Annotated in this window: 51 protein-coding genes, 1 tRNA gene and 2 riboswitches; of the genes, 45 read left to right on the forward strand and 7 right to left on the reverse strand. The window is 41.2% G+C overall.

Features of this window, described 5'->3' with window-relative positions; all coding sequences use genetic code 11:
* Positions 1-159 precede the first annotated feature (159 nt).
* From ACQRBH_RS10425 to ACQRBH_RS10435, 3 genes are all read left to right on the forward strand, one after another.
* Entirely contained in the window at positions 160-951 is a 792-nt protein-coding gene (locus tag ACQRBH_RS10425; RefSeq protein ID WP_427743133.1) for an EcsC family protein, read from the forward strand.
* A gap of 113 nt (positions 952-1,064) precedes the next feature.
* A complete protein-coding gene (gene trxA, locus ACQRBH_RS10430; protein ID WP_427761589.1) occupies positions 1,065-1,373 on the forward strand; it encodes a thioredoxin in 309 nt (102 codons plus the stop codon).
* A gap of 178 nt (positions 1,374-1,551) precedes the next feature.
* Positions 1,552-2,139, forward strand: a complete 588-nt coding sequence (locus ACQRBH_RS10435; RefSeq protein WP_427761591.1) for a nicotinate-nucleotide adenylyltransferase — start codon at positions 1,552-1,554, stop codon at positions 2,137-2,139.
* Positions 2,140-2,249: 110 nt separating this feature from the next.
* On the opposite strand, the gene ACQRBH_RS10440 is transcribed toward ACQRBH_RS10435, so the two are convergent.
* Both ACQRBH_RS10440 and dapB read right to left on the reverse strand, forming a co-directional pair.
* Complete coding sequence (locus tag ACQRBH_RS10440) at positions 2,250-2,564, reverse strand: YbjQ family protein (protein WP_427761592.1); 315 nt, start codon at positions 2,562-2,564, stop codon at positions 2,250-2,252.
* A gap of 91 nt (positions 2,565-2,655) precedes the next feature.
* Positions 2,656-3,453: a 4-hydroxy-tetrahydrodipicolinate reductase gene (gene dapB / locus ACQRBH_RS10445; protein WP_427761593.1), complete on the reverse strand. Its 798-nt coding sequence runs from the start codon at positions 3,451-3,453 to the stop codon at positions 2,656-2,658.
* 234 nt (positions 3,454-3,687) lie between these two features.
* Between dapB and ACQRBH_RS10450 the strand changes: the two genes are divergently transcribed.
* Together ACQRBH_RS10450 and ACQRBH_RS10455 are read left to right on the forward strand one after the other, a co-directional pair.
* Positions 3,688-5,061 (forward strand): peptide MFS transporter, encoded by a 1,374-nt coding sequence (locus ACQRBH_RS10450; protein ID WP_427743129.1) that lies wholly within the window; start codon positions 3,688-3,690, stop codon positions 5,059-5,061.
* Between the two features lie 131 nt (positions 5,062-5,192).
* Complete coding sequence (locus ACQRBH_RS10455) at positions 5,193-6,980, forward strand: aminopeptidase P family N-terminal domain-containing protein (RefSeq protein ID WP_235232527.1); 1,788 nt, start codon at positions 5,193-5,195, stop codon at positions 6,978-6,980.
* 103 nt (positions 6,981-7,083) lie between these two features.
* Here the strand turns inward: ACQRBH_RS10455 and ACQRBH_RS10460 are convergent, their stop codons facing one another.
* A complete protein-coding gene (locus tag ACQRBH_RS10460; RefSeq protein ID WP_235232528.1) occupies positions 7,084-7,785 on the reverse strand; it encodes a GntR family transcriptional regulator in 702 nt (233 codons plus the stop codon).
* Between the two features lie 205 nt (positions 7,786-7,990).
* Here ACQRBH_RS10460 and ACQRBH_RS10465 point away from each other — a divergent pair.
* The 9 genes from ACQRBH_RS10465 to ACQRBH_RS10505 all read left to right on the forward strand — a co-directional run bounded on the left by ACQRBH_RS10465 (position 7,991) and on the right by ACQRBH_RS10505 (position 13,846).
* Positions 7,991-8,065, forward strand: a tRNA-Pro gene (locus ACQRBH_RS10465).
* A 66-nt stretch (positions 8,066-8,131) separates the two neighbouring features.
* Positions 8,132-9,055, forward strand: coding sequence for an alpha/beta fold hydrolase (locus ACQRBH_RS10470; protein WP_427761595.1), 924 nt, complete (start codon positions 8,132-8,134; stop codon positions 9,053-9,055).
* Between the two features lie 118 nt (positions 9,056-9,173).
* Entirely contained in the window at positions 9,174-10,103 is a 930-nt protein-coding gene (arcC, locus tag ACQRBH_RS10475; protein ID WP_235232530.1) for a carbamate kinase, read from the forward strand.
* Between the two features lie 61 nt (positions 10,104-10,164).
* Positions 10,165-10,350: a ferredoxin gene (locus ACQRBH_RS10480; protein ID WP_427761597.1), complete on the forward strand. Its 186-nt coding sequence runs from the start codon at positions 10,165-10,167 to the stop codon at positions 10,348-10,350.
* 129 nt (positions 10,351-10,479) lie between these two features.
* Positions 10,480-10,725 carry a PRC-barrel domain-containing protein gene (locus tag ACQRBH_RS10485; RefSeq protein ID WP_235232597.1) on the forward strand — a complete coding sequence of 82 codons (246 nt, stop codon included), beginning with the start codon at positions 10,480-10,482 and terminating at the stop codon, positions 10,723-10,725.
* 81 nt (positions 10,726-10,806) lie between these two features.
* A complete protein-coding gene (locus ACQRBH_RS10490; protein ID WP_427761598.1) occupies positions 10,807-11,616 on the forward strand; it encodes a glycoside hydrolase family 3 N-terminal domain-containing protein in 810 nt (269 codons plus the stop codon).
* A 113-nt stretch (positions 11,617-11,729) separates the two neighbouring features.
* Complete coding sequence (gene nrdR / locus ACQRBH_RS10495) at positions 11,730-12,179, forward strand: transcriptional regulator NrdR (protein WP_235232547.1); 450 nt, start codon at positions 11,730-11,732, stop codon at positions 12,177-12,179.
* Between the two features lie 144 nt (positions 12,180-12,323).
* A complete protein-coding gene (gene truA / locus ACQRBH_RS10500; protein ID WP_235232548.1) occupies positions 12,324-13,058 on the forward strand; it encodes a tRNA pseudouridine(38-40) synthase TruA in 735 nt (244 codons plus the stop codon).
* A 35-nt stretch (positions 13,059-13,093) separates the two neighbouring features.
* Positions 13,094-13,846: an exodeoxyribonuclease III gene (locus ACQRBH_RS10505; RefSeq protein WP_235232549.1), complete on the forward strand. Its 753-nt coding sequence runs from the start codon at positions 13,094-13,096 to the stop codon at positions 13,844-13,846.
* A 37-nt stretch (positions 13,847-13,883) separates the two neighbouring features.
* Here ACQRBH_RS10505 and ymfI read toward each other — a convergent pair whose 3' ends face one another.
* Entirely contained in the window at positions 13,884-14,618 is a 735-nt protein-coding gene (ymfI, locus tag ACQRBH_RS10510; RefSeq protein WP_427761600.1) for an elongation factor P 5-aminopentanone reductase, read from the reverse strand.
* A 173-nt stretch (positions 14,619-14,791) separates the two neighbouring features.
* Between ymfI and ACQRBH_RS10515 the strand changes: the two genes are divergently transcribed.
* The 5 genes from ACQRBH_RS10515 to ACQRBH_RS10535 all read left to right on the forward strand — a co-directional run bounded on the left by ACQRBH_RS10515 (position 14,792) and on the right by ACQRBH_RS10535 (position 21,092).
* The gene (locus ACQRBH_RS10515) at positions 14,792-18,589 is read left to right on the forward strand and encodes an efflux RND transporter permease subunit (RefSeq protein WP_427761602.1); all 3,798 of its coding nucleotides are present in this window, start codon (positions 14,792-14,794) and stop codon (positions 18,587-18,589) included.
* Positions 18,590-18,605: 16 nt separating this feature from the next.
* Positions 18,606-19,142 (forward strand): HD domain-containing protein, encoded by a 537-nt coding sequence (locus ACQRBH_RS10520; RefSeq protein WP_427743121.1) that lies wholly within the window; start codon positions 18,606-18,608, stop codon positions 19,140-19,142.
* Positions 19,143-19,169: 27 nt separating this feature from the next.
* Entirely contained in the window at positions 19,170-20,114 is a 945-nt protein-coding gene (locus ACQRBH_RS10525) for a DUF1848 domain-containing protein (RefSeq protein ID WP_427761604.1), read from the forward strand.
* A 16-nt stretch (positions 20,115-20,130) separates the two neighbouring features.
* On the forward strand, positions 20,131-20,400 hold the full coding sequence (locus ACQRBH_RS10530; protein WP_235232554.1) for an acylphosphatase: 270 nt from the start codon (positions 20,131-20,133) through the stop codon (positions 20,398-20,400).
* 104 nt (positions 20,401-20,504) lie between these two features.
* A complete protein-coding gene (locus ACQRBH_RS10535; RefSeq protein ID WP_427761606.1) occupies positions 20,505-21,092 on the forward strand; it encodes a TetR/AcrR family transcriptional regulator in 588 nt (195 codons plus the stop codon).
* Positions 21,093-21,107: 15 nt separating this feature from the next.
* On the opposite strand, the gene ACQRBH_RS10540 is transcribed toward ACQRBH_RS10535, so the two are convergent.
* Positions 21,108-21,749: a GntR family transcriptional regulator gene (locus ACQRBH_RS10540; protein WP_427743118.1), complete on the reverse strand. Its 642-nt coding sequence runs from the start codon at positions 21,747-21,749 to the stop codon at positions 21,108-21,110.
* Between the two features lie 230 nt (positions 21,750-21,979).
* Between ACQRBH_RS10540 and proC the strand changes: the two genes are divergently transcribed.
* The 15 genes from proC (at position 21,980) to ACQRBH_RS10615 (ending at position 37,068) form a co-directional block, all read left to right on the forward strand.
* Positions 21,980-22,774 carry a pyrroline-5-carboxylate reductase gene (proC, locus tag ACQRBH_RS10545; protein ID WP_427743117.1) on the forward strand — a complete coding sequence of 265 codons (795 nt, stop codon included), beginning with the start codon at positions 21,980-21,982 and terminating at the stop codon, positions 22,772-22,774.
* Positions 22,775-22,915: 141 nt separating this feature from the next.
* Positions 22,916-23,557, forward strand: a complete 642-nt coding sequence (locus tag ACQRBH_RS10550) for a hypothetical protein (protein ID WP_427761607.1) — start codon at positions 22,916-22,918, stop codon at positions 23,555-23,557.
* Between the two features lie 59 nt (positions 23,558-23,616).
* Positions 23,617-25,218: an aryl-sulfate sulfotransferase gene (locus ACQRBH_RS10555; protein ID WP_427761609.1), complete on the forward strand. Its 1,602-nt coding sequence runs from the start codon at positions 23,617-23,619 to the stop codon at positions 25,216-25,218.
* An 89-nt stretch (positions 25,219-25,307) separates the two neighbouring features.
* Positions 25,308-25,826: a peptidylprolyl isomerase gene (locus tag ACQRBH_RS10560; protein WP_235232560.1), complete on the forward strand. Its 519-nt coding sequence runs from the start codon at positions 25,308-25,310 to the stop codon at positions 25,824-25,826.
* A gap of 21 nt (positions 25,827-25,847) precedes the next feature.
* The gene (locus tag ACQRBH_RS10565; RefSeq protein WP_427743113.1) at positions 25,848-26,693 is read left to right on the forward strand and encodes an energy-coupling factor transporter ATPase; all 846 of its coding nucleotides are present in this window, start codon (positions 25,848-25,850) and stop codon (positions 26,691-26,693) included.
* Positions 26,684-27,538 carry an energy-coupling factor transporter ATPase gene (locus ACQRBH_RS10570; protein WP_427743112.1) on the forward strand — a complete coding sequence of 285 codons (855 nt, stop codon included), beginning with the start codon at positions 26,684-26,686 and terminating at the stop codon, positions 27,536-27,538. The genes ACQRBH_RS10565 and ACQRBH_RS10570 overlap by 10 nt, the downstream gene beginning before the upstream one ends.
* Positions 27,535-28,329, forward strand: a complete 795-nt coding sequence (locus ACQRBH_RS10575) for an energy-coupling factor transporter transmembrane component T family protein (RefSeq protein WP_235232563.1) — start codon at positions 27,535-27,537, stop codon at positions 28,327-28,329. The genes ACQRBH_RS10570 and ACQRBH_RS10575 overlap by 4 nt, the downstream gene beginning before the upstream one ends.
* Positions 28,330-28,406: 77 nt before the next feature.
* Positions 28,407-29,159, forward strand: coding sequence for a tRNA pseudouridine(38-40) synthase TruA (gene truA / locus ACQRBH_RS10580; RefSeq protein WP_427743110.1), 753 nt, complete (start codon positions 28,407-28,409; stop codon positions 29,157-29,159).
* The gene (locus tag ACQRBH_RS10585) at positions 29,140-30,291 is read left to right on the forward strand and encodes an aminotransferase class V-fold PLP-dependent enzyme (RefSeq protein WP_427761611.1); all 1,152 of its coding nucleotides are present in this window, start codon (positions 29,140-29,142) and stop codon (positions 30,289-30,291) included. The genes truA (ACQRBH_RS10580) and ACQRBH_RS10585 overlap by 20 nt, the downstream gene beginning before the upstream one ends.
* A gap of 140 nt (positions 30,292-30,431) precedes the next feature.
* Positions 30,432-31,706 carry a double-cubane-cluster-containing anaerobic reductase gene (locus ACQRBH_RS10590; RefSeq protein ID WP_427761613.1) on the forward strand — a complete coding sequence of 425 codons (1,275 nt, stop codon included), beginning with the start codon at positions 30,432-30,434 and terminating at the stop codon, positions 31,704-31,706.
* A gap of 22 nt (positions 31,707-31,728) precedes the next feature.
* The gene (locus ACQRBH_RS10595) at positions 31,729-31,989 is read left to right on the forward strand and encodes a DUF3343 domain-containing protein (protein ID WP_427761614.1); all 261 of its coding nucleotides are present in this window, start codon (positions 31,729-31,731) and stop codon (positions 31,987-31,989) included.
* A 14-nt stretch (positions 31,990-32,003) separates the two neighbouring features.
* Positions 32,004-32,765 (forward strand): acyl-CoA dehydratase activase, encoded by a 762-nt coding sequence (locus ACQRBH_RS10600; RefSeq protein WP_427761616.1) that lies wholly within the window; start codon positions 32,004-32,006, stop codon positions 32,763-32,765.
* 145 nt (positions 32,766-32,910) lie between these two features.
* Positions 32,911-34,893, forward strand: a complete 1,983-nt coding sequence (locus ACQRBH_RS10605) for a sodium-translocating pyrophosphatase (RefSeq protein WP_235232569.1) — start codon at positions 32,911-32,913, stop codon at positions 34,891-34,893.
* Positions 34,894-35,096: 203 nt separating this feature from the next.
* Positions 35,097-36,101, forward strand: coding sequence for a CobW family GTP-binding protein (locus ACQRBH_RS10610; protein ID WP_427761617.1), 1,005 nt, complete (start codon positions 35,097-35,099; stop codon positions 36,099-36,101).
* A 22-nt stretch (positions 36,102-36,123) separates the two neighbouring features.
* Positions 36,124-37,068 carry a GTP-binding protein gene (locus tag ACQRBH_RS10615; RefSeq protein ID WP_235232571.1) on the forward strand — a complete coding sequence of 315 codons (945 nt, stop codon included), beginning with the start codon at positions 36,124-36,126 and terminating at the stop codon, positions 37,066-37,068.
* Between the two features lie 40 nt (positions 37,069-37,108).
* Here ACQRBH_RS10615 and ACQRBH_RS10620 read toward each other — a convergent pair whose 3' ends face one another.
* Both ACQRBH_RS10620 and ACQRBH_RS10625 read right to left on the reverse strand, forming a co-directional pair.
* A complete protein-coding gene (locus ACQRBH_RS10620) occupies positions 37,109-38,491 on the reverse strand; it encodes a sodium-dependent transporter (RefSeq protein ID WP_347375957.1) in 1,383 nt (460 codons plus the stop codon).
* Positions 38,492-38,647: 156 nt separating this feature from the next.
* Positions 38,648-40,027 (reverse strand): sodium-dependent transporter, encoded by a 1,380-nt coding sequence (locus tag ACQRBH_RS10625; RefSeq protein ID WP_235232573.1) that lies wholly within the window; start codon positions 40,025-40,027, stop codon positions 38,648-38,650.
* Between the two features lie 343 nt (positions 40,028-40,370).
* On the opposite strand from ACQRBH_RS10625, the gene nifJ reads away from it, so the two are divergent.
* From nifJ to ACQRBH_RS10680, 11 genes are all read left to right on the forward strand, one after another.
* Positions 40,371-43,910, forward strand: coding sequence for a pyruvate:ferredoxin (flavodoxin) oxidoreductase (gene nifJ / locus ACQRBH_RS10630; protein WP_427743102.1), 3,540 nt, complete (start codon positions 40,371-40,373; stop codon positions 43,908-43,910).
* A gap of 143 nt (positions 43,911-44,053) precedes the next feature.
* Positions 44,054-44,222: riboswitch (Lysine riboswitch) on the forward strand.
* Between the two features lie 102 nt (positions 44,223-44,324).
* On the forward strand, positions 44,325-45,935 hold the full coding sequence (locus tag ACQRBH_RS10635; RefSeq protein WP_427761619.1) for a Na+/H+ antiporter NhaC family protein: 1,611 nt from the start codon (positions 44,325-44,327) through the stop codon (positions 45,933-45,935).
* A 213-nt stretch (positions 45,936-46,148) separates the two neighbouring features.
* Positions 46,149-49,070, forward strand: coding sequence for an insulinase family protein (locus tag ACQRBH_RS10640; protein WP_427761621.1), 2,922 nt, complete (start codon positions 46,149-46,151; stop codon positions 49,068-49,070).
* A 52-nt stretch (positions 49,071-49,122) separates the two neighbouring features.
* On the forward strand, positions 49,123-50,019 hold the full coding sequence (gene era, locus ACQRBH_RS10645) for a GTPase Era (RefSeq protein ID WP_427761622.1): 897 nt from the start codon (positions 49,123-49,125) through the stop codon (positions 50,017-50,019).
* 54 nt (positions 50,020-50,073) lie between these two features.
* Positions 50,074-50,250 carry a hypothetical protein gene (locus ACQRBH_RS10650; protein WP_427743098.1) on the forward strand — a complete coding sequence of 59 codons (177 nt, stop codon included), beginning with the start codon at positions 50,074-50,076 and terminating at the stop codon, positions 50,248-50,250.
* The gene (gene recO / locus ACQRBH_RS10655; RefSeq protein WP_427743097.1) at positions 50,192-50,941 is read left to right on the forward strand and encodes a DNA repair protein RecO; all 750 of its coding nucleotides are present in this window, start codon (positions 50,192-50,194) and stop codon (positions 50,939-50,941) included. The genes ACQRBH_RS10650 and recO overlap by 59 nt, the downstream gene beginning before the upstream one ends.
* 247 nt (positions 50,942-51,188) lie before the next feature.
* Positions 51,189-51,375: riboswitch (cobalamin riboswitch) on the forward strand.
* Positions 51,376-51,440: 65 nt separating this feature from the next.
* Entirely contained in the window at positions 51,441-52,559 is a 1,119-nt protein-coding gene (locus ACQRBH_RS10660) for a uroporphyrinogen decarboxylase family protein (RefSeq protein ID WP_427761623.1), read from the forward strand.
* A 62-nt stretch (positions 52,560-52,621) separates the two neighbouring features.
* Positions 52,622-53,278, forward strand: coding sequence for a corrinoid protein (locus ACQRBH_RS10665; protein WP_427761625.1), 657 nt, complete (start codon positions 52,622-52,624; stop codon positions 53,276-53,278).
* Positions 53,279-53,292: 14 nt separating this feature from the next.
* On the forward strand, positions 53,293-54,324 hold the full coding sequence (locus tag ACQRBH_RS10670; RefSeq protein WP_427761626.1) for a methylcobamide:CoM methyltransferase MtbA: 1,032 nt from the start codon (positions 53,293-53,295) through the stop codon (positions 54,322-54,324).
* The gene (locus ACQRBH_RS10675; protein ID WP_427761627.1) at positions 54,317-56,119 is read left to right on the forward strand and encodes an ASKHA domain-containing protein; all 1,803 of its coding nucleotides are present in this window, start codon (positions 54,317-54,319) and stop codon (positions 56,117-56,119) included. The genes ACQRBH_RS10670 and ACQRBH_RS10675 overlap by 8 nt, the downstream gene beginning before the upstream one ends.
* Positions 56,120-56,247: 128 nt before the next feature.
* Complete coding sequence (locus ACQRBH_RS10680; RefSeq protein WP_427761628.1) at positions 56,248-57,639, forward strand: glycine--tRNA ligase; 1,392 nt, start codon at positions 56,248-56,250, stop codon at positions 57,637-57,639.
* Positions 57,640-57,671: the final 32 nt, after the last annotated feature.

Genomic DNA, 57,671 nt, shown 5'->3' on the forward strand with positions numbered 1-57,671 from the left:
TATATGTGAGAACAGAGAAGTTCTCCTTCATCTTGATGAGTCCTGTGACGGTTCTGACAGGACAGTAAAATAAAAATTGACCGAATGATGAAGTTGTTAAGTGAGAGGCTGGATGCCTCTCGTTTTTTCTGATTAAAGAATAATCAGGAGGATTCCGGCATGTTTTTTACAAAGGATAAATGGAAAAAGGAATGGGAAGCTCTGGAGAAAAAGGAACAAAGTTTCCTTAAGAAGAATATCCAGGAGAAGGAATCTGTCCTTAAGCAAAAGCTTTCGGATAAGATCCCGGACAAATTGGAAGATACACTGCACGCTGCTTTCGTGAAGGCTTTTGAAATGGTCTTTGAACATGGGACAGGTATCATTGAGAAAACTTATCGCAAAGGACAGCACGAACAGAATTATCAGGAGAATGTCAGTGCAGTGGAGCAGAAGAAAAACAGGAAGAATGTAAAAGCATTTGCCAGGCAGGCTGGAAAAAGTAAGACGAAGAATCTTCTCATCTCAGGAGTGGAGGGGGCAGGACTTGGAATTCTTGGGATTGGAGTACCAGACATCCCGATCTTTACTGCTGTTTTGTTAAAAAGTATCTATGAGATAGCCCTGAGTTATGGATTCGAATATGATACGGAAGAGGAGCAGATGTTTATTCTGGGTATTATTGAGACAAGTTTGCTTAGGAGTGAAAAATTAATATTGTCCAATAACTGGCTGAACACGGAGATTGACAGCGACCTTCCTTCAATGGAGGATAAGAATGAATTGCTCCATCGGGCAGCTGGACAATTAGCAGAAGCGCTTCTTTATATGAAGTTTCTTCAGGGAATTCCGATTGTCGGAGTCGCAGGAGGACTGGCAGACAGTGTATATCTGAAGAAAATAACAGATTATGCGGATTTGAAATATCGTCGCCGCTTTTTAAGAAAGAAGCTGTCAGATGAGAGCAAATGATGAATATAGATGGTATTATTGCCGAAAATGGGTTATACTATTTTGTGTAGAAAACAAACTGTCAGATATTGGATGGCAGAAAAATACAAATCATAAAAAGAGAGGTAATCATTATGTCAGTGATTCATTTAACCAGTGATAATTTTAAAGAAGAAGTATTAGAATCTAAGGTGCCAGTGTTGGTGGATTTCTGGGCAACATGGTGCGGACCGTGCCAGATGGTAGGACCAATCGTAGAGGAATTGGGAGAAGAAATTACAGATGCGAAGATCTGTAAAGTGGATGTCGATGCGAATCCAGATCTGGCAAGAGAGTATCGGGTAATGTCAATTCCGACATTTCTGGTGTTCAAGGATGGACAGATGGTAAAAAGAGATATGGGAGCAAAGCCAAAGGAAGAACTTCTGGCATTGCTGAAGTAAGAGAAAGAGAATGAAGATCTCAAAAACCTCAAGATAGACTTACTGTTGTAACGATATCTTGAGGTTTTATCTTGTCTTGGCTGAATCTGAAAATGGGGAAGTCCTTGCATTCTTACCGTACTTCAGAGTATACTAAATATACGTTCGAAAGAGTATAATCAATGAGGGAGAGAAACATATGATAGAGACTGGAGTAATTAACGGAAGATTTCAAGTGTTACATTTAAAACATATGGAATATATACTGGCAGCAAAAATGCGCTGCAACAAATTATACATCGGGATTTCCAATCCTGACAACATGCACACCAGAGATTCGGTCAATGATGTCAATCGAAGCGAACCTTCTGCTAATCCATTGTCTTATTTTGAACGGTATCAGATGATCAGAGGTGCGATGCAGGAATTTAAGGTTCCGGAAAGTGAATACGATATTATTCCGTTTCCGATTAACTGTCCGGAATATCTGTTACAGTATACTCCGAAAGATGCAGTATATTACCTGGGAATGTACGATGAGTGGGATGAAGAAAAATATAAGATACTGCGAAGTCTCGGGCTTAATATAGAAGTGCTGTGGCACAGACCATTAGAGGAAAAAGGAATCACTGGTGCCATGGTACGAAATTTCATTGCGACGGATCAGGAGTGGGCGAAGTTTGTGCCGAAAAGTGTGTATCGTTATCTGACAGAAAATGAAATGGATAAAAAGATAAAAAGACTGGAATTGATGCGGATAGAGGAGAAGATGAATGCGTGTTTTTAGTATGTCTGCTTGCTTCTTTTGTAGTATAATGGTAGAGACTGATGTGAGATCATGATATTAAAAAGAAACGGTGTTTCATGTGCACCGTTTCTTTTGTGGTATAATAAATTTTAATCTACGAATTTTACTGCGGTTCCGTATGCCAGAACTTCTGCTGCGCCCTGTACGATGGAGCTGGAAGCGTAGTGGATATTTACCACAGCATCTGCGCCCATTGCAGCAGCATCATCTGCCATACGTTTGGTAGCAACAGCTCTGGCTTCGTTCATCATCTCTGTGTAGGAGGTAAGTTCTCCACCGACCAGTGTCTTGAAGCTGTTCATGATGTCCTTACCAAGATGTACGGATTGAATCATAGTACCTCTTACTAGTCCGATCATCTCAAATTTTTTTTCTGGAATATAATCCGTATTTACTAATATCATACCTGTTCTCCTCTCAAGATATAATTGTATTATTTTATTAATACAATTATACTATAAAAATGAAGCAAAGACGATATGCAATATAGCTGATTTATAAATTTAATACATCCTTAATGGTATAAAAGCCAGGTTCTTTATCAGCAAGATAAGCAGCGCAGTCACAGGCACCGCGTGCAAAGCATTCCCAGTTGTAGGAGTGATGAGTGATTTCCAGACGTTCTCCCATTCCGCCGAAGAATACGGTGTGGCTGCTTGGAATATTGCCGGCGCGAAGAGAGTGGTAGCCGATAGTTCCGGAAACTCTCGGGGAAGCACCTTCTCGACCGTATACGGCGATGTCATTCAGTTCTTTGCCAAGGGCATGGGCCATAATCTCGCCCATTTCCTTCGAAGTTCCACTTGGAGCATCTTTCTTCCACTGGTCGTGCATTTCTAAAATCTCAATATCCAGATCATTTCCGGCGATCGTTGTTACCATTTCCAGTAATTTATTCATGATATTGACCAGTTTTGAAGTGTTTGCTGCATACAACATCGGGATCTGGGAAGCAGCATCCTGAAACCGCTGCATCTCCTCTTCGCTAAATCCTGTAGTGCCGCATACCAATGCCTTTTTATGTGCGATTGCCAGATCAAGGACTTCCATAGCGTTCTCTTTGGTAGAAAAGTCAATGATGACATCACAGGAATCGATGACGCTTTCCAGTTCATCCACAACCGGGACACCTATTTCTTTTCCGATCATAGCAACCATTCCCAGATCACTTCCTATGTAATCACGCCCCTTTGGAGCAACGCCGGCAACCAGTTCCATATCCTCTCTTTCTGCTGCAACCTGCGTGATTAATTTTCCCATTTTTCCCCGTGGACCTACTACAATAACTTTCATAAATGTAAACTCCTTTCGCATACATGATATGACTAATTATGTCTATTTTATCACAAAATATAAGAATCACAAAGGAGTTTTCTTGACATGAAAATGTGCATAATGTATAATAAATTATAGATTATCAATAATTAATAATCTATAATAAACAAATTTCTAGAGAAGTGCCTTGTATCAAATGCTAACGAAGAGGTTATTGAGAAAAGGTGCGGGGAAAAAGGAGGATGAGTAATAATGAGTACTCAAACAAAAAAGAAGCTCCCTATGGGTTTTTGGGCATGCTCTACGACAGAGATTTTTGAACGTTTTGCTTATTATACCGGACGTTCTATCCTGTTAGTTTTCGTAGCAGCAAGTGTAGCATCAGGTGGTCTTGGTCTGTCAGAAGGAACCGCTGCGACCATGCAGTCACAGTTGACAGCATTTTCTTATGGACTTCCGATTCTGTGTTCCATTATCTGTGACCGTCTGATTGGCGCAAGGTATACCACCCCAATTGGTATGGTTCTCTGTGGCGTTGGTTACTGGATTGGATCTATGGCAACAAGCAGTGGAATGGTATATGCGATGATCTGGTGTATCAGTATCGGTCTTGCATTCTATAAGACTGGTCCGTTGATTGGTCGTATCGTATCCAGTGATCAGCTTAACAATGCATATTCTGTTCGTTATGGTCTTGTTAACATCGGTGCATTTGCAGGTCCATTCCTTGCAGGTGTTCTGTATCAGGATGTATTTGCAAGTGGAGATATGATGGGATACAGACCATGCTTCAAGATTGCAGCTATCCTGATGTTCTTAGGAGCAATCTGGTTCACCATTGGAACACGTTTTATGGGTGAAGCAGGAAAGACACCTTTCAAGAAAGAATTGACAGAAGAAGAGATTGCCCGTGAAGCAGAGTTGAAGGCAAAGAATAAAGAAGAAAAGAAGATGCCTTATACAACAATTGAAAAGAAGAGAATTGCAGCAATCATTCTGATCTGTGTATTTGCTATTATCTTCTGGATCTTCTGGTATCTGGCTTATCTGCCGGTATATTACTTCTGGGGTGAAAATGCAAACTGGGTAGTTGGAGGCTACAATGTACCACTTACATGGTTTGATGCTGCAAATGCTTTATTCTGTGTATTAGTTGGTATGTTCGTAACACCAAAGCTTTGGAGTTATCTGGCAAACAGACCGAAGGGTGATATGAGTATTTACAAGAAATGTGCATTAGGTATTGGTACTCTTGGTGTTGGATATCTGTTCTTTGCATTGATGGATATTATCCGTGGTGATGGACAGATCAGCTGTCTGTGGCTTTTAGTTTTTGCAGTTCTGATTACATTGGGTGAGATGTTCTTCTCTCCACTGGGATATGCATTTATCGCTAAGTATGCACCAAGCCGTATTTACTCTACAATGCAGTCTGTATGGGGACTTGCAATATTCTTCGCAGCAATCAGTTATGGATATGTTTATAATGCATTATTCGGAGGAGCTATTAAGTTCACGACCGCATGTATTATCATTGCAGTAATCGCATTTATTGCTGTCGCACTTTTGGTTATCCTGGATAAACCATTAACAGCACTGGTTGAGAAGAAAGATGACGAAAAATAGAGTGGATTATTAGAATATAATTATGTACAATGATATTAGGATTGCGGGATTACATATGGAATGCCTGTCAATCCTAATATTATTGGGGAGAAAAAACCCATAATAACAATTATTTTAGGAGGCGTAATACAATGAGTATTCCTGAGAGATTAACAAATTTACGTGCAAAAATGGCAGAGAAAGGAATCGATGCTTATATCGTTCCAACTGCAGACTTTCACCAGAGCGAATATGTTGGGGAATATTTTAAGGCAAGAAAGTATATTACTGGATTTTCTGGCTCTGCAGGTACAGCAGTTATCACAAAAGATGAAGCCCGTCTTTGGACGGATGGACGTTACTTCATTCAGGCAGCAAAGCAGTTGGAAGGTACAACTGTAGAATTAATGAAGATGGGAGAACCGGGAGTACCGGAACTCACAGCATATCTGGAAGATATCCTGAAAGAAGGAGATACTCTTGGGTTTGATGGACGTGTGGTTTCTGTCGGAGAAGGACAGGAATATGCAGACATTGCAGCTAAAAAAGGAGCAAAGGTCGAGTATCATGAGGATCTGATCGATCTGATCTGGGAAGATCGTCCGGAACTTTCCAAAGCACCTGCATTTTCTCTTGGAATTGAGTATGCAGGCGAATCCGCAGCAGATAAGCTTAAGAGGACTCGTGAGGAGATGGAGAAAGCCGGAGCAAATGCACATGTGCTCACGACATTGGATGACATCTGCTGGACACTGAATATCCGTGGTGATGATATTGAATTCTTCCCGTTACTTTTATCTTATGCCATTATTAAGATGGACTGCATGGAACTCTATGTTGATGAGAGTAAGCTGGATGATGATATCAAAGCTTCGCTGGCAGAACTGAATGTCAACCTCCATCCATATAATGATATCTATGAAGATATCCGTACGTTGGATGAGAATACGGTAGTTATGGTTGACCCAAGTAAGTTAAATTATGCTCTGTATAATAATATTCCGGAAAATGTTAAGAGAGTAGAAGAGAGAAATCCGGCGATTCTTATGAAAGCAATGAAGAATCCGGTAGAGATTGAAAATATCCGTAAAGCACAGATCAAAGACAGTGTTGCGCATGTAAGATTCATGAAATGGTTGAAAGAAAATGTGGGCAAGATGAAGATCACAGAGATGAGTGCTACAGAAAAGCTGGATGAACTACGTGCTGAGATGGGCAACTTTATCCGCCCAAGCTTTGAGCCGATTGCTTCTTATGGTGAACATGGTGCGATTGTTCACTACACATCATCACCAGAGACTGATGTTGAGCTGAAAGAAGGAAGCTTCTTCCTGACTGATACGGGTGCAGGATTCTGGGAAGGTTCTACAGATGTTACAAGAACTTATGCGCTGGGTGAAGTAACACAGCAGATGAAAGACGACTTTACTTTAGTTGCAATCAGTAACCTTCAGCTTGGCAGTGCGAAGTTCCTGGAAGGATGTACAGGTATGGTACTTGATATCCTGTCAAGAAAACCATTCTGGGATCGTAATATGAACTTTAATCATGGAACCGGACATGGTGTAGGATACCTTCTGAACATCCATGAAGGACCTGCTGGTTTCCGTTGGAGATATCGTAAGGGTGAGACTGAAGTGTTGCGTGAAGGTATGGTCATTACAGATGAGCCGGGAATCTATATCGAGGGCTCTCATGGTATCCGTCTGGAAAATGAACTTCTTTGCTGCAAAGGTGAGAAGAATGAATATGGACAATTCATGTATTTTGATGCGATTACACTGATTCCAATGGATCTGGATGCAATCAATCCTGATATCATGACAGCAGAAGATAAGAAGCTCTTAAATGATTACCATAAGAAAGTATATGATACCATTTCTCCATATCTGAATGATGAAGAGAAGGAATGGCTTGCGAAGTATACCAGAGCAATCTAATCCAAATGGCCTTATATATAAAAAGTACTGGAGTGCGTTGTGTTGAACAATGCACTCCAGTACTTTTTTATACATATGATAAAGACTACAAAATGATACATGATTATATATGCGGGTTAATAATATCGAAAGAAAATGGGAAATCTTTTTCACACATGTGATTATCCCGCAACATCTTATCAATCGAAAGCTTATAATGTGAATAAATGATATCACAGATTGCATGGCAGTCTTTTGTAGCATAGATGTCAAAAAGTTCTTTGTGTACTTTGTATTGCTTTCCGGTTACTTTTGAACAATCATCTACTTGACAATAGAAAGAAAAGAATGATACAAAATCTAATGCGTTCCAAGCGCTGACGAGATATGGCATATGCGCTTCGTTAATCAAGATTTTGTGAAACTCATTATCGTAAATAATTGATTCTGTATAGTCGGAATCGTCCATATTCTTCATGGATTCTAATACATCTTCCATCTCTTTGAAAGCTGCATCGGAGATGGTGCCGGCACATGCACGAGCAGCAGAAAGTTCATAGGTTCCGCGAATCAGAAGAGCTTCGATGACATCTGAAAGAGAAACGTTGCGTACAGAACAGCCAACATTTCGCGTATATTCAATCAACCCTTCCTGTTCCAATTGGCGAAGTGCTTCGCGAACAGGGCCATGGCTAACCCCAAATTGAGTAGCAAGTTCTGATTCGGTAATTCGCATACCAGGTTCAAGTTCATGATGTAATATTTTTTTTCGTACGGCGTCTGCGACCTGTTCCCGCAGCGTCTTATGATGAATAATATTTTTCATAGTGACAATAATCCTTTTGTAAAAATGTATACTTGAAAAAGTATATAAATTCATATCTATATAATAGCATAAAAAAGTGGGAATAAATAGAATTTATATACATATTTTTTTATTATTTTTCATTTTCAGGATTTAAAATCCGATGGCAGATAAAAGGGAAATTAATGCTTGCATTATAGATTTTAATTGGGTAGAATGATTGTATCGGGGTATGGCTCAGTTTGGTTAGAGCGCACGGCTGGGGGCCGTGAGGTCGCAGGTTCGAATCCTGTTACCCCGATTTTATTTTTTATGCCACGGGATGTCAATGATAAATTAAAAAACAATATTAAAGGAGGTATGTTATATGTTACATGAAGTAAAATTTCAGTCTTTTAATGAGCGGGATGAGGTCTATGGCTGGGTATATGTTCCTGCTGCCAGGCCAAAAGGGATTGTACAGATCATCCATGGATTTGGTGAGCACTCAAGAAGATACCTGTACATGATTGTGAAGTTTCTGGATGCCGGATATATTGTAGCTGCAGATGATCATGTTGGACATGGAAAGACGGCATTGGAGAATGATACCTGGGGCGACTGGGGCGACAAGGGATGTCATACCATGATGGAAGATGAGCATACGTTGAAGGAAATGGTATGTAAGATGTATCCAGAACTGCCATATTTTATATACGGTCATAGTATGGGGTCATTCATAGCAAGAGATTTTATTGCAAAGTATGGTGATGAGTTGGCAGGCGTAACGTTGTGCGGAACTGCAGGAGTATTTCCGGGAGCAGAAGAGTCAGAAAAAGTGTTGAAGCAGGTCGTAGCTGAGGGAAAAGGAAAAGAATCTGACCCATCTTATGCAGGAGCATTAATGGGATGGATGTGTGAGAGATGTGGCGAAATTAAGCTCGGGAATGAATGGATCTGCTCAGATCCATATGTGCAAGAAGATCATGCAATGGATCCGTTCGATGCATTTACAAAACCAACAACAAACCAGTCTTTGTTATATTTTGTCCAGATGATGTTGGTAATCACTGGAAAAGAGTGGGCAGAAAAAGTTCCGGCGAAACTTCCGATATACAATATTGCCGGAAATGAAGACCCGGTTGGAATGTATGGAAAAGGGGTATGTGAAGTCAGCAACTGGCTGTATGAGACAGGTCATAAGGTTGAGACAAAGTTATACTCTGGCTATCGGCACGAAATCCATAATTATTCAGATATAAAGGATGAAGTAGAAGACGGAATTGTAGCATTTATGAATAAGAATCTGTAAAACAGACAGAAGATCAGTTTTTCACAGAATTCAGACGTTGCAATTTACATAGAAAAATACTATAATTTTTTTATCTCATCTTTTATCAGAAAAATAAAGAAAAGCAGAGGTATAGATTATGAAAAAAAGAGTTGTAGTTGCATTAGGACACCGTGCCCTTGGTACAACGCTGCCAGAGCAGAAAGAAGCAGTGAAGAAGACAGCAAAAGTAATCGCAGATCTGATCGAAGCTGGTTATCAGGTAGCTATTACTCACAGTAATGCACCACAGGTTGGAATGATCCATACAGCGATGAATGAATTTGGAAAAGTACATCAAGATTATACAGCAGCACCAATGTCTGTATGTTCTGCAATGAGTCAAGGATATGTCGGGTATGACCTTCAGAATGGAATTCGTGAAGAATTGTTGAACCGAGGAATTTACAGAACTGTCAGTACAATACTTACACAGGTAATCGTAGATCCATACGATGAGGCTTTCTATACACCAACCAAGATATTAGGCCGTTATATGAACGTGGAAGAAGCGAATGAAGAGCGCAAAAAAGGAAATTATGTTGTGGAAGAGCCGGGAAAAGGTTATCGTCGTATCGTATCTGCCCCGAATCCAGTAAGCATAGTAGAGATTGATGCGATTAAAGCTCTTTTAGATGCGGATCAGATTGTAATTGCCTGTGGCGGAGGTGGAATTCCTGTCCTGGAACAGGATCATCATCTGAAAGGTGCAAGTGCTGTCATTGAGAAAGACTTAACTGCAGGTAAGATGGCAGAAGAAGTTGATGCAGATGAATTGATTATTTTGACCAGTGTCGAGAAGGTTAAGATCAATATGGGCAGAGAAAACGAAGAGGAGCTGGGAGAGATCAATCTGGAACAGGCAAAGCAGTACATGGAAGAAGGCCATTTCGGAGAATACAATATGCTTCCAAAACTCAGTGCATCCGTAGAATTTATTGAAAAGAGAGAAGGAAGAAGTGCGTTGATCACATCTTTTGATAAATTAAAAGATGCATTAAAAGGAAAGACCGGAACATTGATCAGATAACAGGCGAATATTTGGATAAAAATGGGACATACTACTTGAAAAATATAAGGAGGAATGACCCATGAAAGCCAGAGTAAATGATGGATGTATCTCATGTGGTGCCTGTGTTGCTACCTGCCCGGAAGTATTTCGGTTTAATGATGACGGAGTTGCAGAGGCATACACAGATGTAGCACCAGAATACGAAAGTACAGCAATTGAAGCAAGAGATGGATGTCCAGTAAATGTCATAGATATTGATGAATAGCTGGATTCGGATAGTCCAGAATATGAAAACCCGCATATACTACAAGTAAGTAGTGGATGCGGGTTTTGTTATGGTGACAAAGAAGGTGACGATGGCAGAATCTGCGGTTTGAATATGGGTGGTGTGGATATGCGTCTGTGTGAATTGGAGAATAAAGAAGTGATTAATGCATGTGATTGCAAAAAACTAGGGTACGTGGTAGATCTGATTATAGATGAGTGTAATGGATGTATCGAAGCACTGGTGATTCCAAAGGCGGGAAAGATCTGTGGCTTTTTATGTGATGGGTCAGAATATATTATTCCTTTTAAATGTATCAAAAAGATTGGGCCAGATATTATTCTGGTTGAGATACATGAGGAAAGAAAAAAATAACAAAAACAGAATGATAAGTTTGAAGAGACGCAGTCAGAAGTAAAATCAGAATCTGATAAAAAGCCGGAATCTGTTCAGACTGTGGAACCTGAGTTATCCGAAGAGGAACAGCGCAAGGCAGAAGTAGAGGAAATCGTAAATTCTCTGACTTTGGATGAGAAAGTAGCACAGTTATTCATTGTAACCCCAGAAGAATTGACAGGAGTAGGAGTTGTCATTGCCGCAGGCGAGACGACTCAGAATGCAATCAGCCAGTATCCGGTCGGCGGCTTTATCTACATGTCACAGAATCTTGAGAATCCGGAACAAGTACGGGAAATGGTGAAGAATGTCCAGGAGTATTCTTATCAGAGAATAGGACTGCCATTATTTATCAGTGTGGATGAAGAAGGCGGTACAGTCAGCCGGTTTAGCAATAATCCGAGTTTTAATCTGGAGAAGACTGACAGTATGAGTGTGATCGGTGCAACTGGAGACCCTCAGAATGCCTATAATGTAGGAGCAAAGATTGGAAGCTTCCTGTATGATCTGGGATTTAATATGAATAATGCACCGGATGCAGATGTGCTGACGAATCCGTCGAATACTGTGATTGGTTCCAGATCATTTGGAACAGACTGTAATCTGGTTTCTGAGATGATGCTGGCAGAGATGAAGGGACTACAGGATCAGAATATTATCCCAGTCATAAAGCACTATCCCGGGCATGGAGCGACAGAGGCTGATACGCATGCCGGATATGCGTATACGAATAAAACCTTGGATGAGATGATGGCAAATGAGCTGGTTCCGTTTATCAATGGTATCAATGCCGGAGAATTTTCAGGAAGCGTATCAGGGTGTGTTATCTGCGGTAGGAGATGGCAGGCTGACAGAAGAACGAATCAATGAATCTGTAAGGCGGATTGTGAATTTAAAATTAGATATCAGCCAAAAGTAATTTGACTTCTGTTCATTTAACCGATATACTGTATACAAGTACGATGAGAAAGGAATAACGCAAGATGAAGTGTCCATATTGTAATCATCCAGATACCAGAGTTATTGATTCCAGACCTGCCGAGGATGGCAATTCAATTCGCCGGCGCCGTTCCTGTGATGTGTGTGGAAAGCGGTTTACGACATATGAAAAGGTAGAGACGATTCCATTGATCATTATCAAGAAGGATAATAACCGTGAGCAGTATAACCGCGGTAAGATTGAGAATGGAATTTTAAGGGCCTGTTACAAAAGACCAGTATCTGCTGAAGCTATACAGCATGCAATCGACAGGATTGAGACGAAGATATTTAACCAGGAGGCGAAGGAGATTCCAAGCAGCATGATTGGAGAACTTGTAATGGAAGAATTAAAAGAACTCGATGAAGTTGCATATGTGCGTTTTGCGTCTGTATACAGAGAATTCAAAGATGTGAACACCTTTATGGATGAACTGAAAAAAATATTAAAATAAGAAGATATTTGCTTAGATAGTAATAAAGTGATAGAATAAGGGAAGAAGCAAGAAAAAGGGATTGCTTCTTCCTTTTTTATATTATATATTTTTAACAGAAACAGATGGTGCTATAGAGATACGATTATAGATTGGGTGAGATATATGAGAACATACAAGTTAACCATTTCTTATGATGGCAGCAGATACCAGGGATGGCAGCGTCAGGCTACCACTGACAACACCATTCAGTTTATTCTGGAATGGAGCATTGGGAAGCTGGTCGGATATCGGGTACATGTTGATGGGTCTGGCAGAACGGATGCCGGAGTGCATGCCCGAGGCCAGGTGGCGAGCGTAAAATTAACAAAGTTATATGATACCAAAGAGTTAAAAGATTCATTGAACCGGTATCTTCCTGAAGATATTCGTATTGTGAAGGTGGAACTTGTAAAGAATGGTTTCCATGCCCGCAAGAGTGCAAAAGGGAAAAAATATGAATATTATATTGACTGTAGAGAGAAGCCGGATGTATTTTCACGCAGATACTGCTATCATTATCCTGAGAAACTGGATATTGAAGCGATGCGTGATGCGACCAAGTATTTGATCGGGCCGAAGAATTTTACCAGTTTTACCGACGATAAGGAATGCAAAGATCCTATCCGCCGGATTACCAATATTAAGATCGTAAGTAATGGTGAGAAAGTCAGGATCACCTACTATGGTACCGGATTTTTATATCATATGGTAAGAATATTGACTGGAACATTATTAGAGATCGGTACTGGCAAGAGGGATGCGTCTAAGCTTCCGGTCGTTATTGCTGCGGAGGACAGAAGTCTGGCTGGTTTTCTGGCACCGGCAAGAGGGTTGTTCCTGCGGAAAGTATATTATTAAAAATAAAGATTCTCGAAAGAGTGGGAGGATAATCAATGAAGTTTATTTCATGGAATGTTAATGGAATCCGTGCCTGTGTGCAGAAGGGATTTGAGGAATTCTTTCAGCAGGCGGATGCGGATATATTCTGTATCCAGGAATCTAAGATGCAGGAAGGTCAGCTGGAGTTGAATACTCCTGGATATTACCAGTATTGGAACTATGCGAAAAGAAAAGGATATTCAGGGACAGCAATATTTACAAAAAAAGAGCCGATTTCTGTGTCCTATGGAATCGGCATAGAAGAGCATGACCAGGAAGGCCGCGTGATTACACTGGAATTTGAAGACTATTATTTTATTACGGTATATACACCGAATTCTCAAAATGAATTGGCAAGACTTCCATACAGAATGCAGTGGGAAGATGATTTTCTGGCATATCTCAAGAAGCTGGAAGAGAAGAAACCAGTAGTCTTCTGCGGGGATCTGAATGTTGCACACAAGGAGATTGACCTTAAGAATCCTAAGACGAACCGGAAGAATGCCGGTTTTACGGATGAAGAGAGAGAGAAATTCTCTTCGCTTTTGGATGCTGGGTTTATTGATACTTTCCGATATTTTTATCCGGATGCTGAAGGGATCTATTCCTGGTGGTCTTATCGATTCAGTGCAAGAGCAAAGAATGCAGGGTGGCGTATTGACTACTTCTGTGTATCTGAAGCTTTAAAAGAACGTCTTGTAGATGCTAAGATCCTGACGGATGTGATGGGATCTGATCATTGCCCGGTAGAGCTGGATTTTCAATAAAATAATAAGTTTCAAGGGGGAATCTTGTGGTGTTAAACTACAAGATTCCCCCATCTATTCCGATGACTTGTCCGGTCATGTAGGCCGGAGCATTGGCTACGTTCCAGATCATATCAGCGATTTCTTCTACCGTACCATATCTTCCGGCAGGAATCTCTTCTTCTAATGCTTTTCTCTCTTCAGCCGATAGCTGTTGATTCATAATTGTATCAATGACGCCGCAGGCAATAGCATTTACCTGAATATTGCTTGGCGCCAGTTCTTTGGCAAGAGCTCTGGTGAATCCATTCATGCCGGATTTGGAGGCAGAATAAGCTACTTCGCAAGAGGCTCCAGAAGTGCCCCACATAGAGGAAATATTAATAATCTTTCCAGATTTTCGAGAGATCATTGCAGGTACGGCGGCACGACTGCAATAGAATACGGAAGAGAGGTTGGTCTGTATGATTCGCTCCCATTCATCATTGCTCATATCCATCATTAATCCAATGTGTGAGATGCCCGCATTATTGACTAAAATATCCAGACAATCACAGGATTGATAGATGGTTTGGAATATCTGAGTAACATCGTCGGGGTTTCCGACATCCCCGGTAACAATCGTACAAGTACTCTGATATTTATTCTCAATGATTTTTTTGACGTCTTCTAATTCAGCAACTGATGTACGGCAGTTCAAAAATACATGATATCCTTTCTTGGCAAATAATAATGCGGTGGCCTTTCCGATTCCCCGGGAGGCACCGGTAATCAAGATGTTTTTCTTATTCATATAGAACTCCTGTCTTTTATTTATAAAATATTTATTAAATCTAGGTTTTATACACCGTTATTATATCTCGGAATTGTTGCGAATTAAAGTGTCAAGTGTTATGATTTACATAGTTAATTTCATTTTTACATGCAGGAAGTAACGGAGACGGATAAGAAAGAAGAGGACACTATATGTTATCAAAATTCAGTGTAAAGAAACCATATACCGTTGTGGTAGGAGTGGTTTTCATTATTATACTGGGAGTGGTATCGTTTACGAAAATGACGGTAGACTTATTGCCCAATATGAATCTTCCGTATGCGATGGTCATGACAACCTATGTAGGCGCAAGCCCGGAAGAAGTAGAAGAGGTAGTGACAAAGCCGGTTGAGCAGGCAATGGCTACTGTCAGTAATATCAAGACGGTTCAGTCTATATCTAATGAAAATGCATCCACAGTTATTCTAGAGTTCGATCAGACTGCCAATATGGATTCGGTCACGATTGAGATGAGAGAGAATCTTGACCAGATTCAGGGTTTTTGGCCGGATGCTGTATCTAATCCCATTATTATGAAATTAAATCCTGATATGATGCCGGTGCTGGTCACTGCTGTCAGTGTCAAAGATGCAGATGCGGTAAAAGCCAGCAAGTTGATAGAAGAGCAGGTTATTCCTGAGGTGGAAAGTGTCGAAGGTGTTGCTTCTGTAATAACGACCGGAAGTATTGAAGAGACGGTTGAAATTGTCCTGAATGAACAGAAGATTAATGAGCTTAGTGACGATATTAAAGCAGAGATGGAAGCAAAAGTTAATGAGGCGAAAAGTGCATTGGACGAAGCGAAAGCTCAGGTGGAAAGTGGACAGAACGCACTTGCAGCTGGAAAAGCACAGGCGGCAGCCGGACTTTCACAGGCAGAAGCACAATTGTCGATGAAGAGTGAAGAGATTAATCAGGCTCAGCTTGAGATCAATGAAAAAAAGTCTGAGCTAGATCTTGCAGAGACACAGATACAACAGCAGCTTGCAATTGTGCAGATAGAACTCCAGACATTGCAGGCAGTGCAAGAACAGTATCAGAAATTATCAGATATCATCAATGGAAGTCTCGATGATGAGCAGAAAGCTCAGGCACAGGAACAATTAGAGCAGCTCCGTGCTCAGCTGGAACAGCAGGGAATTACTTTTGAGTCTTTGGATGATAAAATTCAGGAAGTTCAGGGACAGGTTCAGCAGCTACAGTCGGCGCAACAGCAGATTGATGCAGGAAGGCAGCAGTTGAATACGATTCAGCAACAGGTCAATGATGGAGCTATGACTCTGGCCCAGGCCAGAGGACAACTGGCATCCGGTCAGCTGGAGGCGGCAGCAGGTCTTGGAGAAGGTGCTGCCCAGCTGGCGGCAGGACAGGTAGCGATCCAGATGCAAGAATCTCAGATGAATTCCGCATTGAGTGAATCTGGAGCGTCAATGAATGTAGGAAGTATCTTATCGATTGATACGATTAAAACTATATTGACGGCACAGAATTTCAGTATGCCGGCAGGATACGTGACGGAAGAAGATGGACTGGATTATCTGGTGCGAATCGGAGAAAAATTCCAGAGTCTTGATGAGTTGAAAGATCTGGTTCTAGTCGATATGGAAGGAATTGATCCGGTAAAACTGTCTGATGTGGCCAGTGTAGAACTTGTAGATAATTCGGATGAGACTTATGCGAAGATCAATGGCAATCCGGGTGTGATGTTGACGATTCAGAAACAGACAGGCTATTCTACTGGAGATGTGAGTGACAGAGTTCTGGAAAGGTTAGAGCAGGTAGAAAAAGAATATAAGGAAATCCAGACGATTACACTCATGGATCAGGGAGTCTATATTGATCTGATCGTGAATTCTGTGCTGAAGAATCTTGTATATGGTGCAGTACTGGCAGTTATTATTCTACTGGTATTCCTAAAGAGTGTCAGACCTACGTTTGTCATTGCATGCTCTATTCCAATCAGTATTGTGACGGCATTGGTTGCTATGTATTTCTCCGGAGTTACATTGAATATCATATCACTGTCAGGATTAGCTCTGGGTGTAGGTATGCTGGTAGATAATTCGATTGTTGTAATTGAGAATATTTATCGTATGCGAAATGAAGAAAGGGCGTCTGCGAAAGATGCGGCTATTCAGGGAGCAAGACAGGTGGCTGGTGCGATTACGGCATCTACGCTGACGACGGTGTGTGTATTCTTACCAATTGTGTTTACTTCGGGAATTACCAGACAGTTATTCGTAGATATGGGGCTTACCATTGCTTATTCTTTGCTTGCCAGTCTGCTCGTGGCATTGACGCTGGTTCCAATGATGTCTGCTGGTCTGTTGAGAAAGACGGAGGAAAAAGAATCTCGCTTATTTGCTGTGGTTCGGGAGAAGTATGGAATCATTCTTCGGAAAGCATTGAATAAAAAAGTCTTCGTATTGATCGGTGCACTGGCATTATTTATAATAAGCATTGCATTGGAATTGTCAAAAGGAACAGAATTTATGCCTAGCATGGAAAGCACACAGGTGAGTATGACTTTAGAGACAGAAAAGGGAACCAGTCTGGAAGATACGTCAAAGGTTGCTGATGAAGTCATGGACAAAGTGGGTGCTATCGATGATATTGAAGATATTGGTGGTCTTGTGTCATCTTCATCCATGATGGGAGGTAGTCAGGATACGAATCTCGTTTCCTTCTATGCAATAACAAAGGAAAATCCGTCCATGTCAAATGCGGAACTTAAAAAAGAGATTGAGAAGGTTACCAAAGGAATAGATGGTGAATTGACGGTCAATATGTCCAATATGGATATGAGTTCCCTTGGCGCTTCTGGAATCAATATTCAGATTAAAGGAAAAGATCTGGATAAGCTACAGAGCGTTGCAAAAGATGTGAAAAAGATTGTGGAAGATGTCAAAGGAACACAGAATGTATCGGATGGAACAGAGGACAACAAAGAAGAACTTCGGGTTGTAGTGGATAAGGCAAAAGCAACACAGCACGGGCTTACGGTAGTACAGGTATATCAGGAATTGTATGGAAAGCTTGCGGAGGCACAGAAAGCAACAACTTTGACGACCGATACGAATGATTATGATGTCTATGTTCTGGATGATGCTAATGAAAGCATGAGTCGTGATGATATTCGAAATATGACACTACAGATTGAGAAGCAGGATGGTACAACGGAAGAGCTGAAATTGGCAGATATCGCGACTTTTGAGGACGCATCTGGACTTCAGGCAATCAGTCGAATTGACCAGAGCAGATATATGAATGTAACGGCAGAGATCAAAGATGACGATAATATTGGGCTGGTCAGCAATCGAGTGAAAAAAGCACTTGCTGCTTATGATGCGCCAGAGGGATATGAGATTGAAATGACAGGGGAAGATGAGACGATTAATGAAGCAATGATAGAGTTGTTTAAAATGATGGGGCTGGCACTTGTATTCATGTACCTGATCATGGTGGCACAGTTCCAGTCTCTCAGGTCTCCATTTATTGTTATGTTTACAGTGCCCCTTGCATTTACCGGAGGTCTGCTGGCACTTTGGCTGGCAGGAATGCCGGTCAGTGTCATTGCAATGATTGGATTTGTAATGTTATCTGGTATTATTGTCAATAATGGAATTGTGTTCATTGACTATACAAATCAACTGATGGAAGGCGGAATGACTCAAAAGGATGCATTGGTAGAAGCTGGAAAGACCAGACTGCGACCGATTATCATGACCGCTTTAACAACCATTCTGGGCTTGTCCACTATGGCACTTGGATTCGGAATGGGAGCCGATATGGTGCAGCCGATGGCAGTCGTGACTATCGGAGGCTTAATATATGGTACAATACTAACCCTGGTGGTAGTTCCCTGTATTTTCGATTTGTTTCACAGAAGAGAGAAAGCAAGGCTTCGTGAGGAGATTGAAGAGAATGAACCCCTGATAGATCAGAAATGATAGGAGAGGTACAGTTATGATTAACAAGGCAATCGAATTCGCAACCAAAGCACATGAAGGACAATTCAGAAAAGGAACAAAACGTCCCTACATTGTCCATCCAATTGAAGTAAGCGATATTGTATCTTCTATGACAAAAGATGAGGAAGTAATCAGTGCGGCAGTATTGCATGATACAATTGAAGATTGCGAAGGGATAACGCAGAGGATCCTTGCGCAGGAATTTTCGGAAAGAGTTGCCTATATTGTGGCTCAGGAAAGTGAAGATAAATCAAAGACCTGGATGGAGAGAAAACGTAGTACCATTGAACATATTCGTAATGCACCGAGAGAAGTGCAGATGGTCGGTCTTGCGGATAAGCTGTCGAATATGAGGGATATAGATCGGGATTATCCAGTGTACGGGGAAGAATTGTGGAATCGATTCCGGATGAAGGATAAAGAGATTATAGGCTGGTATTATAAAGGAATCAGGGATGCATTGAAAGAAGTGTTCAGCGGCGTAGAATTTTATGAGGAATATTGTCGGCTGATCGAGAAGAATTTTGGATAAAAATAAAAGGTAGTCAGGAGTGTAAAGATGATTATCAGTGCAAGCAGAAGAACGGATATTCCGGCTTTGTATCCAGAGTGGTTTGTGAATCGCCTCAAAGCGGGAGAAGTATTGGTTCCTAATCCATACAATCGAAAAAAAGTCAGCCGTATCCTCCTGTCACCGGATACGGTAGACTGCATTGTGTTCTGGACAAAGAATCCAGAACCGATGCTTCCGTTCTTGAAAGAGATAGATGACATGGATTATGATTATTATTTTCAGATGACGATTACAGATTATGAAGACGATATTGAAGAGAATCTTCCGGATATGGCAGCGTCCATGGCAACATTTCTCTTAATGAGCGAACGGTTGGGAAAAGAAAGAATTGACTGGCGGTTTGATCCGATTCTCTTGACTAAGAAATATACCATTGCATATCATTTGGAAAAGTTTGAACTTATGTGTGAATGGCTGCATCATGCAACGACAAGATGTATCATTAGTTTTGTCGATTCTGGAAGAGAAAGCCCTTATCTGGAATTGGAAAGAGAAGAGATGGTAGAACTTGCGAAAGGCCTTTCAGACATAGCCCGAAGGTATCAGCTTCCGTTGTATACATGTGCAGAAAAGATTGATTTAAGTAAATATGGTATTATGCATGGATCCTGTATTGATAAGGAGAAGATACACCAGCTCATTGGGTATAAGCTGGATCTTAAGAAAGATACCGGACAGCGCAGAGAATGCAGATGCGTAGAAAGTATTGATATCGGTATGTATGATACTTGCATTCATGGATGTAAATATTGTTATGCGAATAGTGGATTGGAGAGTGCAAAGAAAAAAAATCAGCAGCATGATGCAAAATCACCATTGTTGATAGGACATCTGAAGGGGGATGAAGTTATTACGGATCGGGAAGTAAAGTCGAGTAGAGATAACCAGATCTCTTTGTTCGATTTGCCAGAAATGTATTCCAGTTTTTGAGGGGATGGTTAAGTAGATGGCAGAAGTAAGAAAACGTATCGTATTTTATGGAAGAGTACAAGGTGTAGGATTTCGTTATACAGCAAAGCGCCTGGCACAGTCTTTGGGATTGACAGGGTGGGTAAAAAATGAGTATGATGGCACTGTAGTAATGGAAATTCAAGGTCGTGAGCCGATGATATATAAGCTGATGGAAGGATTGAATCATAATATGTTTATAACCATTGAGTGGATTGATACGGAAGAAATTCCTGTAGAACCAGAAAGTTGTTTTTATGTACGTTAGTATGATAAGATATATAAAAGGATAAAAAGGGACACGGCAAATTGAATTAGGGACGGAGGAAAATGAGAAAACCCCCGTCCCCGATTTACAAAAAGGTGAGGATTATGGAAAAAAGTGTGAAAAAGAAAGATGTTAAGAGCAGAATTGTTGCGGCGGCGTGGCAGTTATTTTATGAGAAGGGATATAATGGAACAACCGTAGATGACATTATTGCGTTGTCGGACACTTCAAAGGGTTCTTTTTACTATTATTTTAGTACCAAGGATGAACTGTTGGATACATTGTCATTAATTCTGGATGATTACTATGAAGAGTTGGAAACAGAGATGGATCCAAAGATGAATAGTTTTCACAAATTATTATATCTGAATTATAAAGTGCATACAATGATGGAAGAGAAGATCAGCAGGGATTTGCTGGCATCTCTTTATTCTACACAGCTCGTGTCAGAGAGACAAAGTCATCTTCTGGATCAGAATCGTAATTATTATAAATTGATTACAAAGATTGTGGATGAAGGACAGAAGCGTGGGCAGATCCGTGCCGATATTTCTGTCAGTGAGGTGACAAGATATTATGCAATGTGTGAACGTGCACTGGTATCGGACTGGTGCCTGAATAAAGGGAAATATTCTTTGGGAGAATACAGTAAAGAGTGCATGCCATACATGATGGAACATTTTAAAGTATAGACGAAGGGAGGTGTTCTACCTCCCTTTTAAAGCGCTGTTTTTTCCGATGCCAAAATGATCAGCTTTCAGAATTTCATATGCTTTTTCATAATTCCCACTGCGCATGTATTTTATCATTTTCTTTAAATTTTCGTTTGTCTTTGGTATACGCATACCGTTTTTGATAGAGTATTGTCCGATACGGATCAGTTCTGATAAGTTGTTTTCATAGATTCTGTTAATCCGTTCATTTTCAAAAATACTGATGATCTCCATATGCATAGCAGTATCTGCAATCTCCCATTCATACACGTCAGATGCGACGGCACACATGCGGACGATCTTCTCTTCAATTCGATAAGAATATTCTTCGTTGCGTCCGGAAGTGAAGATTAACCGGAATGCAGCCCCTTCTAATAATTCACGTAATTGATAGATCTCATTGATATCTTGGTCGGTAATCTCTTTGACGGTCATTGATTTGTAATAGTCAGATACGATCAACCCTTCTGCCTGTAACATCTGGATGGCGGTTCGTACCGGGCTTCTGCTCATTCCAAGCTCTTTCGTAAGAAAAGCTTCTGTAAGTGGCATTCCAGGTGGATATGTCAGATTTAGAATGTTGTTTTTGATTGTTTCATAAGCCTGATCTGCCAGGGATGTGTTTTTCTCAGCCATAGGACACCTTCCGTTCAAATAATTTTCTGTTTTAGGGGGAATATACACCATAATAGTATACGTTTTTTGAAAATGTATACAAATTATAACGTATTTTCAAGAAAAACTCAAGATAAATATTGACTTTTAAAGCTATACATGGTATAGTCGATACAGAAAATAAATTGTATACAAATTTAAAAAACGTATACAAAACAGAACTGATTTTTGAGAAAAGGAAGGTAGGAAAGATGAAATTAGGATTTATCGGTACAGGTAACATGGCATCAGCAATTATGGGTGGTATTATTAAGAAAGCGATCATTCCGGCAGAGGAGATTATCGGTGCCGATCTGTTTGCGCCAGGAAGAGAACGTGTACAAAAGCAATTTGGTATTCATGTGACTGACAGCAACAAAGAGGTCGTTGAAAAAGCAGAAGTCATCATCCTGTCTGTTAAGCCACAATTTTATGAAAGTGTAATCAATGAGATTAAAGATGATATTAAGAAAGAGCAGATTGTTATAACAATTGCTCCAGGTAAGACCCTGGCTTGGCTCTCTGAAAAGTTTGGTAAAGATGTAAAACTTGTCCGCACTATGCCAAATACTCCGGCAATGGTAGGTGAAGGTATGACAGCTGCTTGTCCGAATGAGCATATGACAGAGGAAGAGATCGCATATGTACGTACACTTCTGGAAAGCTTTAGTCGTGTAGAGATCGTTCCAGAGCGTTTGATGGACGTAGTAGTATCTGTCAGCGGAAGTTCTCCGGCTTATGTATTCGTTATGATCGAAGCAATGGCAGATGCAGCAGTATCTGGTGGAATGCCAAGAGCACAGGCATATCAGTTTGCTGCACAGGCAGTTTTGGGAAGTGCAAAGATGGTATTAGATACAGGAAAGCATCCAGGTGAGTTAAAAGATATGGTATGTTCTCCTGCAGGAACCACAATTGAAGCTGTTCGTACGTTAGAAGAACGTGGATTTAGAAGTGCGATTATCGAAGCAATGAAAGTATGTGAAGAGATTTCCAAGAGTTTATAATCCAATAAAATTGACATAAGAATCCCTCAAGTTGCGAAAAGTATCCGGCCGTCTGGTCAGGATACTTTTTGCTGTTCATAAAAAATAAAATATGGTAAGATAATAAAGATTTGAGAAAAGAAATAAAGAGAAGGTGGGCAGTTGAAAAAAAGTTTGGCTTATTTTACGATAGGAGATGCATATGGCGGCAATCAAGAATGGTTTACTAATGTTGTAATGAATATCGGAGGATGTGGCGCGGCGACTGCATGTGACAGCTGTATTTATTTTGCAAAACAGATGGGAATGACAGCTTTATATCCTTATGATATCAATCATCTTACGAAGGAAGAATACTGCAGGTTCAGCCAGATAATGAAGCCTTATATCCGTCCCAGAGTTGGTGGTGTAAAAAAACTGGAATGGTATATGGAAGGATTGAACAAATATATTCAAGATGTGAATCATCGGGAAAATACACAGATTAAGATCGGAATGCGCGGACTTAGCGGGGAATGTTCTTATGAGGAAGCTTCTCATGCGGTCAAATGCCAGATTGATGTTGGAATTCCTGTGCCCTATTTAATGCTGAAGCACAAGAATCCGGAAAAGTATAAAGACTTTATATGGCATTGGTTCCTGGTCGTTGGGTATGAAGAGACAAAAGAAGGTATGGATATCTATGTAGCGACTTATGGAGAAGAGACCAGATTATCAATGAAGGAATTGTGGGATACCGGAATGGATGAAAAAGGTGGAATTGTATTATATGATACCAGAGGCTCAAGGCCTGAACCCACATGAGCTTGCTCATAGGTAGGGCTTTTGCCCCTAACATCATAGAGAAAAGGCAGGTTTACAAGATGAAAAAAAGACGGATTATACAAGGAGGCATTGTGGCAGCAGCTCTTTGCATTGCAGTGGTACTGGGAAGGTCTGGTGCGAATAGTGATATGAAGGAAGAACCGGAAGCTGTCGAGGAACAGACGGAGTCGACAGAAAAAGAAGAGGATGGACTATCTCAGGAACAGCAGGAGATGCTGGAAAAGATAAGTAAGACTTATGATGTAGAAGAGCAAAAAGAGATTGCCAGCCGTCTGGAAGAGAAGAAAAAGTCTCAGGATTATACGATCAATAATATGCTGATCGAGCAGAACCCTTTTGGCACTAACAATCAGTCATTGTATGTTTATTTTAATACGGATGAACCAATGAATGTCAGCTATACCATTCATGTGAAAGACTCTTCTGTCAGCGATTTCGCCCAGAATGTATATCAAACAGAAAGATATCAGACAGAGCATGAATTTCAAGTTATCGGTCTCGTGCCAAATATGGAGAATCAGATTACTTTTTTCTTGACAAGGGAAGATGGATCCACTGACACAAAAGAAATTGTATTTGAGATGGGAGATGCTCTGGGAACAGAAGAAGTGAAGCTGGAACAAGAAGTAAAAGGGAATGTGGAAGATCTGGAAGAAGGATTGTACGTTGTTCTGGGAAATGACAGCGAGAAGTTGAATTTCATGTACTATTATGATAACAATGGAGTACTTCGCGGAGAAGTCCCATTGCTGGGTTATCGAAGCTGTAGGTTGATTTTTGAGCAGGATTATATGTATTACAGTATTTCTGAGACAAAGATGGTGCAAGTGAACCGTTTAGGACAGGTCACACAAGTGTATGAACTTGGAAACTATGAATTGCATCATGATTATGTATTTGATGACAACGGCAATATGCTGATTCTGGCAACGGATAAGACGCAGAATAGTGTTGAGGATATCGTGATAAAACTGGATGTGAATTCAGGAACAGTGACAGAGATTCTGGATCTTGGAGATTTATTTGGAAGTTACAAGGCAGAATGTCAGAAGAATTCTGACGAGAAGTTGGACTGGATGCATATCAATACCATTCAGTGGATTGGAAATGGATCCATCTTATTAAGTTCCAGAGAAACATCTTCTATTATTAAGATCGATAATGTCTATGATTCACCGACGGTTTCTTATATTATAGGGGAAAAGTCAGTCTGGGCTGATACGGAATATGAAAGCCTGGTATTCCAGAAAAATGGAGACTTTACCATTCAGGGGGGACAGAACAGCATTACCTATGTTAAGGATGAAAGCCTTTCGGAAGGACAGTATTATGTGGATCTGTTTCATAATAATATAGAAGTCAATGAAACTTCATATTATTATAAGTATCTGATTGATGAAAATGTGGCGACATTCGAGTTGATAGATTCATTTGAAGTTCCTTATTCTGATTGTGGGGGCAGTGTTCAGAATCTGGACGAGAATACAGTGATCGATTCTGGTATGCAAGGTGTATTTGGAGAATATGATAAAAGTCATGAACTGATTGCAAGTTTTCAGATGAATGTAGAGACATTCGTATATCGTGTATATAAGTATGATTTTGAAGGGTTTTATTTTGCGGGAAGTCAGAAAGAATAAGTCGCATACTTTACGAATGGTTCAATATCCGTTACAATAGAAAACATAGTCAAAAAATAGAAAAATATAGTAGAAAAGGGGAAAGTATTATGGCAAATCCAATTGTAACATTTGAGATGGAAAATGGAGATATTATGAAAGCAGAATTGTATCCGGAGATTGCTCCGAATACCGTGAATAATTTTATATCACTAGTTCAGAAAGGATTCTACGATGGATTGATTTTTCATCGTGTAATCCGTGGGTTTATGATCCAGGGTGGGTGCCCGAATGGAACTGGAATGGGTGGTCCGGGTTATAACATTAAGGGAGAATTTTCTCAGAATGGTTTCAAAAATGATCTGGCACATACAGAAGGTGTCCTTTCAATGGCAAGAGCAATGCATCCGGATTCAGCAGGTTCTCAGTTCTTTATCATGCATAAAAATTCTCCGCATCTGGATGGTGCATATGCAGCTTTCGGAAAGATTGTGGAAGGTATGGATGTGGTAAATAAGATTGCAGAGACGGATACAGATTATAGTGACAGACCGTTAGAGGAACAAAAGATGAAGAAGGTGACGGTTGATACACAGGGTGAAACTTATCCAGAACCAGAGAAAGCATAAGAAAAGCTGGAGGCAGAATCCATGGATATGGTACAGACAGAAAAACTGATATTTGAATATGAAAAGCGCGATGAAGAAGGAAATGTCATAGGAATGTCTCGTGCGATTGATGAAGTGGATATAGATGTGAAGGAAGGTCAATTCATTGCTATCTTAGGCCACAATGGCTCTGGAAAATCTACATTGGCTAAGCATATCAATGCAATCCTTGTTCCTACAGAAGGAACGATGTGGGTCAATGGGAAAGATACCAGTGATCCAAATGAACTTTGGAATGTGCGGCAGTCGGCTGGCATGGTATTTCAGAATCCGGATAATCAGATCATAGGAACGGTTGTGGAAGAAGATGTCGGGTTTGGACCGGAGAATCTTGGTGTACCGACGGACGAGATCTGGCAGCGTGTAGAAGAAAGCTTAAAAGCAGTAGGAATGATAGAATATAGACATCATTCTCCGAATAAACTTTCCGGTGGACAAAAGCAGCGTGTGGCGATTGCCGGAGTGGTGGCTATGGAACCAAAATGCATTGTCCTGGATGAACCGACGGCAATGTTGGATCCGGTGGGAAGAAAAGAAGTTTTGAAGACAGTACAGAAGCTTCGGGAACAAAAGAAAGTTACGGTAATCCTAATAACACATTATATGGAAGAAGTGGTTGATGCAGATAAGATTTATGTTATGGACCATGGACATGTTGTGATGGAAGGAACACCGCGGGAGATATTTTCACAAGTAGATGTATTGAAAAAATATCGTCTGGATGTACCACAGGTTACTATATTGGCAGATGAGTTGAAAAAACGAGGTCTGGATATACCGGCCGGTATTTTAAAAAAAGAAGAGTTGGTGGAAGCATTATGTCAATGAAGTTAGAACATCTGAATTATGTATACAGTCCAGGAACGGCATATGAGAAAAAAGCCTTGAATGATATTTGTCTGGAGATCCCAGATGGAGAGTTCATAGGAATTATTGGTCACACTGGCTCGGGAAAGTCTACACTGATACAGCACCTGAACGGATTGCTTAAAGCTACCAGTGGAGAATTGTATTTTAACGGAGAAAATATTTATTCAGAAGGATACAACATGCGCGAATTGCGAAATCAGGTAGGGCTTGTATTTCAGTATCCTGAGCATCAGCTGTTTGAAGTGGATGTGATGACAGATGTATGTTTTGGTCCTAAGAATCAGGGACTGACACCGGAGGAATGCGAGAAGCGTGCGTTGGAGGCATTGAAGCTTGTTGGTCTTAAGGAGAAATACTACCGCTCTTCTCCGTTTGAATTATCTGGTGGACAGAAGAGAAGAGCTGCCATTGCCGGTGTTTTGGCAATGCGCCCGAAGGTATTGGTGTTGGATGAACCGACGGCTGGCCTTGACCCAAAAGGACGAGATGACATTTTGGATCAGATTGCCTATCTACATCGGCAAAGCGATATGACAGTCATTCTTGTATCGCATAGCATGGAAGATATTGCGAGATATGCGGACCGCATTATTGTAATGAATCACGGCTCTGTGATGTATAATGATAAGCCGGAAAAAGTGTTCGAGCATTATCAGGAATTGGAGAAGATAGGGCTTGCAGCACCGCAGGTTACTTATATCATGCATGATCTGGCAGAAAAAGGCCTGCCGGTAAAGGTGAATGTTACAACGGTGGAAGAAGCGGCAGATGAGATTATGAAGGTACTGGAGAAGAAAAGATGATTCGAGATATAACAATAGGACAATATTATCCGGCAAAAAGTATATTACACAGACTGGATCCAAGAGTAAAACTGGTATGCACATTATTGTATCTGGTATCATTATTTTTATTCAGAAGCGTTCCAGGGTATATTGTGGCAACAATTTTCCTGGCAATTATAATCAAGATATCGACGGTTCCATTTTCCTATATTGTAAGAGGTCTTAAACCCATCGTTATGCTCTTGATGATAACCGTTCTTTTTAACCTGTTCCTCACAAGAGACGGTGAGGTGTTGTTTCATGCCTGGATTTTTACCATTACAGAAGGTGGGCTTATTACGGCGGTATATATGGCAATCCGTCTGATATACTTAATTATCGGTTCTTCGCTCATGACATTTACGACGACACCAAACGAATTGACAGATGGAATTGAAGCCTTGTTGCATCCATTGAACAGAATCCATGTTCCCGTACATGAAGTGGCAATGATGATGTCCATCGCATTGCGTTTTATACCGATCCTTCTGGAAGAGACCGACAAGATAATGAAAGCACAGATAGCTCGTGGGGCAGATCTGGAAAGTGGTAATATGATACAAAAAGCAAAAAGCATGATTCCAATCCTGGTTCCACTGTTTGTATCCGCCTTTCGCCGTGCCAACGATCTTGCCATGGCCATGGAGGCAAGGTGTTACCGCGGCGGAGAAGGAAGGACAAAAATGAAACCACTCCACTATCAAAAGAGAGATTATGTGGCCTATATTGTTGTAATTGTATATGTAATTGCTGTAGTTTTGATAGGGTGATATTAATTTGGGACGGGGGTTTTTTCAATTTACTCCGTCCCAAATTGCAATTTACCCTGTCCCTTTTGAGGTATGAGATGAGAAGAGTCAGAATTGTTGTTGCTTATGATGGTACAAATTATTGTGGATGGCAGGTTCAGCCGAATGGAATTACGGTTGAAGAGGTGTTGAATGCGAAGCTTCAAAAATTGACAGGTGAAAAGATTCGTATTATAGGAGCTAGCCGTACGGATTCAGGAGTGCATGCATTGGGAAATGTGGCGGTATTCGATACGGAATCGTCGATTCCGCCAGAACGGATGGCGTATGCATTGAACCAACGCCTTCCGGAGGATATTGTGATTGTAAGATCAGAGGAGGTTCCGTTGGATTGGCATCCACGTTATCAGGATGAGGTGACGAAGACGTATGAATATCACATTTATAATGCGCCTGTGCCGAATCCTTTAAAACGAAGATATAGTACCTTTGTGTCTTTCCCGATGGACGTAGAAAAGATGCGGCAAGGAGCATCGTATCTAATCGGAGAACATGATTTTGTTAGTTTCTGTAATGTACGAACGAATGTGGAAGATACTGTTCGTACAGTGAAGGAGATACAGATTGAACAGCAAGGTCCCGAGATTACCATACGAATTACCGGAAATGGTTTTTTGTATAATATGGTGCGCATTATTGCGGGGACGTTAATTCGAGTCGGAAGAGGTTTCTATACACCTGAACGGGTGAAAGAAATATTAGATGCAAAAGAACGGACAGAGGCGGGCGTGACAGCGCCGCCGAATGGTTTGGTATTGGTGGGGATTGAATATGGAGAAGATTTATTTTGACAATGGCAGTACGTCATGGCCGAAAGCGCCAAAAGTGGCAGAAGCTATGGCTGATCTGTTGACTCACGGGGCATTCAATATTAACAGAGGTAATTATGAAGGTGCTTATGAGGTGGAAGCAACGGTTCTGGATACGCGGGAACAGCTGGCACGTCTGTTTCATGCAAAAGATTCTCGGAGTGTCATATTTACACCTGGAATTACGTACTCTCTGAATTACTTCATCAAAGGTTTTCTGCAATCAGGAGATCATGTCCTGGTATCAGGGATGGAGCATAATGCAGTTATGCGTCCGTTAAAACAGATGGAAGCAATCGGCGTTACCTATGATGTGGTAAGAACAGAGGTGGATGGGACGATTCAACCCGAAGATGTGGAGCGTGCCATTAAGAATAATACAAAAGCAATCATTATGCTTCATGCCTCAAATGTGTGCGGTACCATTGTTCCGATTAAGGCAATTGGAGAGATCTGCCGTAGGCATCATCTGTTTTTTGTTGTTGATACGGCTCAGAGTGCGGGTACAATTCCAGTAAATATGCAAGAATGTAATATTGATTTCCTTGCATTTACCGGACATAAAGGACTTTTGGGGCCGCAAGGAATCGGTGGTTTTCTTATATCTGAAGAGTTGAATGATCAGATGAAGCCATATATCGCAGGTGGAACAGGGAGTCAGTCGGATGTACTTCAGATGCCGGAAAGCCTTCCGGACAAGTATGAAAGCGGAACTATGAACCTTCCGGGCATCATCGGTCTTCATGCGGCTTTGTCGTATATAGAAGAAACTGGAATAAAGACGATTCATCGTAAGAAGCTGGAGCTGACACAGTATTTTCTGGAAAATGTAAAGGAATTCTCCAATATCCGTATTGTGGGAAAAGAAGGAATGAAAGATCGTGTTGCGGTTGTTTCGTTGGATTTCGTGCAGGAGGATAACGCGGTTATTGCTTTTGAGTTAGAACAAAATTATGGAATTATGACAAGGGTCGGCCTTCATTGTGCACCAATAGCACATCGTACATTGCATACTTATCCACAGGGAACGGTTCGTTTTGCTTTTAGTGCTTCCAATACGAGAGACGAGATTGATCAATGCATAGAGGGATTTCGAGAAATATTATCAGTATAGAATATATAAATAAACCTAGTAATAATATAAGAAAAATCAATATATATTCTGCCCTGAATTTATTGCCCCATTAAAACAAACATGTTACGGTTAAGCTAGTAATTATAAGTACGACAAAGAGTCACAAGGAGGAAAATAATATGGCTGATTATCGTAAAATGTGGGAAGATCTGGGAATGGATATTGAGCTGCATGATCAATTGTGCGCGGTGCTTCCGCAGGCGTTTGGAGATGTTTTCTTGTCTCAGGAAAATCGCCCGGAGTGCATGGATTACTACAATATGGTTGTAGCAGACATTCACGGCATTCGCCCGGCAGAATTAATCGAGCATCAGAAGAAAGGTGGAAAAGTATTCGGTACATTCTGTGTGTATGTACCAGATGAGATCATTTTTGCAGCTGATGCAATTGCAACGGGACTTTGCGGCGGATCACAGTTCTGGGTTCCAGGCGGTGAGAAAGTGCTTCCGACGAATACTTGTCCGTTGATCAAGGCATCTGTCGGAGCAAGATTAGACCGTACCTGCCCATTTTTCCGCATTGCAGATATGTATATTGGGGAGACAACCTGCGATGGTAAGAAGAAGGCATGGGAGATCCTGTCAGAAGATGTTCCGGTTCATGTAATGGATCTTCCGCAGATGAAACGCGCGAAAGATGTGAAAGCGTGGGCCGAAGAGATTAAAGAGCTGAAAAATGTAGTAGAAGAATTTACCGGCAATAAAGTGACAGAGGAATCACTTGCAGAAAGTATCAAGCTTATTAATGCGAAGAGAAAAGCTTTGGCAAGATTATATGAGACGCGTAAGAGTGAGAATCTTCCAATCAGCGGTACTGATGCACTTGTGATATCACAGATTGCATTCTACGATGATCCGGCAAGATTTACACAGATGACGAACAAGCTGTGTGATGAGTTGGAACAGCGCATTCAGGACGGAGTAAGTGTAGTTCCAGCCGGAACAAAACGTATTATGTTGACAGGTACACCTCTTGCAATTCCGAACTGGAAGCTGCATAATATAGTAGAGACAAGTGGCGCTGTCGTTGTCTGTGAAGAGATGTGTACAGGTACACGTTACTTTGAACGATTGGTGGACGAGAATCAGACAACTGTCGATGGACAGATTGATGCACTGGCTGAAAGATATATGGGAATTAACTGTGCATGCTTCACTCCAAACCAGGCAAGAATCGATGATATCTTACGTCTTGCAAAAGAATATAAGGTCGATGGTATTATTGATGTCAACTTGAAGTTCTGTAACCTGTATGATACGGAAGGATATTTTGTGGAGCGTGCATTGAAAGAAGCCGGAATTCCGGTTCTTGGAATTGAAACAGATTATACAGACAGTGATGCACAGCAGCTTCGCACAAGAATCAGCGCTTTTGTTGAGATGTTAAATAATTAAAATACAAAAAGGAAGTGTACATATGCAGAACATACAGCATTATGTGCTTTTTCCCAATCATGATAGTGGCATGCGGTTATATAAAGAATTAAAAAATCTGGGGGTTCGGGCAACCATTGCTCCTACCCCCAGAACTGCGAGCAAATGCTGTGGGATATCTCTGATGGTAAGGGAAGAAGATCTGGATATAATCAGAACTTGCATTAAAGAGCATGAGATAGAGATTCTGAAAATCGCAGCTGTTGAGAGGGACATCAATCCCAGAAGGGATAAATATTGCTAAAAGAGGTAAAAAAAGTGAATTATGTAGGAATTGATATTGGGTCGACAGCATCAAAGGTAGTGGCAATAGGAGATCATGAGATGCAGTTTGTGTTGCCGACTGGATGGAGCAGCAAAGAAACAACTCTGACAATTAAAGAAAAGTTGAAAGAAAATGGCATCGATGTTTTGGCAAATGACACCAAAGTGGTAGCAACAGGATATGGACGTGTAGCTGTAGATTTTGCAGATTATGTAATTACAGAGATTACCTGTCATGCCCGAGGTGGCAGAGAGATGGCAGGCAATGACTGTGCAATCATTGATGTAGGAGGTCAGGATACCAAAGTGATTCTGGTCGAACATGGAATGGTACAAGATTTTCTCATGAATGATAAGTGTTCAGCAGGAACTGGAAAATTTCTGGAAATTATGGCAAATCGCCTTGGAATTACCTTGCAGGAGCTGTTTGATATGGCGGAATCAGGTACGGTCCTTCCGATTAGCTCGCTGTGTACAGTATTTGCAGAATCAGAAGTAATTAATTATATCGGAGAAGGAAGAAAACGAGAAGACATTGCAGCTGGAGTGGTAGATTCTGTGGCGGCAAAAGTGTCGCAGCTCAGTCAGAGAAAGAGTCTGCCCGAAAAAGTGATATTGACAGGTGGATTAAGTCACAGCCAATATTTTACAAGTATACTTTCTGCCAAGATTGGACAGACAGTAGAACCGACAGAACATGGAAGATATGCGGGAGCATTGGGTGCAGCGCTGCTTGCGAAGGAGAAGTCAAAATAATTTTGACTTCTTTTTTAAATAGAAAAAGAAGAAAATCCTTCATTTATATTAGAAGAGAATGAGAAAAAAATCAGAAAAAACTATATACAAGTTCAGATTTTGTGATAATATAAAAATACAATAAATCTGTGGGAGGATTTTTATTATGGAAATGTTTTTGAAAATTGTTCCCGTGTTGGGCGTTATTGCTCTTGCGTTTGCAGGTGTTTTGGCAGCAAGAGTCAGCAAGCAGGACGCAGGAACAGACCGAATGAAGGAAATTGCATCTTCCATCAGTGAGGGTGCTCAAGCCTTTCTGACAGCTGAATACAAGATTTTGATTATCTTTGTTGCTGTGCTGTTTTTCTTGATTGGCTTTGGAATTGGTAACTGGGTAACTGCAGTCTGCTTCGTGGTTGGAGCTGTGTTCTCTACACTGGCAGGATATTTTGGAATGAGTGTAGCTACAAAGGCAAATGTAAGAACTGCTAATGCAGCAAAAGAAAGTGGTATGAACAAAGCGCTATCTATCGCATTTTCCGGTGGAGCAGTTATGGGAATGTGTGTAGCAGGTCTTGGGGTTCTGGGAGTAAGTGCAATCTACCTTATTACAGGAAATGTAGATGTGCTTTCAGGATTCAGCCTTGGAGCTTCTTCTATCGCATTGTTCGCCCGTGTTGGTGGTGGTATCTATACAAAGGCTGCTGACGTAGGTGCAGACCTTGTAGGTAAAGTAGAAGCAGGAATTCCGGAGGATGATCCGCGTAATCCGGCAGTTATCGCTGACAATGTAGGTGATAACGTAGGTGACGTTGCCGGAATGGGAGCAGACTTGTTTGAGTCATATGTAGGAGCATTGATTTCTGCTCTCACACTTGGAATCGTATATTATAAAGTGGCTGGTGCAGTATTTCCGCTGGTAATTGCAGGATTAGGATTGATTGCTTCTATTCTTGGAACATTCTTCGTAAGAGGAGACGAGAATTCCAATCCGCATAAAGCGTTAAAGATGGGATCTTATGTATCCAGTCTTCTTGTGTTGATTGTAGCATTTGTATTCAGCAAATATTTCTTTGGTGATTTTAAAGCGGCGATTGCGATCGTAGCCGGATTAGCAGTAGGATTATTGATTGGTATTATTACAGAAGTTTATACTTCTGGTGATTATAAATCTGTAAAAGAGATTGCAGAACAGTCAGAGACTGGTTCCGCAACTACAATTATCAGTGGTCTTGCCGTAGGTATGAAATCTACCGCAATCCCGATTCTTTTAATCTGTATTGGTATCTTTATTGCATATCAGTTCTGTGGACTTTATGGAATCGCACTGGCAGCTGTAGGTATGTTGTCTACGACTGCAATTACTGTAGCGGTTGATGCGTATGGACCGATTGCTGATAATGCCGGTGGTATCGCTGAGATGTCCGGTCTTGATCCGGAAGTACGTAAGATTACAGATAAACTGGATGCTGTTGGTAACACAACTGCAGCAATGGGAAAAGGTTTTGCAATCGGTTCCGCTGCATTGACAGCGTTGGCATTGTTTGTATCTTATGCAGAAGCTGTAAAACTGGAAAGCATTGATATTCTTGACAGCCGTGTTATTATCGGATTACTGATCGGTGGTATGCTTCCATTCTTATTCTCTTCTATGACAATGCAGTCTGTATCTAAGGCGGCATATAAGATGATCGAAGAGGTAAGACGTCAATTTAGAGAGATGCCTGGAATTATGGAAGGTAAGACGAAACCAGATTATAAGTCTTGCGTTGCAATCTCTACAACAGCAGCATTAAAAGAGATGCTGGTACCTGGTATCATGGCAGTTATTTCTCCGTTGGCAGTTGGTCTCCTGTTAGGACCTGCAGCATTAGGCGGTCTTCTCGCCGGTGCATTAGTAACGGGTGTTATGATGGCAATCTTTATGTCCAATGCCGGCGGTGCATGGGATAATGCTAAGAAGTATATTGAAGATGGTAACCATGGCGGAAAAGGCAGCGAAGCTCACAAAGCAGCCGTTGTAGGAGATACTGTAGGAGATCCGTTCAAAGATACATCTGGTCCGTCTATCAATATTCTGATTAAATTGATGACTATTGTATCATTAGTATTTGCGCCACTGTTCTTAGCAGTAGGTGGATTATTGTAATTAAAAAATATAGATTTATTGTGTTATGTATGGCAGTATTTTCAGAAAAATGGAAATACTGCCATTATATATTGTCAGGCTGAACGCTTAGATTTAAAGTCGAAGTTGAGGATAAAACTGGCAACTATGAAAAGATTGTGGTAATATATGTGTCGTAACGTATTTTACAATTAAGAAGATTCAGATAGAAAAGAGGCATTTACATGACAAAAGTTGACATTATTTCTGGCTTTTTGGGAGCTGGGAAAACGACATTTATTAAAAAATTAATTGATCAGGTATTCACAGGCGAGAAGCTAGTATTGATTGAAAATGAATTTGGTGAAATCGGCATTGATGGCGGCTTTTTGAAAGACGCAGGAATTGAGATTACGGAGATGAATTCGGGATGTATTTGTTGTACGTTGGTAGGAGATTTTAGTAAAGCTCTTCAAAAAGTATTGGCAGAGTATCAGCCGGATCGTGTTATTATTGAGCCTTCTGGTGTGGGAAAATTATCTGACATCGTGAGAGCCATTGAAGATGTGAAGAAAGATGCAGAGATAGAGATCGACGGAAGAATTACGGTTGTAGATGGCAAAAAAGCAAAACTTTATTTGAAGAATTTTGGTGAATTTTTTGAAGATCAGGTGAAACATGCATCTACAATTGTTGTTAGCCGTACGCAGATGATGACCGATGAGAAAGTGGAAGAGTGCATTCATATGCTGCGGGATGAGAACGCAGATGCAGCGATTATATCAACTCCTTGGGAACAATTAAGTAAAGATGCTATATGGCATGCATTGGAGCATGGCGCTGAGATAGAAGGACTTCTGGAGGAAGAACATGGCCATCATCATGACCACGAAGAATGCTGTGAGCATGATCATCACCATCATGACCATGAAGAATGCTGTGAGCATGACCATCACCACCATCACCATCATGCAGATGAGGTGTTCACCAGCTGGGGAAAAGAAACAGCACATAAATATACAGAAGAGGAGTTGGATTTCTTAGTAAAAGCATTGTCCGAGACGGACAGCTACGGAACAATTCTCCGTTCTAAAGGAATTATTCCAATGACAGATGGAACATGGAAACAATTTGATCTTGTGCCGGAGGAATATGAAGTGCGAGATGGACAGGCAGATTACACAGGACGAGTATGTGTCATCGGAACAAATCTGAAAGAAGATGAACTTTTGAAGCTGTTCCACATTTAATGAAAGAAATGAAGGTGATAGTATGGTAACAATCCCTGTATTTGTATGTACTGGTTTTTTGGACAGCGGAAAGACGACTCTTGTAAAAGAGACATTGATGGAGCAGGAGTGGATTGAACCGGGATTAACACTTCTTCTTCTCTGCGAAGAAGGGGAAGAAGAGTATTCGCAGGAATATCTGGATCAGAAAAATATGGTGTTGCTTAAGATTGAAGAATTTGAGCAGCTGAATGCCACATTTTTCAAAAATTGTGAAAAGAATTACCATCCGACGCAGGTAGTCATTGAATACAATGGAATGTGGAAGCTAGAAGATCTGTTAGCTATCAAATATCCAAGAAACTGGGAACTTCAGGGAGTATATTCGACGGTAGATGGTACAACGTTGGATATGTATCTGAAAAACATGAGAAATATGTTGATGGAACAGTTAATGGAATCAGAATTGATTGTAGTGAATCGTTGTGCAGAGGGAGTGAATCGAGGTGGATTTCGAAGAGCGCTGAAGATACAGAATCCTATGGCCCAACTCATTTTTGAAGGAATGGATGGGAAGATCATTGAACCTACGGAGGAAGATCTGCCTTACGATGTAAAACAAGATAAGATTGTGATAGATGATATAGATTTTGGAGTATGGTATGTGGATGCTTACGACCACCCGGAATTGTATCTTCACAAAGAAGTAGAGTTTGTTGCGCAGTCATTTCGACCAAGAGGTATGAAAGACAATATGTTTGTTCCCGTTCGTAAGATTATGACTTGTTGTGCGGCAGACACCAGACTTTACGGATATCCTTGCAGATCAGACAAAAAGATTGAGATTCATAAAGGAGAATGGATTCGCGTCAGAGCAAGATTTGAATATGAATCTGTGACTTCTTTTGGAAATAAGCAGCCTGTACTGCATTTGATTGAGATGAAACCGGCAGAAAAACCGAAGGAAGAAGTCGTAACTATGGGATAGGGGAGTTCGCCCCTATCCCCTTTCTTGTCTCAAAACTTATTTATGAAATGAAACCGAAGCAGTTCAGGATAACGATTAGAGTAAGTACCGGAACTACTACGGTCATAATTACTTTGTCATAAGTAGATAATTTCCCGTCTCGTCCATTCTTGGTCAGCTCTTTTTCGTATTCCTTATATCCCCATACTTTGCAACAATAGAAAGCGGTCAACAGGCAGCCGAGAGGCAGAAGGACGTAGCCTGAGAAGCAGTCAATCCAGTCGTAGACGTTGTAGTATACCACGCCGGTATTGAATGCCCACCAGGGAAGTCGAATGTTGCTTAGCAATCCGTATCCTTGACTCAGGGAACAGAAGATTCCACCGATGAAAATGATTACGGCACAGATTACGGTAGATCTTCTGTGATTGATATGACATTTCTCTTCGATACATTTTACCGGAATCTCCAGGATCGTGAAATAAGTAGATAAAACGGCAAATATAATTGCGGTAAAGAAAAAGAATCCAATGATATTACCGCCTGGAAACTGACTGAAGATCTCTGTCATGGCAAGGAATATTAGAGAAGGACCTGCAGCCATCTCTGAACCGGCACCTACAACCGTTGGAATAATTACAAATCCGGCAGTCAAAGCTACGGTAGTATCGCAGATGGTTACCATCATAGAGTCTTTACGGATATTGGCAGTGTCATTGACATTGGCGCCTAAAGTTACAAAAATAGACCATCCGATACCGACAGAGAACATAACCTGCATGCAGGCATCTGAAAATGTCTTCCAGGTAAATTTAGAAAAATCAGGAACCAGATAGAATTTCAGACCATCAATTGCTCCCTCGAAAGAAAAGAGTGCCCAAATACCACATACGATTAGAAGTACGAACAGTAAAGGCATGATGACTTTGGTGACTTTCTCCACAAGTTCTGTAATGCCGCCAGCCAGAAGAAGTACAGTAATTGCCATTAGAATCCCTGCGTAGATCAAAGGTTCAATTGGTTTGGAAATAAAGTTCATATAATAGGCCTCTTTGTCTGCGCCGAAATTGCCGCCCAATAAGTAGGTTACTGCATATTTTAATACATAACCGCTGACGATGATATAGTACATATCAATCATAACAGTACAGACAATATTGATGACCCCTGCGAATTTCCATTTCCTATTAATGACGCCGTAGGCATCAATACCGTTTGTCCTTGCATATCGCCCAATTGCTGTCTCCATCTCAACAACAGGGTGCCCAAGAACAATGCAGAGGATGATGTATACAAATACGAATGCGCCTCCGCCGCCACCGTAAGCAAGATAAGGAAATTTCCAAATGTTCCCCAGACCAATGGCAGCACCGGCAGCTACCATAATATAGCCGAATCGGGAACCAAAATTTGAAGTAGTTTTGTTTGCTTGGTGATTACTCATGAACATCCCTCCTAAATAAAAAGGCTGCTCCCGCGTTTGGGGGAGAGCAGCCTTAAAAGATAATAAAATTACTCTTCTATATTATTATATTCTCTGCCTTTTAGCTGGTCAAAGAATTGGAAAGATGCTTAACACTATTTTAGCATCAAACGAACATTATTTGATGAATCCGAAACAGTTCAGAATAACGATCAATGTAAGAATCGGAACCGCAACTGTCATAACTACTTTATCGTACATACTTAACTTTCCGTCACGTCCATCTTTGGTCAATTCTTTCTCGTATTCCTTATATCCCCATACTTTACAACAGTAGAATGCGGTCAGGAGACATCCTAATGGAAGAAGTACATAACCGGAGAAACAATCAATCCAGTCATAGATATTATAATATACAACACCTGAACCATATGCCCACCATGGGAGCTTCACACCGCTGAGCAGACCAGCACCCTGACTCAGAGAACAGAAGATACCACCGATGAAAATTAAAATTGCAGTAATCCAGGTTGCTTTTCTGTGATTGATATGGAACTTCTCTTCGATACATTTTACCGGAATTTCCAGGATTGTAAAGTATGTGGAAAGAACGGCGAATATCAATGCGGTAAAGAAGAAGAATCCAAGGATATTACCGCCAGGTAAAGTGGAGAAGATCTCTGTCATAGCAAGGAATACAAGAGATGGACCTGCAGCCATCTCAGAACCTGCACCTACAACGGAAGGAATGATTACAAAACCTGCAGTCAATGCAACTGCTGTATCACAGATGGTTACCATCATAGAGTCTTTCCGGATATTAGCACTGTCTTTTACACTGGCACCAAGTGTTACGAAGATCGCCCATCCGATACCAACGGAGAACATTACCTGCATACAGGCATCAGCAAAGGTCTTCCAGGTAAATTTGGAAAAATCAGGAATTAAGTAAAACTTCAGACCATCAATTGCACCGTCAAATGCAAATAAAGCCCAGAATCCACAGATAAGAAGTAATACAAACAGCAAAGGCATGATTACTTTTGTAACTTTTTCAACCAGTTCTGTAATACCTTTGGATAATAAAAGTACGATAATGATCATTAATATTCCTGCATAAATCAATGGCTCAATCGGGTCAGAGATAAAGTTCATGTAATATGCAGTCTTATCAGTACCAAAATGTCCACCTGTAAGGTAAGTAACAGCATATTTTAATACATAACCGCTGACGATGATATAGTACATATCAATCAAAAAGGTACAAAGTACATTGACAAATCCGACAAATTTATACTTTGGATTTACAACTCCGTAAGCGTCAATTGCGTTTGTCTTTGCGTAACGTCCGATTGCCGTCTCCATCTCAACAACAGGATGACCGAGTACGATACAAAGGATGATGTACACAACAATAAATGCGCCACCGCCACCGCCGTAGGCAAGATAAGGGAATTTCCAAATGTTTCCAAGTCCGATAGCAGCACCTGCCGCCACCATGATGTAGCCAAATCGGGAACCAAAATTGGCTGAAGGTTTTTTCTCGTTGCTACTCATAATAACACTCCATTCTCTTCATTATTTGAGATATGAAATAAAAAAGGATGCTCTCACAAAGTTTATGAGAGCATCCTCGCCTAATTCAATCCTCTTCTTTAGTATACTCGAAACTTCCTGCCTTGTCAAGAAATTGTCAGACAATCTATAAGAAAGCCTTATAAAACATATTCGAATTGTCTATAATAAAGCTGATATAAAAACAGATTATACTCGGTTTGTATCAAAAAAGGAACAAAAATAACCATAAGAATCACTAGACTTTTAAATACTTAGGGACTATAATTATAATACACGTCAAATTGTAAAATTTGTATCACTTTTTTAAGGAGGAACAGCAAAAATGGCAAGAAAAATGAAGACCATGGATGGTAACCAGGCAGCAGCTCATGCGTCATATGCTTATACTGAGGTTGCAGCTATTTACCCAATTACCCCATCATCTGTTATGCCTGAACACGTAGATGAGTGGGCTACCGAAGGTAGAAAGAACATATTTGGACAGACTGTCCAGGTAACAGAGATGCAGTCAGAAGCAGGTGCAGCCGGAGCAGTACACGGTTCATTAGCAGCTGGAGCTTTAACAACAACATTTACAGCATCCCAGGGATTATTGTTAATGATTCCTAACTTATATAAAGTAGCAGGTGAACAGCTTCCAGGAGTATTTAACGTATCCGCTCGTGCCCTTGCAAGTCACGCATTGTCAATCTTCGGAGATCACTCTGATGTATATGCATGTCGTCAGACTGGTGCAGCAATGCTCTGTGAGTCAAGTGTACAGGAAGTTATGGATTTGACACCTGTTGCACACTGTGCAGCATTAAAGGGAAAACTTCCATTTATCAACTTCTTTGATGGATTCCGTACATCTCACGAGATTCAGAAGATTGAGACATGGGATTATGAAGATCTGAAAGATCTGGTAGATATGGATGCTATTGATGAATTCAGAAATCACGCCCTGAATCCAAATCACCCATGCCAGAGAGGTTCTGCTCAGAACCCGGATATTTTCTTCCAGGCAAGAGAAGCATGTAATCCATATTACGATGCTATGCCAGCTATCGTTCAGGAGTATATGGACAAAGTTAATGCTAAGATTGGTACAGATTACAAACTGTTCAACTACTATGGAGCAGCAGATGCTGAGAAAGTTATCGTTGCTATGGGTTCTGTTTGTGACACAATCGAAGAGACGATCGATTACCTGACAGCAGCAGGAGAAAAAGTTGGTGTTGTTAAGGTTCGTCTTTACAGACCATTCTGCGCACAGGCATTGATCGATGTGATTCCGGATACAGTGAAGTATATTAATGTACTTGACAGAACAAAAGAGCCAGGAGCTCAGGGCGAGCCATTATACCTGGATGTTGTTTCTGCACTGAAGGGATCTAAGTTCGACGCTGTTCCGATTAACTGCGGACGTTACGGATTAGGTTCTAAAGATACAACACCTGCACAGATCGTTGCAGTATTTAATAATACAGACAAGGCTAGATTTACAATTGGTATCGAAGATGATGTAACGAATCTTTCATTGGAAGTTGGTGCACCACTTGTTACAACACCAGAAGGAACAATCAACTGTAAGTTCTGGGGTCTTGGAGCAGACGGTACTGTTGGTGCTAACAAGAACTCTATCAAGATTATCGGTGACAATACAGATATGTATGCACAGGCTTACTTTGATTATGACTCTAAGAAGTCTGGCGGTGTTACAATGTCTCATCTGCGTTTCGGTAAGAAGCCAATCAAATCTACTTACCTGATTCACAAAGCAAACTTTGTAGCATGTCACAATCCATCTTATGTAAATAAATACAACATGGTTCAGGAATTAGTTGACGGTGGAACATTCCTTCTGAACTGCCCATGGGATATGGAGGGTCTGGAGAAACATCTGCCAGGACAGGTGAAAGCATTTATCGCTGACCACAACATCAAGTTCTACACCATCGACGGTATTAAGATTGGTAAAGAGATCGGACTTGGCGGACGTATCAATACCGTTCTTCAGTCTGCATTCTTCAAACTGGCAGCTATCATTCCAGAAGAAGAAGCTATCGATCTGATGAAGAAAGCAGCTAAGGCTACTTACGGAAGAAAAGGTGACAAGATCGTACAGATGAACTACGATGCTATTGATGCTGGTGCTAAGCAGGTAGTTGAAGTAGAAGTTCCAGAGTCTTGGAAGTCTTGTGCAGATGAAGGATTATTTGCACCAGAAGTTAAAGGCGGAAAAGATGATGTTGTTGCATTCGTTAAGAATATTCAGGCAAAAGTTAACGCACAGGAAGGTAACACACTTCCAGTATCTGCATTCAATGATTATGTAGACGGTTCTACACCATCTGGTACAGCAGCATACGAGAAACGTGGTATTGCAGTAGATATCCCGGTATGGAAATCTGAAAACTGTATCCAGTGTAACCGTTGTGCATATGTTTGTCCTCACGCAGTTATCCGTCCGGTTGCTCTTACAGAGGATGAACTTGCAAAAGCTCCAGAAGGAACACAGGCAATCGATATGATTGGTATGCCAGGTATGAAGTTCACTATGACTGTATCAGCTCTTGACTGTACAGGATGTGGTTCATGTGCTAACGTATGTCCAGGTAAGAAGGGTGAGAAAGCTCTTGTTATGGAGAATCTGGAAGCAAATGCAGCATCTCAGGATGTATTTGATTTCGGTAGAGAGATTCCGGTTAAACCAGAAGTTGTTGCTAAGTTTAAACCAGAGACTGTTAAGGGAAGCCAGTTCAAACAGCCACTCTTAGAGTTCTCAGGCGCTTGTGCAGGTTGTGGTGAGACACCTTACGCTAAGTTGATCACACAGTTATTCGGTGACAGAATGTACATTGCTAATGCAACAGGATGTTCTTCTATCTGGGGTAACTCTTCACCATCTACACCATATACAGTAAACGGAAAAGGACAGGGACCTGCATGGGCTAACTCCTTATTCGAAGACAATGCTGAGTTTGGTTATGGTATGTTACTTGCTCAGAAAGCAATCAGAAAGAGATTGAAAGAAGAAGTTGAGACTGTTGCAGCATCTGATGCAGCTTCTGCAGAAGTAAAAGCAGCTTGCCAGGAATATCTGGATACATTTAACTGTGGTGTATCAAACGGAGATGCTACAGATAAATTGGTTGCAGCATTAGACGGATGTGATTGCGAGACATGCAAAGACATCGTTAAGAATAAAGACTTCCTTGCTAAGAAATCCCAGTGGATCTTCGGTGGTGACGGATGGGCTTACGATATCGGATTCGGTGGTGTTGACCACGTATTAGCAAGCGGTGAAGACATCAACATCATGGTATTTGATACAGAGGTTTACTCTAACACAGGTGGACAGTCTTCTAAGGCTACTAAGACAGGTGCAACAGCACAGTTCGCAGCAGGCGGAAAAGAGACTAAGAAGAAAGACCTCGCTGGTATCGCTATGAGTTATGGTTATGTATACGTAGCACAGATTGCTATGGGTGCAGACTTCAACCAGACTGTAAAAGCAATTGCAGAGGCAGAGGCTTATCCAGGACCATCACTGATCATCGCTTACGCTCCATGTATCAACCATGGTATCAAGAAAGGTATGAGCAAAGCTCAGACTGAGGAAGCATTGGCAGTAGAATGTGGATACTGGAACAACTTCAGATTCAATCCTGCAGCTGAAGGCGGCAAGTTCACACTTGACAGCAAAGAGCCTAAGCAGGAAGATTACCAGGCATTCCTTGACGGAGAAGTTCGTTACAATGCACTGAAGAGAGCAAATCCAGCAAAAGCTGAGAAGTTATTCGCTAGAAACGAAGCTGAGGCTATGGAAAGATATGCATATCTGAAGAAACTGGTTACTCTGTACGGAACAGAAGAATAAGATTCAGTTGTAAGGTAATATGGGCGGTCGCGAAAGCGGCCGCCTTATTTATGATCACAGATCTATGCAAATCATTGCTAAATTATATATCATTGGTTGACTTTTCCTTATAAAAATGATACAACTTTGTTATATGAATAATGAGACTTGATAGAGGCGCAGATTTCATAAGTACTTTGTGGCAATAGTCTGGGAGGACTGCCGATTAGAAAAGGGGGATCTGCCGAAGGAATTCTATTCTCCCAATAGGATTTCTGGGCTGTAGTCAGAACATGCTGCAGACTGTCACAACAGTGGAGCGCTATCATGGATGTATGACACAGTATTGATCTGTTATGCCATGAGCGCGCCCGGTAAGCGTTGTTCATGGTATTTTTATTTTCAATATATAAGCAAAAGAGAGGAATTTTAGCAATGAGAGGAAAGAAAAAAGCAATGTGGGGTGTGATGACCCTTCTGTGTATTCTTCTTTGTAGTTCAATGACCGTATTTGCTGCAGATGAAGCGGCTGAGTATGTGCCAAAGATGTATGCGTCTTTCTGGTCACTGGTTCCGCCAATCGTCGCAATTGTACTTGCATTGATTACAAAGGAAGTATACAGTTCATTATTTATTGGTATTTTAATTGGAGGCGTATTTTATTCTGGTTTTACGTTTGAGGAGACTGTTCTTCATGTATTTCAGGATGGTATTGTCGGAGTTCTGACAGATAGTTACAATATGGGAATCCTTGTGTTCCTCGTAATTCTGGGAATTATGGTGTGCATGATGAATAAGGCTGGTGGTTCAGCTGCATTTGGTCGCTGGGCAAGTGTACATATCAAAAGCCGCGCAGGTGCACAGCTTGCAACCATTCTCCTTGGTGTATTGATCTTTATTGATGATTATTTTAATTGCTTGACCGTAGGAAGCGTTATGCGTCCGGTGACAGATAAGCATAATGTATCGAGAGCAAAGCTGGCATATCTGATTGATGCGACAGCTGCACCAGTTTGTATTATTGCCCCAATTTCATCTTGGGCGGCTGCAGTTACCGGATTTGTTGAGGGTGAGGATGGATTTTCTATCTTTATTCGTGCGATTCCATATAACTATTATGCATTACTTACGATTGTTATGATGGTTACAATTGTAATATTAAAGATGGATTATGGCCCGATGAAGCTTCACGAAACGAATGCACTTCAGGGGGATCTATATACTACAGCGGATCGTCCGTATGCTAATGCAGAAGAAGATGTTGTGGACAGCAAGGGTGGCGTCATAGACCTGATCTTCCCCGTGGCTGTTCTGATTGTGTGTTGTGTAATTGGTATGATATATACCGGTGGCTTCTTTGGTGGAGTAGGATTTATTGAGGCGTTTTCTGCAAGTGATGCATCGGTAGGCCTTATGCTTGGAAGCTTCTTTGCATTTGTAATTACGATTGTGTTCTATGCAGTTCGCAAAGTGTTGAAATTCTCTGATTCTATGGCATGTATTCCAGATGGATTTAAAGCAATGGTACCTGCAATCTTGATCCTTACATTTGCATGGACCTTGAAAGCAATGACAGACAGTCTGGGTGCGAAAGAATATGTGGCTAATGTAGTTCAGAATGCAGCCGGAGGGTTCATGAATCTCCTTCCTGCAATCATCTTCCTTGTAGCATGTTTCCTGGCATTTGCAACTGGTACTTCATGGGGAACCTTCGGTATCCTGATTCCGATCGTAGTTGCAGTATTTTCTGGAACAAATGAGACGATGATGATTATCTCTATCTCTGCATGTATGGCAGGTGCTGTATGTGGTGACCATTGTTCACCGATTTCTGATACGACGATCATGGCTTCGGCCGGAGCGCAGTGTAATCATGTTAACCATGTATCTACACAGCTTCCATATGCGATTACGGCAGCAGCAGTATCATTTGTTACTTATGTAATCGCTGGATTTGTACAGAATGCATTTATCTGTCTGCCAATTGGAATTGTTTTAATGGTTGGAACATTGATGGTGATTCGTAAAGTTACCGCAGATAAATAAAAATGTCGATAAAAAACAGAAGTTTCGAAAGAGACTTCTGTTTTTTTGTTAATGAAAATCCTTTCCAAATCTGCTTGTAACCTGGGATTAAATTGGATAAAATACTCTGTATAGGCAAAAGTATAAAACAGGGTTCAACCATTGAAAAAAAGATGTTATAATGCTATAGGTGTAGTTGTGACGACACCGGAAGAAAGGAGATAACAAAATCTTATGAGCATCAGAGATTTGAAGACATATGACTTGATCAAGGAAGAAGAATTGAAGGGAATTCAGTCTAAAGGTTATTTGATGAGGCACAAGAAGAGTGGCGCAAGAGTTCTTCTGATAGAAAATGACGATGAGAACAAGGTGTTTAGCATCGGTTTTCGTACTCCGCCCAGTGACAGTACCGGAGTGCCACATATCATGGAACATTCTGTGCTGTGCGGATCAAAGAACTTCCCGGCCAAGGATCCATTTGTAGAATTAGTGAAAGGATCACTCAATACATTTTTAAATGCAATGACTTATCCGGATAAGACAGTATACCCAGTGGCAAGCTGTAACGATAAGGATTTCCAGAATCTTATGCATGTATATATGGATGCGGTACTGTATCCGAATATCTATGAGCATGAAGAGACATTCCGTCAGGAAGGCTGGAGCTACAAACTGGATTCTGCAGATGACAAATTAAGTTATAATGGAGTGGTCTATAATGAGATGAAGGGGGCATTCTCTTCACCGGAAGGTGTGCTTGACCGAGTGGTTCTGAACACATTATTTCCAGATACATCCTATGCAAATGAATCTGGTGGAGATCCGGAGGTCATACCAGAGCTGACCTATGAACAGTTCCTGGATTTCCACAGGACCTATTATCATCCGTCCAACAGCTATATATATCTTTATGGAGATATGGATATGGAAGAAAAGCTATGTTGGCTGGATCGGGAATATCTTTGTCATTATGAGAAAAAAGTAGTAGATTCAGAGATTCATTTGCAAGAAGCTTTTTCAGAAATGAAGGAATTGGAGATGCCATATTCCATAGCAAGCGATGAATCAGAAGACGAAAATACGTACCTTTCTTATAATAAGGTAATTGGTACAAGTCTAGATCGAGAATTGTATCTGGCGTTTGAAATTCTGGATTACGCATTGTTATCTGCACCAGGTGCGCCATTGAAGACAGCTCTTACGGATGCTGGAATTGGACAGGATATTATGGGATCCTATGATAATGGAATTTATCAGCCGATTTTCTCTGTAATAGCTAAGAATGCAGATGCAGATCAGAAAGATAACTTTATTGAAGTTATCGAGAATGTGCTGACTGACATTGTGAAAAATGGGATGGATCAGAAAGCACTTGAGGCGGGAATTAATTATCATGAGTTCCGTTACAGAGAAGCTGATTTTGGAAATTATCCGAAGGGATTGATGTATGGACTTCAGATAATGGATAGCTGGCTATATGATGATGACAAACCATTCATTCATATCGAGGCATTGGATACATTTGCGTTCCTGAAAAAACAGGTGGGAACTCGCTATTATGAGGACTTGATCCAGAAATATCTGCTGGATAATACTCATGGTGCGATTGTTATTGTGAAACCTGAGAAGGGGCGTACTGCCCGCATGGATGCTGAGCTGGATGCAAGATTGCAAGAATATAAAGCCAGCCTGAGCGATGAGGAAATCAGAGAAATGGTTTCTCGGACAAAGAAGCTGGAAGAATACCAGTCAGAACCAGAGAGTGAAGAAGCGCTGGAACGGATTCCGGTTTTAAATCGAGAAGATATTTCCAGAGAAATAGATCCGATTTTTAATGAAGAGATGAATTTGGCAGGAATTCCGGTCGTGTTTCATGAGATTGAGACAAACGGAATTGGCTATGTGGATGTAATGTTCGATCTGTCTGGAGTCAGTGCAAAAGAACTTCCTTATGTTGGAATCTTGCAGTCTGTGTTAGGAATCATTGATACAGAGAATTACGGATACGGGGAACTCTTTAATGAGATTAATATGCATACCGGAGGAATTGGAACATCGCTGGAGCTTTATAACGATGTTACCAATATAAGGGAGAAGGTATTTAAAGCAACATTTGAAATTAAGGGAAAAGCACTTTATCCAAAGCTTGAAAAAACATTTGAGATGATGGGGGAGATTCTGACTGCTTCCAAGTTAAATGATACGAAACGAATCAAGGAGATCCTGGCAATGACCAAGTCAAGGCTCTCTATGAAATTCCAGTCATCCGGGCATACAACAGCGGCGCTTCGGGCATTGTCATATGCTTCTCCGTCCGCAAAATTCAAAGATATGACAAATGGCATAGATTTTTACCAGAAGATAGTGGAGCTGTCAGATCATTTTGAGGAAGAAAAAGAATCAATAACCGCAACACTTATCGATCTTACCAAGAAACTATTCCGTTCGGATAACATGATGATCAGTTATACTGCTTCAAAAGAAGGAATGGACGGATTAGAGAAGATGATTGCCAATCTTTCCGAAAGACTTTACAAAGAAGTTCCAGAAGAGACGCCATGCATCATCCATTGCGAAAAGAAGAACGAAGGATTCAAAACAGCATCAAAAGTACAGTATGTGGCACGAACCGGTAACTTCATCGATAATGGAGCTGCATATACCGGAGCACTTCAGATCCTGAAGGTAATCCTAAGCTACGATTATCTCTGGCAGAATATCCGTGTAAAAGGCGGAGCATATGGATGCATGAGCAATTTCAACCGCATAGGAGAAGGTTATTTCGTTTCCTACCGTGATCCAAATCTGAAGCGCACCATAGAAGTATACGAAGGAATTGTAGATTACCTGAAGAACTTCACCGTAAGCGACAGAGACATGACCAAATACATCATCGGAACCATCAGCAATATAGATCAGCCTATGACACCCGCAACCAAAGGCGAACGATCCATGAACCTCTACATGAATAAAGTAAGCGCAGACATGATCCGCGAAGAACGCAGCCAGATTCTAGATGCAACACAAGATGATATTCGCGCCCTTTACCGAGTTGTAGAGGCCGTATTGAAGGCAGATCAACTGTGCGTAGTTGGAAGCGAAGATATAATAGAAGAAAATAAAGAACTGTTTAAAACTGTGACAAGTTTTTAACAGGGGACGTAGTAAATTGAAAGAATACTACGTCCCCATTTAAGGAGTTTTTATGAGAAAAGATTATAAATCGGGATTTGTTACTTTGATCGGACGCCCAAATGTGGGGAAATCTACGTTGATGAATTGTCTGATAGGACAAAAAATTGCCATTACTTCTAATAAGCCGCAGACGACGAGAAATCGTATCCAGACGGTGCTGACAACGGAGAAGGGGCAGACCGTGTTTGTGGATACGCCGGGTATCCACAAGGCGAAGAATAAGCTTGGGGAATATATGGTGAATGTGGCAGAGCGGACGTTGAATGAGGTGGATGTGGTGTTGTGGCTTGTGGAGCCAACGACGTTCATCGGTGCAGGTGAGCAGCACATTGCCAAGCAGCTTCAGAGAGTTCATACCCCAATTATTCTGGTTATTAATAAGATTGACAGTGTGAAGAAGGAAGAGGTATTGCCGGCAATTGCAGCGTATAAGGATGTCTGCGATTTTGCGGAAATTGTTCCGGTGTCTGCAAGAAATGGGGATAATACGGATGAGTTGATCCGAGTGATCATGAAGTATCTTCCTTATGGACCACAGTTTTATGATGAGGATACCATTACTGATCAGCCGGAGCGTCAGATCGTAGCAGAGCTGATCCGCGAAAAAGCACTTCATTGTCTGCAGGATGAGATTCCACATGGAATTGCGGTGGCAATTGACCAGATGAAGATGCAGAAGAAGGTAATGCATATTAATGCGACCATTATCTGTGAGAGAGACTCCCACAAGGGGATAATTATTGGAAAACAAGGAAATATGTTGAAAAAGATTGGTAGCACAGCCCGCTATGAGATTGAGAAAATGCTGGATTGTCAGGTAAATCTGAAACTCTGGGTCAAGGTAAAGAAGGATTGGCGGGACAGTGAATATCTAATGAAAAATTTTGGTTATCGGGATGAAGAATAAAATCAGCCTTTTCTGGGAGAACCTAATCCTATCAACAGAGGATGAGGTGATTTCATGGAAGAAGAGTACTGGGAGCGTTTTCTGGAGACGGGAAAAGTGACAGATTATCTTTGCTATAAGGGAATGCAGATTTGTAAACAGATAATAAAAGACCATGAAGGTGGAATAAACGGTGAATCAGATTACAGTGACAGGCTTGGTCCTGCAGGCGACTCCTGTCGGCGAATATGACAGACGAGTGGTAATTCTGACAAAAGAACGAGGGAAGATTGCAGCATTTGCCCGCGGCGCAAGAAGGCCTAACAGTGCACTGATGGGAGTAACGAGTCCATTTTCCTTCGGAGAATTTACAGTTTATGAGGGGCGGACATCATATACATTGGTGTCGGCCTCTATTTCCAATTACTTTCAGGAGCTGCGTATGGATGTTGAAGGGGCATATTACGGATTCTATTTTATGGAGCTGGCCAACTATTATGCAAGAGAAGCTAACGATGAGACTCAGCTTTTAAAGCTCTTGTATCAGACTCTTCGGGCACTTGTAAATCCCCATATACCAAACCGGCTGATTCGATATATCTATGAGCTGAAAACGGTCAGTATCAATGGAGAAGGACCACAGGTATTCCAGTGTGTAGGATGCGGGGACAGAGAAAGACCAATGGTGTTCAGTGTTAGACGTGGAGGTCTGCTCTGTGACAGATGCAGAAGAGATGTTTCGGATGGAATGGTGCTGAATCCCTCCACAATCTATACGCTTCAATATATTGTGGGAACGCCGGTGGAAAAACTATATACCTTTACCGTATCTGATGAAGTGCTTCGGGAACTGGGAAAAGTGACCGGAAGATATCTGGAAACTTACGTAGGAAAAAGATTTAAGTCATTAGAGATATTAGAACAATTGACAAAATTAGGATAAAAATATACATAAAAGGGGAGCCTCGCACCCGACCAGATCTGTTGGTGTGCGAAGCTCCTCTCTGATGTTATTCTTTTTCAAGCAGCGTTTCCTGTAATATATTTATCTGTATTATAGTTTGTCAGAACGAAAACATAAAGTGAATGAATCATTTAGAGATGAAAAACCCGTAGAATAGAAACTATCTATATAAGACTTTTACTATAGAAATAACCGATTTGGAAAATGTTAATTCACATGATAAACTTGAAATGTAAACGTATATAGTGACAATGAGAATTGTTGAAAAGGGAATTCGGTGAGAGTCCGGAGCAGCCCGCTCTACTGTGTGACGGACGATGGTTTTGTTGACCACTCAAAATATTTTGCTTTTGGGGAAGGAAATCCAGAGGACGAAGTCGAGTCAGGAGACCTGCTATATATTTTCAGGAGATTTCGGTGGGGAAAGACAGTGTTTACGCTGTTTTTTCGTACCGTATTTTATTTTAGGAGGTAAAAAATGGATTATCAAGAGCTGAAAAAGTTGATGAATGAACAGAAAGAAGAGATGACACCTTCTGAACGTATGGCAGCATACATGAAAGGGGAGGAAGTGGACTGCATTCCATATGGAATTCTTGCCCCAGACATGGCGATTGCCGATTTGATGGGATATTCAACGAAACAAATGAGTGAAGATCCGGAAGTTATGGCAAAGGTCATCAGGGAGAAGGATGTGACATATAACAATTTTGGATTTGGAGTTGGGCCGGATTTAAGAACCATTGGAGTAGCACTTGGATCGAAACTTTTCACACCAGAATACGGAGTGCCTCGAATCGAAGAACATGTCCTTATGGATTATGCAGATATTGATAAATTAAAAGTAGTGGACCCATATGACAATCCCGTTCTTACCCCAATGCTTGATATGGCAAAAGAATTAAAAAAACGATTACCCGAATATCCAATCAGCACAGGTGTGACAGGGCCAGTGTCATGTGCAGCTGCGATCAGGCCGGTGGATTTAATGTTAAGAGATACCAGAAAAAATCCGGAAATGCTGAAAAAGCTTTTGAAACTTTCCAATGAATGTTCATTAAAATGGGTAGAAGCATTTTGTAAAGAATTTGGGCCATGTTCTGTATTTATATCTGATCCGGTGACCTGCTCGGATATTTTGAGTAAAAAGCAGTTCGATGAGTTTTCTTACCCATATTTGAAAGAGTTAATTGATGGGCTTTATGAAATAACAGGACAGCCGCCGATGATCCATATTTGTGGAAAGACAAAACCAATCTGGAACGACATTGCAAATAGTGGAGTATGTGCATTTAGTATAGATAATTGCGAAGATCTTGCTGAGGCAAAAGAAGCGATTGGAGATAAAGTGATGTTAATGGGAAATGTACCGCCAGTAGATGTTATGTTAAATGGTACGATTGATGAGGTGATTGCGTCCTGTAAAGAATGTATTGAAAAGGCAGGAGACAGTCCAAAAGGATTCCAGCTTAACGTCGGATGTCAGACGCCGTTTGGTACATCTAAAGAGAATATGGAAGCTCTTATCTATGCAGCAAGAAAATATGGGCGTGGTGCGAAAATAGGATGCCTGCCGAAAGGATTGCAAGAAGATTAAGAGGTAGTTTATAGAATCAATAGATGTTAATCTTGATTAATAAGTTTTAGGAGGAAATGATCATGGCAAGATCAAAAGAGGAATTACTGGAAGCGTTATCTGAATGTGTAGTTGAAATGGAGGACGAAGAGGTCGTAGATGTTGCGAATGAATATCTGGAAGCAGGATACTCAGCATTTGATGGTATTATGGATGGACTTGTAGATGGAATGAATAAGGCGAGTGATTTGTACGATGCAGAAGAATATTTCGTTACCGATGTACTGCTCTGTTCTGATGCAATGTATGCAGGATTAGACGTGCTTCGCCCGCATCTTCCGGCAGATGATACCGGTGTAGAAAAACCAAAAGTTGTTATCGGTGTTGTGGAAGGAGATACTCATGATATTGGCAAGAATCTTGTGAAGATTATGCTGGACACAGCAGGGTTTGAAATGTATGATTTGGGAAGAGATGTCCCGTTAGATAGTTTTGTAGATAGGGCAGTGGAAGTAGGAGCTTCTATTATCTGTATGTCAACACTGATGACAACTACTATGATTGGTATGAAGACCGTTATTGATAAGTTAAAAGAGCGCGGGATCCGTGATCAGTTCAAGATTATGATTGGTGGAAGTCCGATTTCTCAGAAATATGCAGATGAGATCGGAGCAGACGGTTATTCTGTAAATGCAGTGGAAGCCGTAAAGCTTGCTAAGCGTCTGATGGGAATTGCGTAATAAGGAGGCGATACATGTTGACAGAGAAAGAACGTTTGGAAAAAGTGTTCCATCATGAAGAGGTAGATCGTCCGCCTTGCATATGCCCAGGTGGAATGATGAATATGATTACGTCGGAACTTATGGATACCTGCGGGGTAACATGGCCAAAGGCACATACAGATGCTGAGATGATGGCGAAGCTTGCATTGGCGAACTATGAGAATGGCTGCTTTGAAAATGTGGGGGTACCATTCTGCATGACCGTAGAAGCGGAGGCAATGGGGGCAGAAGTGACCATGGGAACGAAGATATTCGAGCCTCATGTGACGGGGTATGCCATCGATTCTGTACTGGATTGGAAGCAACTAAAGCCGGTAAATCATGAAGAGGGTCGTGCAAAGGTAGTTTTAGATGCTATCCGTATTTTAAAAGCTAAGAATCTGGATGTACCAATCGTTGGAAATATTACCGGACCAATCAGTACAGCAAGTTCTGTAATGGAACCTGTGAATTTTTATAAGGATCTCAGAAAACACAAAAAAGAGGCCCATGAATATATGACGTTTGTGACGGAGCAGATTATTGATTTTGCCAGAGCACAGATCGAGGCTGGAGCAGATGTTATTGCAATCTCAGATCCGAGTGGTACAGGAGAGATTCTGGGGCCAAAATATTTTGAAGAATATGCAGTAAAATATCTGAATATGGTTCTGGATGGACTTCAGGATGAGAAGATGGGAACTATCGTGCATATCTGTGGACAGATGAAAAGTGTATATAAACAGATTGATATGGTACACAGTGATGCATTAAGTTTCGACTCTGTCGTGCCAATGTCTGAGGCAAGAAAGCATCTGGAAGATCGTGTTCTGATGGGAAATGTCAGTACCTATGCATTGGAGTTTGGAGATCCGGAGCGTGTGGCGAAGCTGACTCGCAGCTGTGTTGCCGGCGGCTCGGATATCATTTCACCGGCGTGTGGTCTGGGAACAAAGTCACCGCTTGTGAATATACAGACAATTTTAAAAACATTAAAAGAAGAAGAGGTACTAGCTGATGCCTAAGATAACAGTACAGCCGGCAGGAAAGAGTTACGAGTATACAGTAGGAAAAACATTGCTGGAAATTCTTCTTGCTGAGAAGATATTTGTGGACAATCCCTGTAATGGGAAGGGAGTATGTGGGAAATGCCGTGTTAAGGTTCTGGAAGGAAATATTCCGGCAATCTGCGAGACGGAGCGAAAACTGTTGAAAACAGAAGAACTGGAGGCGGGAATTCGTCTTTCCTGTCTGGTCAGACCGGAAGATGATCTGGAGATTGAACTTCTCGGAAAAGAGCGGAAACATGAAGTCTTGACTACGGGCTACATCCCGGATTTTGCATTTGACTGTGATATCGAAAAACGAGTAATAGAGATCCATAAGCCGACATTAAGTGATCAGACCCCTTGGGAAGATCAGATAAAAGAGCAACTTGGAATGGATAATATCAGTTTTTCGGCTCTGCAGTCTGCAACATTCGTCCCGGGACAGGTCACAGTTGTTCTGCATAATGGTGAAGTGATACAGGTTGAAGAAGGTGACACTTCAGATTCCATGTATGGTGTGGCGATTGATATTGGAACGACGACTGTCGTATGTGCATTGATTGATATGCATACAGGGAAAGAGCTGGCTAATGCATCTATGATTAATGCGCAGAAGCATTTTGGACTGGATGTTCTTACGAGAATTACTTATGAACTGGAGCATCCACAGGATGGCGTGGAAAAACTTCGCAATGCTATTGTAGAATCCATTAACGATATGATTGAAGAGATCTGTAGGCAGGCTGGAATCTCAAGAGAACGAATCTATGAGATTACAGTGGGCGCAAACTGTACAATGATGCATACGCTCCTTGGAGTAGATGCAACGTCGATCGGAAAAGCACCGTATGCTCCAATGTTCGTAAAATCAAAGGATATTCCAGTTGATTCGATTGGAATACATGCGGCGAAGGGAGCAAGGCTTTATTGTCTTCCATCCGTTTCCGCGTATATAGGGGCAGATATTGTGGCTGGCGCTTATGTGTGTGAGTTGGAGAAAGAAAAAGGCAATGTATTATTCATTGATATTGGAACCAATGGAGAAATCGTATTGTCCAGTCATGGAAAGCTCTTGTGCTGTTCTTGTGCAGCTGGTCCGGCTCTGGAAGGAATGAATATCAGTTCCGGCATGCGTGCGGCAGAGGGTGCCATTGAGGATGTAGAGATCACCGAAGAAGGTGTGAAGCTAAAAGTCATTGGCGATGAACCGCCAATCGGTGTGTGTGGAAGCGGTATTCTTGCAGTGGTAAAGGAATTGTTAAAGTCTGGTCTGGTACGCAAGGATGGTGCGTTTATTAAGAAAGATAAATTAGAAGAAACAGATTACCGTTATCCGATGCTCCAGTTAGATGGAAGAAAACGAGAATTTATCATGACAGAGAGTCCTGAAAAGCTTCTCATCACGCAAGGAGATGTACGCCAGGTACAGCTTGCAAAAGGGGCAATTCTGTCCGGATTTATAGCTCTTCTGAATAAAGCTGGAATCCAGATGGAAGATCTGGATAAAGTGATGATTGCCGGTCAGTTTGGAGCACATCTTCCGGCGGATAGTCTGACAGGAACAGGAATCTTGCCACAGGAAGTTGAAGACAGGCTTGTCTATGTCGGAAACTCCTCGAAGACAGGCGCATATATGGCACTGATGTCAGCTCAGGTAAAGCGAGAAATGGAAGAATTAGCTCACAATATGGATTATATGGAATTAGGAGCAACACAAGGATATGAGAGACTTTTCTCCGATTGCCTGATTTTCCCAGATTTCAGTAAATAACACCTTGAAAAGATATACAGTTAAATGTATAATAGTTTACAATTATACATTTCAGTTGTCGTGCATCCGGTGAAAGTTATCGGAAGCAGATTCTGCAAGTATAAAAAACAGAAGGTGAGGATGAGGATATGGTAGAAAAAACAATGGACAAAATCGTGGCATTGGCGAAATCCAGGGGGTTTGTATATCCAGGATCTGAGATTTACGGAGGGCTTGCAAATACATGGGACTATGGAAACCTCGGAGTAGAGTTAAAGAACAATGTCAAAAAAGCATGGTGGCAGAAGTTTGTACAGGAGAATCCATATAATGTTGGTGTTGACTGTGCAATCCTTATGAATCCACAGACATGGGTGGCAAGCGGACACCTTGGCGGATTCAGTGATCCATTGATGGACTGTAAAGAATGTCATGAGCGTTTTCGTGCAGATAAGATGATTGAAGATTATGCACATGAGAACGGTATCGATATTGGAGACAGTATTGATGGATGGAGCCATGAACAGATGGAGGCATTTGTCAAGGAGCATGAGATCCCATGTCCAACATGTGGAAAGCATAACTTTACAGAGATTCGTGAGTTTAACCTGATGTTCAAGACATTCCAGGGAGTTACAGAAGATGCAAAGAATACGGTATATCTGAGACCTGAGACGGCACAGGGAATATTCGTAAATTTCAAGAATGTACAGCGTACTTCAAGAAAGAAGATTCCATTTGGTATCTGCCAGATCGGTAAGTCTTTCCGTAACGAGATTACACCTGGTAACTTTACATTCCGTACCAGAGAATTTGAACAGATGGAATTAGAATTCTTCTGTGAGCCGGGAACAGACCTCGAATGGCATGCATACTGGAAGAAGTATTGCCTTGACTGGCTGAAGGCTCTTGGCATTAAAGACGAAGAGTTACGCCCACGTGATCATTCACCAGAAGAACTTTGCTTCTACAGCCGTGCAACAACAGACGTAGAATTCCTCTTCCCATTCGGATGGGGTGAGCTGTGGGGCATCGCAGACAGAACAGATTATGACCTGACTCAGCATCAGAATGTATCTAAGCAGGATATGTCTTACTTTGATGATGAGAAGAAAGAAAAATATATTCCATACGTTATTGAACCATCACTGGGTGCTGACCGTATGGTGCTGGCATTCCTTTGCAGCGCATATGACGAAGAAGAATTAGAAGGCGGAGATACAAGAACAGTCCTTCACTTCCACCCGGCACTTGCACCAGTAAAGATAGGAGTCCTTCCACTTTCTAAGAAGTTAAATGAAGGTGCTGAAAAAGTATATACACAATTGTGCAAGAAGTATAACTGCGAATACGATGAACGTGGCAACATCGGTAAACGTTACCGCCGCCAGGACGAGATCGGAACACCATTCTGTGTAACTTACGATTTCGATTCCGAAGAAGACGGAGCAGTAACCGTACGTGACAGAGACACCATGGAACAGGAAAGAGTTAAAATAGAAGACTTGGATGCTTACTTTGAGAAAAAGTTTGCATGGTAAGAAATAAAGGGATGTAGATAAAGTTGGTGCTG

Origin of the sequence: Bariatricus sp. SGI.161, assembly GCF_050313695.1 — a bacterium.
In the GTDB taxonomy this organism is placed as follows: domain Bacteria; phylum Bacillota; class Clostridia; order Lachnospirales; family Lachnospiraceae; genus JAFBIX01.

What these genes read in the sequence shown, in the direction of transcription:
- trxA (WP_427761589.1), top strand. Translation starts at nt 1,065, where the DNA reads ATGTCAGTGATTCATTTAACCAGTGATAATTTTAAAGAAGAAGTATTA.
- truA (WP_427743110.1), top strand. Translation starts at nt 28,407, where the DNA reads ATGAGAAGAGTCAGAATTGTTGTTGCTTATGATGGTACAAATTATTGT.
- ACQRBH_RS10615 (WP_235232571.1), top strand. Translation starts at nt 36,124, where the DNA reads ATGGTAACAATCCCTGTATTTGTATGTACTGGTTTTTTGGACAGCGGA.
- ACQRBH_RS10540 (WP_427743118.1), bottom strand. Translation starts at nt 21,749, where the DNA reads ATGGCTGAGAAAAACACATCCCTGGCAGATCAGGCTTATGAAACAATC.
- ACQRBH_RS10670 (WP_427761626.1), top strand. Translation starts at nt 53,293, where the DNA reads ATGTTGACAGAGAAAGAACGTTTGGAAAAAGTGTTCCATCATGAAGAG.
- ACQRBH_RS10640 (WP_427761621.1), top strand. Translation starts at nt 46,149, where the DNA reads ATGAGCATCAGAGATTTGAAGACATATGACTTGATCAAGGAAGAAGAA.
- dapB (WP_427761593.1), bottom strand. Translation starts at nt 3,453, where the DNA reads ATGAAAGTTATTGTAGTAGGTCCACGGGGAAAAATGGGAAAATTAATC.
- ACQRBH_RS10590 (WP_427761613.1), top strand. Translation starts at nt 30,432, where the DNA reads ATGGCTGATTATCGTAAAATGTGGGAAGATCTGGGAATGGATATTGAG.
- ACQRBH_RS10520 (WP_427743121.1), top strand. Translation starts at nt 18,606, where the DNA reads ATGATTAACAAGGCAATCGAATTCGCAACCAAAGCACATGAAGGACAA.
- nifJ (WP_427743102.1), top strand. Translation starts at nt 40,371, where the DNA reads ATGGCAAGAAAAATGAAGACCATGGATGGTAACCAGGCAGCAGCTCAT.
- ACQRBH_RS10625 (WP_235232573.1), bottom strand. Translation starts at nt 40,027, where the DNA reads ATGAGTAGCAACGAGAAAAAACCTTCAGCCAATTTTGGTTCCCGATTT.
- ACQRBH_RS10480 (WP_427761597.1), top strand. Translation starts at nt 10,165, where the DNA reads ATGAAAGCCAGAGTAAATGATGGATGTATCTCATGTGGTGCCTGTGTT.
- truA (WP_235232548.1), top strand. Translation starts at nt 12,324, where the DNA reads ATGAGAACATACAAGTTAACCATTTCTTATGATGGCAGCAGATACCAG.
- proC (WP_427743117.1), top strand. Translation starts at nt 21,980, where the DNA reads ATGAAATTAGGATTTATCGGTACAGGTAACATGGCATCAGCAATTATG.
- ACQRBH_RS10435 (WP_427761591.1), top strand. Translation starts at nt 1,552, where the DNA reads ATGATAGAGACTGGAGTAATTAACGGAAGATTTCAAGTGTTACATTTA.
- nrdR (WP_235232547.1), top strand. Translation starts at nt 11,730, where the DNA reads ATGAAGTGTCCATATTGTAATCATCCAGATACCAGAGTTATTGATTCC.
- ACQRBH_RS10460 (WP_235232528.1), bottom strand. Translation starts at nt 7,785, where the DNA reads ATGAAAAATATTATTCATCATAAGACGCTGCGGGAACAGGTCGCAGAC.
- ACQRBH_RS10585 (WP_427761611.1), top strand. Translation starts at nt 29,140, where the DNA reads ATGGAGAAGATTTATTTTGACAATGGCAGTACGTCATGGCCGAAAGCG.
- ACQRBH_RS10535 (WP_427761606.1), top strand. Translation starts at nt 20,505, where the DNA reads ATGGAAAAAAGTGTGAAAAAGAAAGATGTTAAGAGCAGAATTGTTGCG.
- ACQRBH_RS10675 (WP_427761627.1), top strand. Translation starts at nt 54,317, where the DNA reads ATGCCTAAGATAACAGTACAGCCGGCAGGAAAGAGTTACGAGTATACA.
- ACQRBH_RS10595 (WP_427761614.1), top strand. Translation starts at nt 31,729, where the DNA reads ATGCAGAACATACAGCATTATGTGCTTTTTCCCAATCATGATAGTGGC.
- ACQRBH_RS10620 (WP_347375957.1), bottom strand. Translation starts at nt 38,491, where the DNA reads ATGAGTAATCACCAAGCAAACAAAACTACTTCAAATTTTGGTTCCCGA.
- ACQRBH_RS10605 (WP_235232569.1), top strand. Translation starts at nt 32,911, where the DNA reads ATGGAAATGTTTTTGAAAATTGTTCCCGTGTTGGGCGTTATTGCTCTT.
- ACQRBH_RS10425 (WP_427743133.1), top strand. Translation starts at nt 160, where the DNA reads ATGTTTTTTACAAAGGATAAATGGAAAAAGGAATGGGAAGCTCTGGAG.
- ACQRBH_RS10680 (WP_427761628.1), top strand. Translation starts at nt 56,248, where the DNA reads ATGGTAGAAAAAACAATGGACAAAATCGTGGCATTGGCGAAATCCAGG.
- ACQRBH_RS10575 (WP_235232563.1), top strand. Translation starts at nt 27,535, where the DNA reads ATGATTCGAGATATAACAATAGGACAATATTATCCGGCAAAAAGTATA.
- ACQRBH_RS10650 (WP_427743098.1), top strand. Translation starts at nt 50,074, where the DNA reads ATGGAAGAAGAGTACTGGGAGCGTTTTCTGGAGACGGGAAAAGTGACA.
- ACQRBH_RS10515 (WP_427761602.1), top strand. Translation starts at nt 14,792, where the DNA reads ATGTTATCAAAATTCAGTGTAAAGAAACCATATACCGTTGTGGTAGGA.
- ACQRBH_RS10570 (WP_427743112.1), top strand. Translation starts at nt 26,684, where the DNA reads ATGTCAATGAAGTTAGAACATCTGAATTATGTATACAGTCCAGGAACG.
- ACQRBH_RS10485 (WP_235232597.1), top strand. Translation starts at nt 10,480, where the DNA reads ATGCGTCTGTGTGAATTGGAGAATAAAGAAGTGATTAATGCATGTGAT.
- ACQRBH_RS10555 (WP_427761609.1), top strand. Translation starts at nt 23,617, where the DNA reads ATGAAAAAAAGACGGATTATACAAGGAGGCATTGTGGCAGCAGCTCTT.
- ACQRBH_RS10565 (WP_427743113.1), top strand. Translation starts at nt 25,848, where the DNA reads ATGGATATGGTACAGACAGAAAAACTGATATTTGAATATGAAAAGCGC.
- ACQRBH_RS10530 (WP_235232554.1), top strand. Translation starts at nt 20,131, where the DNA reads ATGGCAGAAGTAAGAAAACGTATCGTATTTTATGGAAGAGTACAAGGT.
- ACQRBH_RS10610 (WP_427761617.1), top strand. Translation starts at nt 35,097, where the DNA reads ATGACAAAAGTTGACATTATTTCTGGCTTTTTGGGAGCTGGGAAAACG.
- ACQRBH_RS10635 (WP_427761619.1), top strand. Translation starts at nt 44,325, where the DNA reads ATGAGAGGAAAGAAAAAAGCAATGTGGGGTGTGATGACCCTTCTGTGT.
- ACQRBH_RS10470 (WP_427761595.1), top strand. Translation starts at nt 8,132, where the DNA reads ATGTTACATGAAGTAAAATTTCAGTCTTTTAATGAGCGGGATGAGGTC.
- ACQRBH_RS10450 (WP_427743129.1), top strand. Translation starts at nt 3,688, where the DNA reads ATGAGTACTCAAACAAAAAAGAAGCTCCCTATGGGTTTTTGGGCATGC.
- ACQRBH_RS10660 (WP_427761623.1), top strand. Translation starts at nt 51,441, where the DNA reads ATGGATTATCAAGAGCTGAAAAAGTTGATGAATGAACAGAAAGAAGAG.
- ACQRBH_RS10525 (WP_427761604.1), top strand. Translation starts at nt 19,170, where the DNA reads ATGATTATCAGTGCAAGCAGAAGAACGGATATTCCGGCTTTGTATCCA.
- ACQRBH_RS10440 (WP_427761592.1), bottom strand. Translation starts at nt 2,564, where the DNA reads ATGATATTAGTAAATACGGATTATATTCCAGAAAAAAAATTTGAGATG.
- ymfI (WP_427761600.1), bottom strand. Translation starts at nt 14,618, where the DNA reads ATGAATAAGAAAAACATCTTGATTACCGGTGCCTCCCGGGGAATCGGA.
- ACQRBH_RS10665 (WP_427761625.1), top strand. Translation starts at nt 52,622, where the DNA reads ATGGCAAGATCAAAAGAGGAATTACTGGAAGCGTTATCTGAATGTGTA.
- era (WP_427761622.1), top strand. Translation starts at nt 49,123, where the DNA reads ATGAGAAAAGATTATAAATCGGGATTTGTTACTTTGATCGGACGCCCA.
- arcC (WP_235232530.1), top strand. Translation starts at nt 9,174, where the DNA reads ATGAAAAAAAGAGTTGTAGTTGCATTAGGACACCGTGCCCTTGGTACA.
- ACQRBH_RS10560 (WP_235232560.1), top strand. Translation starts at nt 25,308, where the DNA reads ATGGCAAATCCAATTGTAACATTTGAGATGGAAAATGGAGATATTATG.
- ACQRBH_RS10455 (WP_235232527.1), top strand. Translation starts at nt 5,193, where the DNA reads ATGAGTATTCCTGAGAGATTAACAAATTTACGTGCAAAAATGGCAGAG.
- ACQRBH_RS10505 (WP_235232549.1), top strand. Translation starts at nt 13,094, where the DNA reads ATGAAGTTTATTTCATGGAATGTTAATGGAATCCGTGCCTGTGTGCAG.